Annotated in this window: 57 protein-coding genes and 1 pseudogene (2 of these 58 running past the window's edge); 23 read left to right on the top strand and 35 right to left on the bottom strand. The window is 61.2% G+C overall.

Annotated features, from left to right (window positions below; all coding sequences use genetic code 11):
- Both mobA and mobB read left to right on the top strand, forming a co-directional pair.
- Positions 1–214, top strand: partial view of a molybdenum cofactor guanylyltransferase MobA gene (gene mobA / locus CO671_RS06345; protein WP_097605435.1) — the 3' portion only. 416 nt of this gene lie to the left of the window's left edge; only the last 214 of its 630 coding nucleotides appear in the window; the start codon falls outside the window, past its left edge; its stop codon occupies positions 212–214.
- Positions 211–732, top strand: a complete 522-nt coding sequence (mobB, locus tag CO671_RS06350) for a molybdopterin-guanine dinucleotide biosynthesis protein B (protein ID WP_097605237.1) — start codon at positions 211–213, stop codon at positions 730–732. Before mobA ends, mobB begins: the two co-directional genes overlap by 4 nt.
- Before the next feature lie 33 nt (positions 733–765).
- On the opposite strand, the pseudogene CO671_RS06355 reads toward mobB, so the two are convergent.
- The 6 genes and pseudogenes from CO671_RS06355 to CO671_RS06380 all read right to left on the bottom strand — a co-directional run.
- A pseudogene (locus CO671_RS06355) lies at positions 766–1,065 on the bottom strand (LysR substrate-binding domain-containing protein); the annotation flags it as partial.
- 253 nt (positions 1,066–1,318) lie between these two features.
- Entirely contained in the window at positions 1,319–1,954 is a 636-nt protein-coding gene (maiA, locus tag CO671_RS06360; RefSeq protein ID WP_097605238.1) for a maleylacetoacetate isomerase, read from the bottom strand.
- 218 nt (positions 1,955–2,172) lie between these two features.
- Positions 2,173–2,589, bottom strand: coding sequence for an organic hydroperoxide resistance protein (locus tag CO671_RS06365; RefSeq protein ID WP_097605239.1), 417 nt, complete (start codon positions 2,587–2,589; stop codon positions 2,173–2,175).
- Between the two features lie 191 nt (positions 2,590–2,780).
- A complete protein-coding gene (locus CO671_RS06370) occupies positions 2,781–4,103 on the bottom strand; it encodes an ATP-binding protein (protein ID WP_097605240.1) in 1,323 nt (440 codons plus the stop codon).
- On the bottom strand, positions 4,100–4,840 hold the full coding sequence (locus CO671_RS06375; protein ID WP_039620139.1) for a response regulator: 741 nt from the start codon (positions 4,838–4,840) through the stop codon (positions 4,100–4,102). Before CO671_RS06375 ends, CO671_RS06370 begins: the two co-directional genes overlap by 4 nt.
- Positions 4,841–5,067: 227 nt before the next feature.
- Complete coding sequence (locus CO671_RS06380; RefSeq protein WP_097605241.1) at positions 5,068–6,120, bottom strand: alpha/beta hydrolase; 1,053 nt, start codon at positions 6,118–6,120, stop codon at positions 5,068–5,070.
- Positions 6,121–6,468: 348 nt separating this feature from the next.
- On the opposite strand from CO671_RS06380, the gene CO671_RS06385 reads away from it, so the two are divergent.
- Both CO671_RS06385 and CO671_RS06390 read left to right on the top strand, forming a co-directional pair.
- The gene (locus CO671_RS06385; protein ID WP_097605436.1) at positions 6,469–8,244 is read left to right on the top strand and encodes a cytochrome c biogenesis protein DipZ; all 1,776 of its coding nucleotides are present in this window, start codon (positions 6,469–6,471) and stop codon (positions 8,242–8,244) included.
- A gap of 53 nt (positions 8,245–8,297) precedes the next feature.
- Entirely contained in the window at positions 8,298–9,056 is a 759-nt protein-coding gene (locus CO671_RS06390; RefSeq protein WP_097605242.1) for an alpha/beta hydrolase, read from the top strand.
- Positions 9,057–9,183: 127 nt separating this feature from the next.
- On the opposite strand, the gene CO671_RS06395 is transcribed toward CO671_RS06390, so the two are convergent.
- Positions 9,184–11,334 carry an OmpA family protein gene (locus tag CO671_RS06395; RefSeq protein ID WP_097605243.1) on the bottom strand — a complete coding sequence of 717 codons (2,151 nt, stop codon included), beginning with the start codon at positions 11,332–11,334 and terminating at the stop codon, positions 9,184–9,186.
- A gap of 331 nt (positions 11,335–11,665) precedes the next feature.
- On the opposite strand from CO671_RS06395, the gene CO671_RS06400 reads away from it, so the two are divergent.
- The 4 genes from CO671_RS06400 to CO671_RS06415 all read left to right on the top strand — a co-directional run bounded on the left by CO671_RS06400 (position 11,666) and on the right by CO671_RS06415 (position 14,615).
- Positions 11,666–12,439 carry a transporter substrate-binding domain-containing protein gene (locus CO671_RS06400; RefSeq protein ID WP_097605244.1) on the top strand — a complete coding sequence of 258 codons (774 nt, stop codon included), beginning with the start codon at positions 11,666–11,668 and terminating at the stop codon, positions 12,437–12,439.
- Between the two features lie 113 nt (positions 12,440–12,552).
- The gene (locus CO671_RS06405) at positions 12,553–13,359 is read left to right on the top strand and encodes an ABC transporter permease (protein WP_097605245.1); all 807 of its coding nucleotides are present in this window, start codon (positions 12,553–12,555) and stop codon (positions 13,357–13,359) included.
- Positions 13,356–14,186, top strand: a complete 831-nt coding sequence (locus CO671_RS06410) for an ABC transporter permease (protein ID WP_010031490.1) — start codon at positions 13,356–13,358, stop codon at positions 14,184–14,186. Before CO671_RS06405 ends, CO671_RS06410 begins: the two co-directional genes overlap by 4 nt.
- A gap of 162 nt (positions 14,187–14,348) precedes the next feature.
- Positions 14,349–14,615 (top strand): usg protein, encoded by a 267-nt coding sequence (locus CO671_RS06415; protein WP_004678350.1) that lies wholly within the window; start codon positions 14,349–14,351, stop codon positions 14,613–14,615.
- Here the strand turns inward: CO671_RS06415 and CO671_RS06420 are convergent, their stop codons facing one another.
- Positions 14,616–15,341, bottom strand: a complete 726-nt coding sequence (locus tag CO671_RS06420) for a DUF2270 domain-containing protein (protein WP_097605246.1) — start codon at positions 15,339–15,341, stop codon at positions 14,616–14,618. It lies immediately after the preceding gene.
- Positions 15,342–15,475: 134 nt separating this feature from the next.
- Between CO671_RS06420 and CO671_RS06425 the strand changes: the two genes are divergently transcribed.
- From CO671_RS06425 to CO671_RS06440, 4 genes are all read left to right on the top strand, one after another.
- On the top strand, positions 15,476–16,294 hold the full coding sequence (locus CO671_RS06425; RefSeq protein ID WP_097605437.1) for a methyltransferase: 819 nt from the start codon (positions 15,476–15,478) through the stop codon (positions 16,292–16,294).
- A 99-nt stretch (positions 16,295–16,393) separates the two neighbouring features.
- The gene (locus CO671_RS06430; protein WP_097605247.1) at positions 16,394–17,080 is read left to right on the top strand and encodes a glutathione S-transferase family protein; all 687 of its coding nucleotides are present in this window, start codon (positions 16,394–16,396) and stop codon (positions 17,078–17,080) included.
- Complete coding sequence (locus tag CO671_RS06435; RefSeq protein WP_097605248.1) at positions 17,077–17,418, top strand: metalloregulator ArsR/SmtB family transcription factor; 342 nt, start codon at positions 17,077–17,079, stop codon at positions 17,416–17,418. Before CO671_RS06430 ends, CO671_RS06435 begins: the two co-directional genes overlap by 4 nt.
- The gene (locus CO671_RS06440) at positions 17,415–17,891 is read left to right on the top strand and encodes an SRPBCC family protein (RefSeq protein ID WP_097605249.1); all 477 of its coding nucleotides are present in this window, start codon (positions 17,415–17,417) and stop codon (positions 17,889–17,891) included. The genes CO671_RS06435 and CO671_RS06440 overlap by 4 nt, the downstream gene beginning before the upstream one ends.
- 18 nt (positions 17,892–17,909) lie before the next feature.
- Here the strand turns inward: CO671_RS06440 and CO671_RS06445 are convergent, their stop codons facing one another.
- The 8 genes from CO671_RS06445 to CO671_RS06480 form a co-directional block, all read right to left on the bottom strand.
- Positions 17,910–18,350 (bottom strand): DUF1801 domain-containing protein, encoded by a 441-nt coding sequence (locus tag CO671_RS06445; protein ID WP_097605250.1) that lies wholly within the window; start codon positions 18,348–18,350, stop codon positions 17,910–17,912.
- Positions 18,351–18,395: 45 nt separating this feature from the next.
- Entirely contained in the window at positions 18,396–18,863 is a 468-nt protein-coding gene (locus tag CO671_RS06450) for a DUF1801 domain-containing protein (RefSeq protein WP_097605438.1), read from the bottom strand.
- Positions 18,864–18,868: 5 nt separating this feature from the next.
- Positions 18,869–19,081 (bottom strand): hypothetical protein, encoded by a 213-nt coding sequence (locus CO671_RS06455; RefSeq protein WP_097605251.1) that lies wholly within the window; start codon positions 19,079–19,081, stop codon positions 18,869–18,871.
- Between the two features lie 60 nt (positions 19,082–19,141).
- Entirely contained in the window at positions 19,142–19,552 is a 411-nt protein-coding gene (locus CO671_RS06460; RefSeq protein WP_097605252.1) for an SRPBCC domain-containing protein, read from the bottom strand.
- Positions 19,549–19,872 carry a metalloregulator ArsR/SmtB family transcription factor gene (locus CO671_RS06465; RefSeq protein ID WP_097605253.1) on the bottom strand — a complete coding sequence of 108 codons (324 nt, stop codon included), beginning with the start codon at positions 19,870–19,872 and terminating at the stop codon, positions 19,549–19,551. The genes CO671_RS06460 and CO671_RS06465 overlap by 4 nt, the downstream gene beginning before the upstream one ends.
- Positions 19,873–20,118: 246 nt before the next feature.
- Entirely contained in the window at positions 20,119–22,071 is a 1,953-nt protein-coding gene (locus tag CO671_RS06470; RefSeq protein ID WP_141514449.1) for a hypothetical protein, read from the bottom strand.
- A gap of 799 nt (positions 22,072–22,870) precedes the next feature.
- Positions 22,871–24,553: a molecular chaperone HscC gene (locus tag CO671_RS06475; protein ID WP_097605255.1), complete on the bottom strand. Its 1,683-nt coding sequence runs from the start codon at positions 24,551–24,553 to the stop codon at positions 22,871–22,873.
- A gap of 353 nt (positions 24,554–24,906) precedes the next feature.
- Positions 24,907–25,281: a hypothetical protein gene (locus CO671_RS06480; protein WP_097605256.1), complete on the bottom strand. Its 375-nt coding sequence runs from the start codon at positions 25,279–25,281 to the stop codon at positions 24,907–24,909.
- A gap of 158 nt (positions 25,282–25,439) precedes the next feature.
- On the opposite strand from CO671_RS06480, the gene CO671_RS06485 reads away from it, so the two are divergent.
- The 3 genes from CO671_RS06485 to CO671_RS06495 all read left to right on the top strand — a co-directional run bounded on the left by CO671_RS06485 (position 25,440) and on the right by CO671_RS06495 (position 27,448).
- Positions 25,440–26,309 carry an NAD(P)-dependent oxidoreductase gene (locus CO671_RS06485; RefSeq protein WP_097605257.1) on the top strand — a complete coding sequence of 290 codons (870 nt, stop codon included), beginning with the start codon at positions 25,440–25,442 and terminating at the stop codon, positions 26,307–26,309.
- Entirely contained in the window at positions 26,306–26,989 is a 684-nt protein-coding gene (locus CO671_RS06490) for a DNA alkylation repair protein (RefSeq protein ID WP_097605258.1), read from the top strand. The genes CO671_RS06485 and CO671_RS06490 overlap by 4 nt, the downstream gene beginning before the upstream one ends.
- 174 nt (positions 26,990–27,163) lie before the next feature.
- On the top strand, positions 27,164–27,448 hold the full coding sequence (locus tag CO671_RS06495; protein ID WP_239792070.1) for a hypothetical protein: 285 nt from the start codon (positions 27,164–27,166) through the stop codon (positions 27,446–27,448).
- 362 nt (positions 27,449–27,810) lie between these two features.
- Here CO671_RS06495 and CO671_RS06500 read toward each other — a convergent pair whose 3' ends face one another.
- Positions 27,811–28,593 (bottom strand): universal stress protein, encoded by a 783-nt coding sequence (locus CO671_RS06500; protein ID WP_097605259.1) that lies wholly within the window; start codon positions 28,591–28,593, stop codon positions 27,811–27,813.
- Between the two features lie 311 nt (positions 28,594–28,904).
- Between CO671_RS06500 and CO671_RS06505 the strand changes: the two genes are divergently transcribed.
- Positions 28,905–29,342: a CBS domain-containing protein gene (locus CO671_RS06505; protein ID WP_064682371.1), complete on the top strand. Its 438-nt coding sequence runs from the start codon at positions 28,905–28,907 to the stop codon at positions 29,340–29,342.
- Between the two features lie 255 nt (positions 29,343–29,597).
- Here CO671_RS06505 and CO671_RS06510 read toward each other — a convergent pair whose 3' ends face one another.
- Positions 29,598–30,455 carry an SDR family oxidoreductase gene (locus CO671_RS06510; RefSeq protein WP_010030109.1) on the bottom strand — a complete coding sequence of 286 codons (858 nt, stop codon included), beginning with the start codon at positions 30,453–30,455 and terminating at the stop codon, positions 29,598–29,600.
- Between the two features lie 101 nt (positions 30,456–30,556).
- On the opposite strand from CO671_RS06510, the gene CO671_RS06515 reads away from it, so the two are divergent.
- Positions 30,557–31,504, top strand: a complete 948-nt coding sequence (locus tag CO671_RS06515) for a LysR family transcriptional regulator (RefSeq protein WP_097605260.1) — start codon at positions 30,557–30,559, stop codon at positions 31,502–31,504.
- Between the two features lie 338 nt (positions 31,505–31,842).
- Here the strand turns inward: CO671_RS06515 and CO671_RS06520 are convergent, their stop codons facing one another.
- Entirely contained in the window at positions 31,843–32,739 is an 897-nt protein-coding gene (locus tag CO671_RS06520) for a LysR substrate-binding domain-containing protein (RefSeq protein ID WP_097579779.1), read from the bottom strand.
- A gap of 29 nt (positions 32,740–32,768) precedes the next feature.
- Here CO671_RS06520 and CO671_RS33290 point away from each other — a divergent pair, with 29 nt between their 5' ends.
- Positions 32,769–33,005, top strand: a complete 237-nt coding sequence (locus CO671_RS33290) for a hypothetical protein (protein WP_141514450.1) — start codon at positions 32,769–32,771, stop codon at positions 33,003–33,005.
- Between the two features lie 135 nt (positions 33,006–33,140).
- Here the strand turns inward: CO671_RS33290 and CO671_RS06525 are convergent, their stop codons facing one another.
- From CO671_RS06525 to CO671_RS06540, 4 genes are all read right to left on the bottom strand, one after another.
- Positions 33,141–34,163, bottom strand: coding sequence for a porin (locus CO671_RS06525; protein WP_097605261.1), 1,023 nt, complete (start codon positions 34,161–34,163; stop codon positions 33,141–33,143).
- A gap of 711 nt (positions 34,164–34,874) precedes the next feature.
- The gene (locus CO671_RS06530) at positions 34,875–35,363 is read right to left on the bottom strand and encodes an Lrp/AsnC family transcriptional regulator (RefSeq protein WP_004678404.1); all 489 of its coding nucleotides are present in this window, start codon (positions 35,361–35,363) and stop codon (positions 34,875–34,877) included.
- A 69-nt stretch (positions 35,364–35,432) separates the two neighbouring features.
- Positions 35,433–36,065: a uracil-DNA glycosylase family protein gene (locus tag CO671_RS06535; protein WP_010029093.1), complete on the bottom strand. Its 633-nt coding sequence runs from the start codon at positions 36,063–36,065 to the stop codon at positions 35,433–35,435.
- Between the two features lie 4 nt (positions 36,066–36,069).
- Positions 36,070–36,627, bottom strand: coding sequence for a thermonuclease family protein (locus tag CO671_RS06540; protein WP_097605262.1), 558 nt, complete (start codon positions 36,625–36,627; stop codon positions 36,070–36,072).
- 106 nt (positions 36,628–36,733) lie between these two features.
- On the opposite strand from CO671_RS06540, the gene CO671_RS06545 reads away from it, so the two are divergent.
- Positions 36,734–38,269, top strand: coding sequence for a HAMP domain-containing sensor histidine kinase (locus CO671_RS06545; RefSeq protein ID WP_097579774.1), 1,536 nt, complete (start codon positions 36,734–36,736; stop codon positions 38,267–38,269).
- Position 38,270: 1 nt separating this feature from the next.
- On the opposite strand, the gene CO671_RS06550 is transcribed toward CO671_RS06545, so the two are convergent.
- Positions 38,271–38,654: a diacylglycerol kinase gene (locus CO671_RS06550; protein WP_096761863.1), complete on the bottom strand. Its 384-nt coding sequence runs from the start codon at positions 38,652–38,654 to the stop codon at positions 38,271–38,273.
- A gap of 141 nt (positions 38,655–38,795) precedes the next feature.
- Complete coding sequence (gene cobT, locus CO671_RS06555; protein ID WP_096761864.1) at positions 38,796–39,812, bottom strand: nicotinate-nucleotide--dimethylbenzimidazole phosphoribosyltransferase; 1,017 nt, start codon at positions 39,810–39,812, stop codon at positions 38,796–38,798.
- 152 nt (positions 39,813–39,964) lie between these two features.
- On the opposite strand from cobT, the gene CO671_RS06560 reads away from it, so the two are divergent.
- From CO671_RS06560 to CO671_RS06570, 3 genes are read left to right on the top strand one after another with little or no spacing between them, the layout of a single operon-like run.
- A complete protein-coding gene (locus CO671_RS06560) occupies positions 39,965–40,747 on the top strand; it encodes an adenosylcobinamide-GDP ribazoletransferase (protein ID WP_097605263.1) in 783 nt (260 codons plus the stop codon).
- A gap of 18 nt (positions 40,748–40,765) precedes the next feature.
- On the top strand, positions 40,766–40,978 hold the full coding sequence (locus CO671_RS06565; protein WP_097605264.1) for a DUF1289 domain-containing protein: 213 nt from the start codon (positions 40,766–40,768) through the stop codon (positions 40,976–40,978).
- Positions 40,978–41,679 (top strand): TIGR02281 family clan AA aspartic protease, encoded by a 702-nt coding sequence (locus CO671_RS06570; RefSeq protein ID WP_010029052.1) that lies wholly within the window; start codon positions 40,978–40,980, stop codon positions 41,677–41,679. The genes CO671_RS06565 and CO671_RS06570 overlap by 1 nt, the downstream gene beginning before the upstream one ends.
- A gap of 9 nt (positions 41,680–41,688) precedes the next feature.
- Here the strand turns inward: CO671_RS06570 and CO671_RS06575 are convergent, their stop codons facing one another.
- Positions 41,689–42,957: an MFS transporter gene (locus CO671_RS06575; protein WP_097605265.1), complete on the bottom strand. Its 1,269-nt coding sequence runs from the start codon at positions 42,955–42,957 to the stop codon at positions 41,689–41,691.
- A gap of 437 nt (positions 42,958–43,394) precedes the next feature.
- On the opposite strand from CO671_RS06575, the gene CO671_RS06580 reads away from it, so the two are divergent.
- On the top strand, positions 43,395–43,832 hold the full coding sequence (locus CO671_RS06580; RefSeq protein WP_097605266.1) for an EamA family transporter: 438 nt from the start codon (positions 43,395–43,397) through the stop codon (positions 43,830–43,832).
- A gap of 117 nt (positions 43,833–43,949) precedes the next feature.
- Here CO671_RS06580 and CO671_RS06585 read toward each other — a convergent pair whose 3' ends face one another.
- The 9 genes from CO671_RS06585 to CO671_RS06630 all read right to left on the bottom strand — a co-directional run.
- On the bottom strand, positions 43,950–44,711 hold the full coding sequence (locus CO671_RS06585; protein ID WP_004678436.1) for an ABC transporter permease: 762 nt from the start codon (positions 44,709–44,711) through the stop codon (positions 43,950–43,952).
- The gene (locus tag CO671_RS06590; RefSeq protein ID WP_097605267.1) at positions 44,708–45,634 is read right to left on the bottom strand and encodes an ABC transporter ATP-binding protein; all 927 of its coding nucleotides are present in this window, start codon (positions 45,632–45,634) and stop codon (positions 44,708–44,710) included. The genes CO671_RS06585 and CO671_RS06590 overlap by 4 nt, the downstream gene beginning before the upstream one ends.
- Positions 45,635–46,397: 763 nt before the next feature.
- Entirely contained in the window at positions 46,398–48,011 is a 1,614-nt protein-coding gene (locus CO671_RS06595) for a glycoside hydrolase family 43 protein (RefSeq protein ID WP_097605268.1), read from the bottom strand.
- Positions 48,012–48,277: 266 nt separating this feature from the next.
- Entirely contained in the window at positions 48,278–49,309 is a 1,032-nt protein-coding gene (gene mgrA, locus CO671_RS06600; RefSeq protein WP_097605269.1) for an L-glyceraldehyde 3-phosphate reductase, read from the bottom strand.
- A 292-nt stretch (positions 49,310–49,601) separates the two neighbouring features.
- Complete coding sequence (locus CO671_RS06610) at positions 49,602–50,735, bottom strand: Gfo/Idh/MocA family oxidoreductase (RefSeq protein ID WP_097605271.1); 1,134 nt, start codon at positions 50,733–50,735, stop codon at positions 49,602–49,604.
- A gap of 8 nt (positions 50,736–50,743) precedes the next feature.
- The gene (locus CO671_RS06615) at positions 50,744–51,505 is read right to left on the bottom strand and encodes a sugar phosphate isomerase/epimerase (RefSeq protein WP_010030267.1); all 762 of its coding nucleotides are present in this window, start codon (positions 51,503–51,505) and stop codon (positions 50,744–50,746) included.
- A gap of 39 nt (positions 51,506–51,544) precedes the next feature.
- Entirely contained in the window at positions 51,545–54,004 is a 2,460-nt protein-coding gene (locus CO671_RS06620) for a glycoside hydrolase family 2 protein (protein ID WP_097605439.1), read from the bottom strand.
- A 280-nt stretch (positions 54,005–54,284) separates the two neighbouring features.
- Positions 54,285–55,391: an ABC transporter ATP-binding protein gene (locus CO671_RS06625; protein ID WP_097605272.1), complete on the bottom strand. Its 1,107-nt coding sequence runs from the start codon at positions 55,389–55,391 to the stop codon at positions 54,285–54,287.
- 4 nt (positions 55,392–55,395) lie between these two features.
- On the bottom strand, positions 55,396–55,579 hold the 3' portion of the coding sequence (locus tag CO671_RS06630) for a carbohydrate ABC transporter permease (protein ID WP_097605440.1). It continues 749 nt past the right edge of the window; the window shows 184 of its 933 coding nt (coding positions 750–933); its start codon lies off the right edge, out of view; its stop codon occupies positions 55,396–55,398.

Consider the following 55,579-nt stretch of genomic DNA (forward strand, 5'->3'; position numbering starts at 1 on the left):
GCTCTGGCCGGTGACGCTTGCCGCCGATCTCGAAGCCTGGATCGCCACCGACGAGAAACGCCGCGTGCGCGACTTCCTGTTACGGCATGACGTTACGGAAGTGGCGTTTCCGCTGCATCCGACCCGCGCCAGCCTGCTCGATCCCTTCTTCAACATCAATACGCCGGACGATCTTGTCGAGGCGCAACGCTGGCTGGAGGCCCTTCGCGTATGACCGCACCCAAAATCTTCGGCATCGCCGGCTGGAAGAACTCGGGCAAGACGGGGCTCGCCGTCCGGCTGGTGACGGAGTTTACGCGCCGCGGCTACAGGATCTCGACGATCAAGCATGCCCATCATGATTTCGACATCGACAAGGTCGGCGCCGACAGCTACCGCCACCGCGAGGCCGGCGCCCACGAGGTCACCATCGTCTCAGGCACCCGCTACGCCATCATGCACGAGCTGCGCGGCGCGCCCGAACCCGAGTTCGAGGAAATCCTCGCCCGTCTCGCCCCCTGCGATCTCGTTCTGATCGAAGGCTACAAGCGCGAGCCCATCCCGAAAATCGAGGCCCGCCGCCTGGAGGCTGCCAACCGCCAACCGCTGGCGCCGAGCGATCCCCATATCTTCGCCATCGCCGCAGATCATGCTGTCGCCGATACGTCCCTGCCCGTCTTCGATCTGGACGACACAGGCGCCATTGCCGATTTCATCGCCGGCGTCGTCGGGCTCGAAGAGGCCCGATCGTAAGTCCCGGGTCCGGGTGCCCGGAGCGAGCGGGATCTACCCTCGATAACGAAGCGTATCGACGACGAGGGCGAAGGCCGCCGAGGCGTGCCGGCGGCTCGGATAATAGAGGTGGTAGCGGGGAAACGGCGGACACCAATCCTCCAGCACACGCAGCAGCCGCCCGTCGGCAAGATGCGCCTGCACGGCATCCTCCGGTAGATATGCCAGCCCCGCGCCGGCGAGCGCCGCATTCAGCCGAAGAGTGTTGAATGTCAGCTGCCCCTCGACGCGAACCTTCAACTCGTGCCCGTCGCGCTCGAACTCCCAGGCATAGACGCTGCCAAAGGTCGGCAGACCGCATGTCGGACCGATGCGCACCGCGATCATGTCTTTCAAGATCGATGGCGACCGTTACTCTCCGCAGCTGCAGGCAAGGGTCAACCGCTAAGCAAAGTCCTTCCGTCACGCTCGGGCTTGTCCCTGGGCTGTGTCCCGAGCATCTGCTTCCACTCGATAGGACAGCAGATCCTCGGCACAAGGCGCACAGGCCGACGAGGACGTCGTGTGGAGAACGAAATCCTTTTTGGCTGCGTCTTCATCAATCGGATCATTTTCTCGGCGCCGGCGCATTCTCATGAAAAGCCGGTATCGTCTCCAGCTTGGTGACGATCTCCGCGATATCAGGCCACCGGGCAAGGTCGAAGCCCATGCGTCGGGCGCTGATCGCCTGTGGAAAGAGGAAGATGTCGGCTATGCCAGGCCTGTCTCCGACGGCGAAAGCGCCATTCCTGCGGCCGGCAATCATCGTCTCGACCGCGGCCATTCCCTCGCCGACCCAATGACGGCTCCAGGCGGCAACGGTGTCGGCATCGGCTTGAAAGGCAGCCTTCAGATGCAGGCCGATCCGCGGCGGCAGCAGCGCGTGGATCTCGGCTGCGATCGCAAGCGCGATCGAACGGGCCTGCGCCCTGCCTTCAGCCGTATCGGGCAGCAGCGGCGGCTCTGGCTGAACCTCATCGAGATATTCGACGATCGCCAGCGATTGGGTGATGAGCACGCCGCCATCCGTCAGCAAGGCCGGCACCAGCCCCTGAGGGTTGACGTTGCGATAGCCGGCCTGCCGGCTCTCGGCATCTTCTCCGAGAATGCTCACCGGCAGTGCCTCTGCCGTCAGCCCCTTGAGCGCCAGCGCGATCCGGACCCTTGAGGTCGCAGAAGAAATTTCGTTCTGGTAGAGTTTCACTGTCATTCTCCCTGTTGAATTCAGAAAAGCGGTTGCTCAACCGCGAAAGCCGCCGTTACAAGGCCCGCAAGCGGCGATGGCTCGTGCGAGCTGATGTCGTAGATACAGGGGGCGGCGAAGACCGCAGCTGCCAGAACGCAGATAATCATCAATCTCATTGGACCCTCCATCGGCGAAGCCCGGCTGGGCCTCGCCCTGTTTCCTTTCCGCTGCCGCCTTCAGGCAATGCTCAGCTCGACATGGATATTTCCGCGTGTCGCCTTCGAATACGGGCAGGTCCGGTGCGCCTCGTCGACAAGCGCCTTGGCGACATCCGGCTCGATGCCGGTCAGGCTGACCTTGAGACGGGCCTGCAGAAAATAATCGCCGTCCGTCGTTCCGAGATCGACTTCGGCATTCACCGCAGTCTCCGCGGGAAGCCTGAACTTCAGCTTGCCGGCGGCAATGCCCATCGCGCCGATGAAGCAGGCGGACCAGCCGGCGGCGAAAAGCTGCTCGGGATTGGTGCCGGGCCGCGCGCTGCCGGGAGGCGAGAGCTTGATGTCGAGCTGGCTGTCGTCGCTTTGCGAAGCGCCGTCGCGCCCGCCGGTGGTGCGGGTCTTGCCGGTATAGAGAACCTTTTCGATATTTGTCATGGGACCACTCCGTAGATTGGCCGCTGAACAGGAGGAGATCGCTGCTGCGGCCGGGTTGACGAAGTGAGTTTTGACCGGCCGATATATCCTGCATGTTTCCGAAATCGGTCGAAATGTCACAAAACGTAGCATCCGGTGTCAGGGACATTCTTGCATACAAAACCGCCGAAAAAACCTCCGGCAACCTGCGGTCACCGCAGGGTGACTTCCGCCGCAAGCCCGCCACCGGCGCGATTGTATAGCCGCAGCGAACCACCGATCTTTGCCGTCAGCTGCTGGGCGATCGCAAGGCCAAGGCCCGTACCGCCGGTCTCGCGGTTGCGGGATTGCTCCAGTCGAAAGAACGGCTGCATGGCTGCTTCCAGCATATCGTCCGCTATTCCGGGCCCGCGGTCCATGACCGATATGACCACATGCTGTTCCGCGTCATGCCCGACGCTGATCTCGGCTGAGCCTGCAAATTTCAGGGCATTGTCGATGAAGTTCGACAGGATGCGGCGAAGGGCATGCGGCTTGGTGAAGGCGGCGCCCTCAACCAGCCCGACGACCGTGACGGCTTTCCCGGTGTCCTGATAGTCGTAAGCTATGCTGTCGATGAACGAGGAGAGATCGATCCGGGCGTTCTTCTCCCCGCTGCCATGGGCGCTGCGCGCATAGGCTATGCCGTCCTGCACGAGGCGCTGGATCTCGGCGAGATCATTCACCAGCTTGTCCCTTTCGGGCGAATCCTCCGCCATATCGGCGCGCAGCCGCATGCGGGTGATCGGCGTTTGCAGGTCGTGGGAAATCGCCGCGAGTATCTGGACGCGCTCTTCGAGATAATGGGCGATCCTCTCCCGCATAGCATTGAACGCCCTCGCCGCATGCGCGACTTCGCTCGGCCCCGTCTCGCTCAAAGCGGGACCGTCCTTGTCAGGATCGAGCGCATCTGCGGCAGCGGCCAGCCTTCCGAGCGGCCGGATCGCCAGGCGCACCGCAAACCAGGTACACAGGATGAGCAGCGCCATCTGGACGGCAAAGACATACGGCAGCCATTCCGCGATCGGCATGACGCCCCTCGGCGTCACATCGATGGTGAGCGGGCTGCCGTCGCTCAGCGTCAGATGCGCCTGCAGCCGGTTCACCTCGCCCGGTATCCGTTCGATACGGATCGGGAAGCGGTGCCCAACGGCCGCCTCTATCTTTCCAGCGATCTCCCTGCCCTTGCTGGAGGCGTCGGGCACACCCGCCAAGCCAGGCCCGAGTTCGAATCGGTAGTTGCCGCGGCTCAGCCAGTCCACAAGGTCGCCGCGCTCGGCCGCCGGGAGCCGGTCGAGAACGGCAATCGATGTTGCAACGTCGTTCTCGAGCGTGCCGAGCATCACCGCCTTGGCCGACATGTAGCGCTCCATGTAGAGAACGCTGAAGGAAAGCCCGTAGGCGAAGGCCAGGCCGACCAGCAGGATGAGAAAGATCCTCGATCGCAGCGTTCTCGGCCACATCAGGCCAGGCAGCATGGCGACCGCACTCCTCATTGCCGCGGCTCCGAAATTTCGACCGGAACCGAGAAGACATAGCCTTCGCTGCGCACCGTCTTGATGTAGGTGGGTTCGCGCGCATCGTCTCCCAGCCGCTGCCGCAGGCGGCTGACCAATAGATCGATCGAGCGATCGAAGAGCTCGGCGTCGCGCCCCTGCGTCAGGCTCAGAAGCTGATCGCGATTGAGGACCCGCTGCGGATGGTCGATGAAGACACGCAGCAGGCGGTATTCGGCGCCGCTCAGTGCAATCGCCGTCCCTTCCTTGTCCAGGAGGTGGCGAGCAACCGTGTCGAGCCGCCAATCGCCGAAGGTCAGCAATTGTCCCGCCTCGCTGATCTGCAGGTTGGGCGGCAGCATGCGCGTGCGCCGCAGCACCGCCTTGATGCGGGCGAGAAGCTCGCGCGCTGCGAACGGCTTGGCGAGATAGTCGTCGGCGCCCATCTCCAGCCCGAGGATCCTGTCCATCTCGTCGGTGCGGGCCGTCAGCATCAGGACCGGGATTGCCTTGTGCCGGCCGGCGCGCAGTTCGCGGCACAGCACCAGACCGTCGTCGCCGGGCATCATCACGTCGAGCACGATCAGGTCGACGGCATTGGCGTCCAGAAAACTGCGCATCTGGCGCCCGTCCGCGGCAACGCTGGTCCTGAGGCCATTCTTCTGCAGATAGCCCGAAACCAGCTCGCGGATTTCACGATCGTCGTCGACGATCAGGATATGATCGACATGATCCATATTTGCCTATTCCTCAACGCTGTGGCCGCGCCCAGCGCCTCGGTCATGATGCCGAAGCGCAAGACGCGACCTACGCATATTCCGCCGGTCGGAGCAACGAGGCTCTGCGGCTTGATGCCGCCTCTAAAGCATGTCGAGCAAAAGTGTGCTGCGGTTTTGCGATAACGACATGCGAGAAAATAAAGACCTAAAGCGCGGGAAGCGAATCTGAAAGATCGCGAAGTGCTTCAGAAGCGATCGACGTCGATCACGGCTTGCGCAAAGGCCTGTGGCGCTTCCTGCGGCAGGTTGTGGCCGATGCCGCCGCCGATCGTGCGGTGCTCGTATCTGCCGGAGAACTTGGCGGCATAGGCGGAGGGCTCGGGATGTGGCGCTCCGTTCGCGTCACCCTCCATGGTGATCGTCGGCACCGAAATCATCGGCAAGGCAGCGAGCTTCTGCTCATAGGCGTCGTACTTCGCCTCGCCTTTGATGAGCCCCAGACGCCAGCGGTAATTGTGAATGACGATGTCGACATGGTCGGGATTGTCGAAGGCTGCAGCGGATCTGTCGAAGGTCGCATCGTCGAAATTCCACTTCGGCGAGGCCGTCTGCCAGATGAGCTTTGCGAAATCATGGGTGTTGCTGGCATAGCCCAGTCGGCCACGCTCGGTGGCGAAATAGAACTGGTACCACCAGGCAAGTTCGGCTTTCGGCGGAAGCGGCTTCTCGTTGGCTGCCTGGCTACCGATCAGGTAGCCGCTGACCGATACCATCGCCTTGCACCGCTCCGGCCAAAGCGCGGCCATGATGTTGGCGGTCCGCCCACCCCAGTCGTAGCCGGCAATCACCGCCTTCTCGATCTTGAGCGCATCGAGCAGGGCGATCATATCGGCGGCGAGCGCCGAAGGCTGGCCGTTGCGCGGGGTCTTGTCGTCGAGGAAACGTGTCGTGCCGTAGCCGCGCAGGTAAGGAATGATCACCCGGTAGCCGGCCGAGGCAAGCAGCGGCGCGACGTCGACGAAACTATAGATGTCATAGGGCCAGCCGTGCAGCAGCAGGACGACAGGACCATCCGCCTTCCCGGCTTCGGCATAGCCGATATCGAGCACGTCGGTCTTGATCTGCTTCAGCGCTTCGAAGGACGTATGGGTTCCAGCCCTCACATCAGGCAAGGCTGCGGGCGAAGCCGGCGCGGTCTGGGCAGCGGCCACGTCGGTCACGCCGAATTCAACCGCCGCAAGGGCAATGGCTGTCATGCCGAAAAAACGGCGGCGGTGATGGTTGATTTGCTCTGACATCGGTCTCTCCTGTCGAATGGATCACGGTGCTCAGAAGACGTTCGGCTTGTATCGCCCGTATGTCATAAGCCGCGGTTTTTGAATGCGAATGTAACCCCGGCCCGCCGAGATACATTCTGATACAATTGCGCCGTGTGCCTTTGTCCGAGCGCCGGGTGCGTCAGCCCCTCTGCGGATAGGGGCAGTTTGTATTCTTTTGTATCACCCGCGCCCCAGCGCAATAGTTCGGTACATTTTCCCGCCAAACCAGACACATCGGAGATACCTCCGCCCGGCTACATCGCGCCGTTGCTGGTTCAGGCCCATCGCCGTCCAGAGCCCGATCAATCGGTTTCAAAGGAAACGATGATGACACTTCTGATCATTGCCTATCTCGGAGGCGTGCTGACCATTCTCAGCCCCTGCATCCTCCCCATCCTCCCCTTCGTTTTCGCCCGCGCCGGCCAGCCCTTCGTCAAAAGCACGCTGCCGATGCTGGCAGGCATGGCCGCCACTTTCGCGCTCGTCGCCACGCTTGCCGCAGTCGGTGGCAGCTGGGCCATTCGCGCCAATGAATATGGCCGCCTTGCTGCGATCGTTCTGCTCGCCCTCTTCGGCGTGAGCCTGCTTTCGCCGCGCTTTGCCAGCACCCTTGCCCGTCCGATCGTCGATCTGGGAAATAACCTCGTGAACGCCAGCGGCAGCGGACGCACGGCGCCGACGGTCCGGAGCGCCCTCATTCTCGGCGTTGCCACCGGCCTGCTCTGGGCGCCTTGCGCCGGGCCGATCCTCGGTCTCGTGCTGACGGGTGCTGCGCTGCAGGGCGCCAACCTTGAGACCAGCTTCCTGCTCGCTGCCTATGCAGCCGGCGCGGCGACCTCCCTTGCCGTCGCCTTGTCGGTCGGCGGAAAGATCTTTGCCGCCATGAAGCGCTCGCTCGGTCTCGGTGATCGCATTCGCCAGGTGCTCGGCGCTGCCGTGCTCGCAGATGTCGCCATCATCGCCCTCGGCCTCGACACCAGCCTGCTGTCCCGCCTCTCCTATGCCAGCACCGCGTCTCTGGAACAGGCCGTGCTCGACCGGCTGCATGCAAAGGAGGTCGCCGCTGCACCCTCCGAGGTCGCGAGCAACGACGCGACGATCGTCGCGGCCGATGCGAAGAAGCCTTTCCGCAGCGATCTCCCCGTCGAGGGTTATGCGCCCTCGCTCGACGGCGCAGTCGAATGGCTGAACTCCAAGCCCCTGACCACCGAAGAGCTGCGCGGCAAGGTCGTCCTCGTCGACTTCTGGACCTATTCCTGCATCAACTGCATTCGCACGATCCCCTACACCAAGGCCTGGGCGGAAAAATATGCCGATCAAGGTCTCGTGGTGATCGGCGTCCACGCCCCGGAATTCGCCTTCGAAAAGAAGATCGACAACGTCAAAAGCGCGATCGGCGACTTCAAGATCGGCTATCCCGTTGCCGTCGACAATGACTACAAGATCTGGCGCGCCTTCGAGAACAGCTACTGGCCAGCCGCCTACCTGATCGATGCCAAGGGCCAGATCCGCTACCACCACTTCGGCGAAGGCAATTACGGCACCACCGAGAAGGCCATTCAGGACCTGCTGCGCGAGGCTGGAAGTGAGATGACCGCCAGCACGCCGGTCGCCCCCGATACCAAAGGCGTGGAAGCCGGTCCCGATCTCGGCAACGTCCGCTCCGGCGAGACATACCTCGGCTACGAACAGGCGACGAACTTCAGCTCACCCGAGGGGCTGCAGGCAGATGCTCCGCAGGACTACTCGATCAGCAAGCCGGGCCTCAATGGCTGGGGCCTGTCGGGAACCTGGACCGTTGGTAAGGATCAGGCAACGCTCGATCAGGCAGGCGGCGGCATCACTTATCGCTTCAGCGCCCGTGACCTGCATCTGGTTCTCGGACCCGGCGATGACGCTAAACCGGTCCGCTTCCAGGTGAAGATCGACGGCAAGGCTCCGGGTGCAGACCACGGCTCCGACATCGATGCCGACGGCAACGGCGCGGTCACCGCCACGCGTCTTTACCAGCTCGTGCGGCAATCCGGCACTGTCGATGCCCGCAACTTCGAGATCCGCTTCCTCGATCCCGGCGTCCAGGCCTACGCCTTCACCTTCGGCTGACCCGACACCGTTCCATTTCAAGGCCTTCAACATCGACCACAAGGAGTAAACCCATGAACAAGCATCTGACTTTCATCGCAGCCCTGGCCTTTGCCACCGCCGGAATCGCTTTTGCTGCCGAGGCTGCCTCGGTGAAGAACATCGTGATCGTCCACGGCGCCCTCGCAGACGGCTCGGGCTGGCGCAAGGCGACCGAAATCCTCGAAAAGCGCGGCTTCAACGTCACCATAGTCCAGGAGCCCCTCACCTCGCTCGATGACGACGTGGCCGCGACGAAGCGGGTTCTCGACCTTCAGGAAGGACCGACGCTGCTCGTCGGCCACAGCTACGGCGGCATGGTGATCACCGAAGCCGGCAACGATCCCCATGTCGCGGGTCTCGTCTATGTCGCAGCCTTCCAGCCCGACAAGGGCGAAAGCCTGCTCAGCCTCGCCAGCTCGAAGCCGGCCGGCAGCATGGACATCAAGGAAACCAAGGACGGCAAATATCTCTATCTCGACCCCGGCGCCTTCGCGGCAGATTTTGCCGCCGACCTTCCGAAAGCCGAGACCGATTTCCTGGCAAAGTCGCAGGTCTTCGCCTCAAAGCAGGCCTTCGCAGCCAAGATCGCAGAGCCGGCATGGCGCACGAAGCCCAGCTGGTCGATCGTCGCAACCGAGGATCGTGCCATCAACCCCGAACTGGAGCGCGATATGGCCAAACGCGCCGGCAGCGAAGTGACGGAGATCAAGTCCAGCCACGCCGTCTTCGCATCCCAACCGGAAAAAGTTGCCGACGTCATCGAAAGGGCGGCCAGAAAAGCCGGCGAGTAGAACCGGCAGGATGGGGGCGGCAGATGCTCGAAGCCCGCATGCCGTCCCTATCCAACTTTTGTCCCCATGGAGTGTGGGACAGCCAGTCCAGTTGCCCCTCTCCATGAATGGAGAGGGGCAACATCGTTTACTGCTTGGCGGCGACCGGACGAACCAGCGGCGTGACGCGGCGGATGGTGACGCGGCGGTTTTCCTGTTCCGGGTCTGATGTATTGACCTTCAAGTAGCGCTCGCCATAGCCCTGCGTCGCCAGGTTTTCCGGCGCTATGCCGTAGACGTCAGTGAGCACGTTGGCGACCGATTCCGCCCGCTGGTCGGAAAGGATCAAGTTGCTCTGGTCGGAGCCGACCGCATCCGTATGGCCTTCAATCAGGAAGGTCTCGCTCGGATCCTTTTCGAGCACCTGGTTGATTGCGTCGGCGACCTTGCGCAGCGTGCGTGCCTGGGTCATCGGGATCTCGGCGCTGCCGGTCGCGAAGGTGATCGTATCGAGATCGATGCGGCGCACCTTGTCGCGAATACGAGCGGAGTACTTCACCTCGTCAAGCGAATAGACCCGCTCCACCTGCTCGACCGGCGGCTCGCTGAGGAATTCGTAATAGTCCCGGTCAGGATCGCTGCTGGTGTCGATGATATAGTCGTTGAGCGGGACACGCAGCCGCATTGGCGGCAGATCAGCGCCCGGGTCGTCGAAATAGCCGCGATCAGGATCCTCGTAGAGATCAGGTGAGTAGTAGAGCACGTATTCGCGCCCACGGGCATCGACGCGCGACCGCTGGATGATGTCGCCGTAGCGGTTGCGAATGGTGACGATACGATAGCCTTCCGGGCGCGTGATGGTCTCGCGATAGCGATTGTCCGGGAGCTCTTCATAGATCGGTCGTTCACCGTCGCGCAGGAACCGTCTGTCGTCGTCGCTGCGCACGATGATCTGATTATTGTACTGGATAATCACCCGATTATCGTCGGTTTGGTCGTCGATGCGCGCTCCCTCGGGACGGGCAAATTGCGGCCGCGTGTCGAGCCTCGTGCCCTTCTCGCTGGTAACTGCCTCGAGCTTTATCGCCGGCGCAGCAGCAGCTGCAGCGGCCTGCGCATCGGCATCCGAGGTCGGCACCTTCACCTCCTGGCTCTCGGCCCGCAGCTTGTCGCGATCACGGCGGCTTTCACGGCCCTTGCTGCGGTCGGCATCCTTGTCGCTGTCGAGCACGGCGGCGCCATTCTCGACCGGCAGCACGACGGTCTCGTTGCTCTTGGCCGGATCCGCGGCAACCTTCTTGCGGCGCTCCAGTTCCTCCGGAGAAACCTTTTCCGGTGCCGGAATCGCCTGCTCGACCTGCTGACCGCCGCTGGCATCCGGCGCAGGCTGGGCAGTGTCGGTGCTGGGCGCAGCCGGCTTTTCGCCGGCAGGCTGCTCAGCGGCAGGCTGCTCGGCGGCAGGCTTTGCGGCCGTGCCGTCGGCGGGCTTTTCGGCGGGCGCAGCTTCCGGGGCTGCCGCCTTGTCTTCGGTTGCCTTCTCCGCGGGTGCGGCAGCCTCGCCCTTCTTCGGCTTCTTCGCGGCAGGCGCTTCGGCCGTGGGTTTTACCTCCGGCTTGGCTTCGGGCGTGGCCTGTTCCTCGGCGGGCGTCACCGCTTCGGGAGCGGCAGTTTCGCTCTTCGCCTTAGCCTTATCCCGGCCTTTTTCCCGCTTGCCGCCTTCGGGCTTCGCCTCGGGCTGCGCCTGTTCCGTCTCCGGCTGGGCTTCCTTGGCGGCCGGCTGCTGTTCGGGCTCCGGCTGGACCTCCGGCTCGGCCTGTTTCTTCGGCTTCCTCGGCTTCTCCTGCGTTACCGGCTGCTGCTCCTGTTGGGGCTCGGCTTCCGGCTTGGCCCCTGGCTGGGTGTCCTTCTTGGCTTTGCGCTCGGGTTTGCTTTCGGCCTGCGGTGCCGGCTCTGCCTTCGGCGCGGCTTCGGCCTTCGGCGGCTCCGGCTCTGCCTTGGGTTCCGGCGCTTCCTTGCGCTCGGCCTTCGGTTTCTCGGCGGGCGCCTCCTTCGGCTGTTCCGCGGCCGGCGCCTGCTCGGCCGGGGCTTCCTCCTTCTGCTTGCGCTTCTTCTTCAAGAGCTCTTCTTCGGAAGGCGCGTCCTGCGCCACTTCGAAACTGCCCTGTTCCGCCTGCTGCACGGTCGCGGTTGGCGTCGTGACGTCGCGGACGGCAGCCATCGTCGTGGCGGGCTGGAGAGCCAGCGATAGGGAAAGCAGCGGGAAAGCTGCACTCGCAAACAATCTAGATTTCTTGCCCATCGGGTTTCCTCGATCCTGTTTGAGCTTCCTGAAGGCCGACAGGCCTTGGTTCGCCCCTAGCTTCGCAATGAGGCGAAACGGCGAATTGGCAAAGCGCCAAGCCGCCGATTTGTTCCGGTTCTAGGAAGCGCTGGATTAACCTCCCGTGAATGTGGCAGTCTGCTTTCGTTCATCTCGCCTGTTATTTGCACCGCACAATTGCGCGGGAATTTGTGTTGCAATTCCATGAAAAAAAGTCTGATTATCGCCGCAAGGCGGTGTCGACACCGTTGAATTGCGGTCGCGAGTCCAAGAGAAAAACAGACAGCGGCCACCAACAGAGAGGATCCTCATGTTTAACTCCACCCGTATCTTCGCGGCAGCCTCGATCGCGGCAATGTCGCTCTTTGCCGGCTCGGCCATGGCCGATGGCGAAAAATACGTGATCGGCACCGATTCGACCTATCCGCCCTTCGAATTCGTCGATGCCAGCGGCACGATCCAGGGCTTCGACATCGATATCGCCAAGGCGCTCTGTGCCGAGATGAAGGCTGAATGCAGCTTCGTCAGCACCGATTGGGACGGCATCATTCCGGCGCTCAACGCCAAGAAATTCGACATGATCGTCTCTTCCATGTCGATTACGCCGGAACGCCTGAAGCTCGTCGACTTCTCCAACAAGTACTACAACACCCCGCCGGCCATCGCCGTGCCGAAGGACTCCAAGATCGCCGACGTTGCTGGGCTCAAGGGCAAGGTGATCGGCGCGCAGACCTCGACGACGCACGCCAACTACGCCGAGAAGCATCTCGCCGACACCGAGCTGAAGCTCTATCCGACCGCTGACGAATACAAGCTCGACGTTTCCAGCGGCCGTGTCGATGCCGTCATCGACGACGTCGTCGTGCTCTCCGAATGGGTCAAGTCCGACGCAGGTGCCTGCTGCAAGATCCTGACCACGCTGCCGGTCGACAAGGAAATCAACGGCGAAGGCGCCGGCATCGCCATCCGCAAGGGCGATCCGCTGAAGGAAAAGCTCAACACCGCGATCGCGGCAATTCGCGCCAGCGGCGAATACAAGAAGATCCAGGACAAGTACTTCGACTTCGACGTTTACGGCGACTGAGAAATTCGGTATCTGGCCGATAAAGCGAATGGCGGAAGGCTTGCTCTTCCGCCATTTTTGTTTGACAACGGTAGCAAGATCAAAACGGCAAAAGCCGTGAGGGGAATTCCGGCATGGGCGGATTGTTTTCCGCGCTAGGCTCCGTCTGGAGCTCACTTGTGCACATATTCGATCCGCTGTGCGGACCCGTCGGCATCTTCACCTGGTTTGGTCAGTCGACGATTCTTGCCTGCGGCGATACTGGCTGGGGCGACGAAATCGCCCTCGGCTTGCAGGTCACCGTTTCGGTGGCGATCGTCACCCTGCCGATCGGCCTCGTCATTGGTTTCCTCGTGGCGCTGGGCCAGCAGTCGGAAGAAAAGCCGCTGCGGGTGGCTGCCGGCATCTACACGACAATCTTCCGCGGCCTGCCGGAGCTTTTGACGCTCTTCATCATCTATTACGGCATGCAGATGCTGATCCAGTCCCTCCTGGAGCTTGCCGGCTATGTCGGACCGCCGATCGAGATCAACGCTTTTTTCGCCGGCGTGATCGCGCTGTCGGTCGTCTTCTCCGCCTACTGTTCGGAAGTGCTGCTCTCGGCTTTCCGCGCCATACCCAAGGGCCAGTATGAGGCGGGAGACTCGCTCGGCCTGCATCGCGGCCGCACGCTGCGGCTCATCATCCTGCCGCAGCTCGTGCGAATCGCACTCCCCGGCCTGACCAACCTCTGGATGGTGCTGCTGAAGGACACGTCCTATGTCTCGATTATCAGCCTTGCCGACATCCTGCGCCAGACGAGCGTCGCCGTGCGGGTGACCAAGGAACCCTTCTTCTTCTACGGCATCGCCTGCTGTCTCTATCTGGTGCTCGCCATCCTCTCTTCGTTCCTGCTCGTCCGCATCGACCGCTGGGCCAAACGTTCCGAGGTCCGCCGATGAGCTATGCCGAAGCCTTGATCCCGCCGCAGCCCGCCCCCCGAGAAGTGGCAAAGCCGATGACGGTGGCCCGCCTCAGCGGCTATATCCTCGTTGCCTTCTGGGCGCTGTTCGCAGCGCTGCTGATCTTTACAGTCGTCAATGGCTGGGATCCGGACAAATTCACCCGCTACGGGCCGCGTTATCTGCACGGTCTCTGGGTGACGCTCAGCCTTGTCGCCATCTCCGTCGTCTGCGGCGCCATCCTGTCGCTGCCGCTTGCCATGGCGCGGCTGTCGAAGAACCGGGCGCTGAATTGGTTTGCCTATGGCTATATTTATTTTTTCCGCGGCACGCCGCTGCTTGCCCAGCTCTTCCTGGTCTATTACGGCCTCGGCGTTTTTCGTCCGCAGCTGGAAGCCATCGGCATCTGGTGGTTCTTCCGCGAAGCCTGGTATTGTGGCCTCTTCGCCATGACCATCAATACGGCAGCCTATCAGGCGGAAATCCTGCGCGGCGCAATCGAGAGCGTGCCGCACGGCCAGCGCGAGGCGGCCGCCGCACTCGGCATTCACAAGGCCATTGCTTTCCGCAAGGTCATCCTGCCCCAGGCCTTTATCGTCGCGCTGCGTCCTTATGGCAACGAGATCATTCTTCTGATCAAGGGCTCGGCGGTCGTCGCCATCATCACCGTGCTCGATCTGATGGGCGAAACCCGCTACGCCTTCTCCCGCACCTTCGACTACCAGACCTATCTCTGGGCGGCGATCTTCTATCTCGCCATCGTCGAGGCGCTGCGCCATCTCTGGGCGTGGATCGAGCGTCGGCTGACCCGCCACCTCAAGCGTTGACGCACTGGCAGCACTCGCGGAGCCGTGCTGCCAAGCCATTGATATTAAAAATAAATTGTCCTTTCCTGAAGTATCTGTAAAATTTCCGTTAACCACTCGCATGTTTCCATATCACGTAGCGCTAATAAGCGCGCGAGTGGGAACAAGAAGAAGCGGAATAAAATGCACACGGACATGGAAAGACAATTGCAAGGTTACGGCCTGACGACTGCCCAGATCCTCTATCGCCTGCCGGACCATCCGACGATCCTGCAGACCTACGTCTGGCAGGATTACGACCTCGCCCCGGATTTTCCCGAGATGCGCGGCTTCCTGAAATTCTGGCAGGAGAAGCTCGACGGACCGTTGCATTCGGTGCGCTACGTCCACCGCAAGCTGATCTCGGCAACCGAGTGGCGGGCGTTGAAGGGTGAGTTCATCCTGCACTGATCAGACATGCGCCTCGCCACGGCCGAACTCGCCCTCGTCGCGATCCGGACGCAGCGCGAAACAGACGATGCCGGCATAGAAGGCGACGACCGTAGCAATGACCGCAAGGCCGGGCATCGGCCCGAGCACCGCATTGTCGATGACATAGGCCCATGAATGCGCCTGCAGCGCCGGCGCGCCCTCCGTCTGCAGTTTCGGCGTCGAGATTTTCAGGCACCAGGCAAGAAGCAGGATGAAGTACATCCAGCCGTAATTGCGCTTGAGACGGCGATGCATCGCCTCGCCATAACTCAGCAGGAAGCGCGGATGGCGCAGGCTGCCGGCAATCACCGCGGCCCAATCGCTGCCGCTATTGGGGTCGGGCGCCAGAATCTGTGCGAAATAGAAGCGCTCGATCTGGCGGATGCGGGCGCGGTAAATGTCGAAAAAGCGGTAGCGCCGCGCCTCGATCATCAGAAGCAACGTGATCAGCATCATCCCGAACAGCAGCACGCCGTGATGCGACGTCGGAGTCGACAGCGATACCGAGAGCAGCGCCGCCACCACGGTGATCGCCCAGTTGGAGGTCCGGTCGATGCGATCGCGCCAGCTCGTCATGCGTCCGAGCTCGCCACGGTAATAATGGACGAGCGTATTGGTGGTCTCGCCTGGTGTACCGGGCAGCAGCGACCTCCGCGCATCCTCTCTTTCCCTTATCGATGATATTCTGTCCTGCTCGGTCTCCATGATATTCCTCCTTTCGTCTCCCTTTCGGCTGCCTCTCACAGGGCGCCCGACCATTCTGCGCCTGCTGCCACGCCATTGCAAAAGATCGAAAGCCGCCTTAGAGCCGTGCCTGAAACAAAAGGATGGTGACCGCGATGGCAAAGAAGATCGACGAAGAAGCCCTTGCCGAGGCCTATAACCGCGCACTGGCGCTGGAAAAGGCCGGTGATGTCGACGCGGCCGTGGCGGCCTATGAGGAAGTACTCACGATCGATCCGGACGACCACGGCGGAGCCGCCGTGCGCATCGCCGCGATGGGCCGCGGTGAAACGCCGGCCAAGGCGCCCGACGCCTATATCGAGACCCTGTTCGACCAGCATGCCGAGGTCTTCGAGGACGTGCTCGTCGAGCAGCTCGGCTATCATGTGCCGATGCTGGTGCGCCAGCGCCTGCAGCAGCTGAAGCTCGGACCATTCAAGCGGTTGCTCGACCTCGGCTGCGGCACGGGTCTGACCGGCGGCGCCCTGCGCGACCTCTGCGAAGATATGACCGGCATCGACATATCGGAAAAGATGGTCGAGATCGCTCATGAGAAGGATCTCTACGAGACGCTTTTCGTCGCCGAAGTCGAGGATTTCCTCGAGGACAATGACGAGGAAGCCTTCGACATCATCACCGCAACCGATGTGCTGCCCTATCTCGGGGCGCTCGAACCGTTGTTCTTCGGAGCCGCCGAGAATCTGACGGCGGGCGGCCTCTTCATCTTCTCCTCCGAAACCCTGCTCGAAGAAATTCTCGCCGGACGCGCTTACATGGTCGGCCCGCATCAGCGCTTCGCCCATGCCGACGCCTATGTGAGAGAGCGGCTGACCGCCACCGGTTTCGAGCTTGTCGAGATATCGGATATCAACGTGCGGATGGAAGATGGACAGCCGACGCCCGGCCATCTGGTGATCGCCAAGTATACCGGCTGACGGAATACTTGCATGATCGGCGAAGTATCTGTTGCGCGGTGTGCGGCAAGCTGTTACTTAGTCGATCGGTAAAGTTTTCCAAATTGGAAAGGTCGCCCCATGTCGCTTGTGCTTTATGGGCATCCGCTCGCCTCCTTCTGCCACAAAGTGTTGATTGCGCTTTACGAAAACGGCACGCCCTTCGAGAACCGGATCGTCGATCTATCCGACGAGACCTCGCGTGCCGATCTCTTCCGCTTCTGGCCGATCGGCAAGATGCCGCTGCTGCGTGACGAGGCCCGCGACAGCACTATCCCCGAGACCTCGATCATCATCGAATATCTCGAGCAATATTATCCCGGCCCCGTTCGCCTGCTGCCGCTGGAGATCGACCGGGCGCTGCAGGTCCGCCTCTGGGACCGCTTCTTCGACCACTATGTCCAGGCACCGATGCAGTCGCTGGTCAGCAATCGTCGCCGACCCGAGGGCGAGGCGGATGAGATCGAGATGGCCGCCTCCCGGGCGACACTCGGCACCGCCTACGCGATGATCGAAAAACAGCTGGCCGGCAAGCAATGGATATCCGGCGACGATTTCACCATGGCCGATTGCGCCGCGGCCCCGGCCCTCTTCTACGCCGAGACGCTGATCCCGTTTTCATCGGAGCAGCCCAACCTTCGCGCCTATTACGATCGGCTGCTGGCGCGCCCATCCTTTGCAAGAACGCTGGAAGAAGCCCGGCCCTATTTCAAGTTCTACCCTTATAAAGAGAGGCTGCCCGCCCGCTTCCGGGATGCCGCGGGATGATCGACGGCCAGGCGGATCTCGACCGCATGTTCCACGCGCTTTCCGACCGCAGCCGCCGTGGCATGATCGACCGCCTCGGCCGCGGCCCGGCCTCCGTCACGGAGCTCGCGGCGCCGCTCGCCGTCGCCCTGCCGACGGTGATGAAACACCTGCAGGTGTTGGAAGACAGCGGCCTCGTATTCTCCGAAAAATCCGGCAGGGTGCGGACCTACCGCCTGCAGCAGGATGCGTTTGCCACCGTCGAGCGCTGGGTGGAACAGCGAAAGACCCGCTGGACCACCGCCTTCGACAGGCTGGACCAATTTCTCGCCGATGAGCCGGAGACCCTCCCCGAATGACGACACGATCCGCAGAACACGCCACCCTCGTCATCGAACGCCACCTGAAGGCGCCCGTCGCCCGCGTCTTCCGCGCCTGGTCGCTGCCGGAATCCAAGCGCCAGTGGTTCGCCTGCCACGGCGATTGGGTGCCGCTGGAATACGGCCTGGATTTCTGCCCCGGCGGACTGGAGAGGAATTATGTCGCCGATACCGACGGGCTCCTGCACGCCTATGACGCCCGTTACATCGACATCGTGCCCGATGCGCGGATCATCTACGCTTATGAGATGAAGCTCGGCGAAGCCCGCATCTCGGTCTCACTCGCCACCGTCGCCTTCGAAGCCGAACCCGGCGGCACAAAGATGGTCTTTACCGAACAAGCGGTGTTCCTTGACGGCTATGCCGACAACGGCGCCCGTCTTCAGGGCACCGAAATCGGCCTCGACAATCTCGAACTCTTTCTCGAGCGCGAGACAAGCCCGATCCATTAGCAAGTTTCAGATATTGCATCACTTTTTAGAACGAGAGGCCTTGGCTGACATGTTCAACGCAGCGGCGGCGCGAACGAGCGCCTTCAACGCCTCCTCGTCGATCTTGTCGCTCTCGTGGATATCGATGGCGCGGCGGGTGTTGCCTTCGAGGCTGGAGTTGAAGAGGCCCGAAGGATCCTCCAGCGCGGCACCCCTGGCAAAGGTCAGTTTCACCACGCTCTTATAGGTCTCGCCGGTGCAGATGATGCCGCTGCACTCCCAGACCGGAACCCCTCGCCACTTCCATTCCTCGACAACGTCAGGCTCTGCCTGCTTGATCAGCGCCCGGACCCGCGCAAGCGCCTCGCCGCGCCAATCCTTGAGCTCCTCGATCCTCGCATCGATCATTTGGGAGGGCGAGGCTTCTTCGGCCTGCTGCCCGGAACCGCTCTTCTTCATGCTTGCCGTCGCTTTCTTCATGATTGTCTCTCTTCATCGGTCCAGATGTCGATGACATCGATGCGGTCACATCCGCTCTCCGGGCAATCGGCTGGCCTGCTCCACCCAGGCGGTCAGTTGGGCTTCATCGATGTCGTCATCCTCGCGGATGTCGAGGTAACGCACGTCTTTCTGCTTGGACGCGCCCGGCGGCAGAGGATCAAGCAGGGCGCCGCGGAAGAAGGCCACCTTGACGTATTTCGTGAAGCAATGGACGCCGAGGAACCAGCCCTGCCCTTCGATGCCATAGAAGGGAGAGTTCCATTTGACTGCCTTGGATACCCCAGGCACCGTGGCGGTGATGATCCCATCGAGGCGACGACCGATCTCGCTTTTCCAGCCCGGCATCGCCGCGATATAGGCTTGCACGGGCGCGTCGCCATGACCTTTCGCGATCTGCGGGTTGCCACCCGACAGCAGCTTCGGCGTCGCGGCCGGTTCGGCGGCCGTCTTGCTTGTCACCTTGGCCGCCGTCTTGGATTTCTTCTCGGCCATCGCATTCACTCCCATCTCCCGCGCCACCTCGCGGCATAGGGCAGCAGGAACAGATAAAGACCGGTCAGCATCAACAGGCAGAGCGGCAACAGCGCCAAGAGGCCACCCCAGACGGTCGATTTCTCCTGCAGCACGGCGATGATATTGACGATGACAGCCGCCGTAAAGGCGACGGACAGCGAGCGATGAATTTGCCGAAAGCAGGTGTTCCAGTTCAAAGGGACCTCCTATCCCGGGAAAATGAGCTTCGGCGACGGACGATCCACCCTTCGACGATCTCACTCCGACCGCGCCAGAACCTGCTCCAGATTTGCAAGGAACTGCGTCCACCCGCTCCTGGCGCCCCCGTAAGCCTGCCGCTGATCCGGCCGGAAACCAGACTGCTCCATCCGCAAATGCGTGCCGGTGCCGGTTGGAGTGAGTGTCCAGGTGACCACGCTTTCCAGCCCATAGGCTTCCCAGCTATAGGACAGGGTCTTGTTCGGCTCGATTTCCAGGACCTTGCAGTCGACAGAGCCCCAATCCGCGCTGAAACTGAAACGATGATCGATGGCGGGCTTGAAGTCGCTCTTCATCAGCCACTCCTGAAGCAGGTGCGGCTGGGTGAGCGCCCGCCAGATCTTTTCCGAGGGATAGGGCATTTCCCGCTCGATGACGACGGAGCGCGTTTCTGTCGATGTGTCGGTCATTGATCCATCCTTTTCAGCAAATCTTCGAGAGCGTTAAAGCGGCTTTGCCAGAAGCCGGCCATCTCGCTCGTCCAGTCGACCAGCGGGGCCAGCGCGCCAAGCTGCGCACTGTAATGCGTCTGCCGTCCTTCGTGGCGGTCGCGCACCAATCCGGCCTGCTTCAGGATCCCAAGATGTTTCGAAACAACCGGCTGCGACACGCCGGCCCGCTCCGTCAGAGCCCCGACCGTCTTCTCCCCTTCGCGGCACAGCCGCTCGAACAGAGCCCGCCGCGTCGGATCGGCAAGTGTCCGGAAAAGCACGTCATGGGCGTTTGGCATTGATGATCCATATCTCAAGAGCTATGAATTGACGTATAGCTGGAGAGGCATACGTGAGTCAAGCCGCAAGCTGGGGCGAGGTTCTGACAAGGCTGCGTTCAAGGGCACCAGAGGCTCGCGACGCATAGCGATCAACGGAGAATTTACATAGCTCTACAGCTATACATAGAAGAATTTCGCATCAGTCGCGCGCCAGCGCTGCGACAGGCATCGAGCCGCTTCAAGCCGACCGTTTCGCAACCGGGGTTACTGGCCGCTTCTTTCCGGCGCCTGAAGCGCCGACAGCACGGTCTGGGAATATCCACCGTCAATCATACACCATCCGTTTTTTTGGAATGCCTGCCGAATATCTGCCTTAGCCCGCCTGTCATCTCCCATCGCACGGAGTGCGATCACTCGATGAACATAAAACTCATTGCATTCCCTTGCCTCAAGCGCTCGGTCGAATTCCAGAACTGCCTTGTGATAGTCCTCCTCACGGACAAACCACTTGCCGAGAATAAAGTGAATCTCCGAGATCAGATTGTTACGGGTGAAACTATAGATGCCATCCCGCGGGATGAACTGCACGACCTCTGCCAGGATAGCCGGATCGCTGATGCCCTCCTGCGTCTTGCTGAACCGCTCCACTTCCTCTTCGAGCGCATCGAACCCGCTATCTAATTGGCCCATCCCCACGTCATTGCCGGACACCCTCCCGGTTGCGAAAGCCTGGCGGTAGCAATCCGGTTCCGCAAGCGTAAGCCGCCCCAACGTCTGCCAGAGACCCGTGCTCGTCGAAATGCCGGCACCAGAGAAATTCTCCAGCGATTGAGCGATCACCCCGCGCATACGCAGACGATCTGTATCGCTGCTCGAGGCAAGGCAAATCCGGGCGATATCGAGGAAACTCGAGCGCGCCGTCTTTGAATTGATGCGGGACAGCCCCGGCAGGCGAGCGTCGGCTCCCGTCAGGCGATCGGGATGCTCCTTGAGATACCGTGCGGCGCCAAGCTCGGCATCGTTACCGGCGACGCCCCCAGCTCCGCTTATCGAGATCAGGAAATTTGCATCGGGCGACCCGATCGGACCGATCTCGGCAAGTGCATCCGCAGGAACCGTCAGCAAGTGATGGAGTCGGCTGACGAGCTGGACGTCGTCGATGTCGGCAACCCCGATCGCACCCCCGAGAAATCTGTCGAGCAGCAGTCTGCGCATTTCCTCCGGGAAGGCATCCAGATTTGGCCCGTCGCTGCGCGGCGGAATCGCGGCCCAGACTGCAGCAATGGCTTCCGGACCTTTCGCGGCAGTGAGCGTCGGCTGCCAGCTTGCAAGCGCCCGCTGAATTTCCATGCGCCGCTCCGGCGTTGCCAAGCGATAGGCATCGGCAAGGACGCGCAGCTTGCGTTCGCGTTCGGCTCCGGCTGTCGCAAGAGTCGGTCCAACCAGCTCTCGATCGGAGCCCGAGAACCAGCTCTTTCCTCGCAATCGGTCCGCGCGGCGGTGCAACTCGGCCAGCCATTCGCGATTTTCGAGATCGCGCACCACGATAGGCGTGCTCTTGCCGCGGTCGTGGAAGTTCAGCAGTTCCGCCGAATTGACGAAGTCGATCAGGTCGAAGAGTGCGCTGTCAGGCACCCTGTCATCATCTGCGGTAGCATCGAGCGCCGAAATGACGAGCTCCGAAACGACGGCCTCGGCCGGCCTGTCCAGATCGTCCTTCAGCTGCAGGAAAGTCGAGATCACGATCGGCGCCAGAACGAGCGCCGCCAGGGAAAGGATGAGCTCGACGACAAATATGCCCCGCACATAATCGTGCCATTTGTTCCGCAAGGCCTCGTGTCTGGGCGTGCTGGACCAGAGTCCGCGACGGTCGGCGCGCATCACCCGCCGCAGTGATGCGCTGATCCCAAGGCGGTGGACGAAAAACGCCATGAAGATGCGCGCAATCAGCAGAAGCGGAATACTCACCAGGGCGATCATCTGTGCGATATCGTTCGACGTCGAAGAACCGCCCGCGGCGATCAGGCCGAGCATCGCCAGGAAAACTGCGCTCTCCCAGGTCAGGCCGGCGGCCGCCAATCGCGTCGTCGGCGCGATCAAGGTTTTCCAGTCAAAGCGGAACGGCCAGCGGCGACATTCGACAGCTTCCTTATGAAATTTAACGAGTTCGACTGTCTGCAGCGCAAAAATACGATCCTCCGGCGGAAAGATCGGCAAGCCGGTCTGCGCGTCGCTATAGGCCGCCCGCCCCGCCTCGCGCCGCTGCAGAATGCCGCGGGCGGATTGAGCATGCGCCAGCCAGGAGAAATAAACCATTGCGGCATCCTGGCCGCAGAGATGAGCGAGCGACGCCGGTCGCTCGGCAAACCGGCACTGCTGTTCGATCGTTTCAACGACGGCGGCAAAACCATGCCCCCGCGTGAATTCTTCGATCGTCTCCAGTCCCTGAAGGCCGGCACCAGGAAGGATCGGCGGGAAATTGCGGCCGATTTCCTTCAGCAACTGGTCATGACGCTGCAGACTGAGTCCCGCGGCCATATCGAAAAGTTCGGTCCACGATTGCGTCTTCTTGGCTGCCGGGCCAGCGCTCCAGGGTCGGTCCTTGTCCGGCGCCACGATCGCACGCAGACGCTCGAAAACCGAAACGTTCCGCCTGTCGCCGACATCACCAACGGCAATTTCGGCAGATCTTGCGGGCTCCTCCCCCGGATCCACCTGATCGCTAGCGACGGGAATCGTTTTCTCATCCTCGGCAGCATCAGTCCTCGTCAGCAGCGCAAGGTCGGCATTCCTCTCCGAATCCTCCCGAGCTTCGACAGTCAAAGCCGGCAACGCGGCAGGCTGCGCGCTCGCCCAGTTCAGCGCCGCATCTTTGGCGCCGACCAACCGCTGGAATCCCTCCGGATCTTCGTCGGGGCGAAAATCGCGCAGCCGCCGGGCATAGGCGCGCCGAATGTCGTTCTCATCCTCAGTCGGTGCGATCTGCAGGAGCGTCCAGCAAGTTTCAGTCATAGGATCAAAGAATTCTACGTTCGAACTGATTCAATGTTTCTGCGAATGCGCGGCGCACGCTGTCGAGGTCATGGTTCGCCTGGTCCTTCAGCGCCGTCTCAAATTGCAGCAGAAGCTGCGCGATATGCTCTCGGACCGATCCCAGCGATTCGGCGTAGAGTCTTTCCGCGCGAGCGATCAGCGAACGGTTTTCCTGCTGATCTCGCGGCGCCAGCTTGATCGACGCAAGCGCCGCGAAGCTCTTGTCGAGCTCCTGGTCATTGAGATTCGACTGGTTGCGGAAGACCTTCCGTTCGACGTGTCCCGTCGAATTGACCTTTACCTCGACCTCCAGCGCGCCGTTAATGTCGTAAGTGAAACGCACCGCCACGGACTCCCTGCCGGCAGGGCCCGGTGGGACCGATACTTCGACGGTTCCGATCCGCACATTCTGCGACGGACGCATGTGCTCGCCTTGCAGCACCTCGATGCTCACATGCGTCTGCATGTTCGATGCGGTCCAATAGATGTTTTCTCGGCTGATTGGGACCACGGCATTGCGTTCGATGATCGGCGAAAGGACAACACCGTCGGGAGCTCTCGGATCGAGAACCGAGGTTCCCAGGGTAAAGGGACAAACATCGGTCATGATGATTTCGTCGAGCGCGCCACGGCGATGCTTGAGACCGGCCTGCACCGCCGCACCGATCGCAATGGCATGGTCGGGCCGCGCGTGGACCAGCGGAAAGCGGCCGAACAGCCTGGTGACGAGATTGCGCACGAGCGGCATCCTGGTCGCGCCGCCGACGAGAACGATCTGGTCGATCTTGGCAATGTCGACACGGGCATCCCGAACAGCACTTTCGATCGGGACGCGCATCCGCCTGAGAAGGGTCGCAGCCGCCTCCTCAAAGGTGGTCCGGTTCAGCTCTCCCGCGCATTGCGTCTTGCCGAGCGTGAAATCATAATCTGCCTCCACCCTGTCGGTGAGGGCAGATTTGAGCGTTTCCGCCTCACGCAGCAGCCGCGCCCGGTCACGGGGATCGAGCTTGGCCTCGTTCAGCTCATGCCGCTTGATCAGGAGTTCAACGATCACGTCGCGGAAATCGTTGCCGCCGAGCAGGGAATCGCCGGCAGAAGCCCTGATTTCCATCACGTTTTCGTATTTGTGCAGAAGCGACACGTCGAATGTTCCGCCACCGAGATCAAGAATCAGAAAACAGCCGTCCCCGGCCGCCTCCAGCCCATGCGCCAGCGCCGCGGCAGTAGGTTCGTTGACCAGCCGCTCAACCTTCAGGCCGGCCAGCCGCGCCGCGTCGAGCGTCGCCTTGCGTTGCGGATCGTTGAAGTAGGCCGGAACCGAAATGACGGCCTCGACGATTTCTTCGCCGATCCTCGCCTCGACATCGTTCTTGAGCGACTTCAGCACCAACGCCGACAATTCCTCGGCGCGCCAGGTCTTGCCGGCCAACTGCACCGTGTTGGCGCTTCCCATCCAGCGCTTGAACGAGGCGACCGAGCGTTGCGGATGTGTGATCAACCGATCGGCCGCCGCCCTGCCGACCAGCAATACGCCGTCGTCGGCAATGCTGACCGCCGATGGCGTCAGAGTCTCACCGAGCGCGTTGAGGACGAGCGTCGCACCATCTTCCGACCAGACGGCCACCAGCGAATTGGACGTGCCGAGATCGATACCGATAATTGCCATAAAAACCTCGAATGCGAATGAAACGGATGCGGCGCGGCCGCTACCTCTATGGAAATGATAGCGAAATCTTTATGGCCTCACCGCCGTCGGCATGCGCGGACCGGCCGAAGCGCCATGGCGAGATGGCGGGTAAGACTGCGTCGTCGGGGAGCAGGCATTGGGATGGATCAGACTCGATGGATGCATGTTGATATCAGGCAAGAGTTCTTTATGCATCTCTTAGTTGATCTAAATTGAAACATGCTTCAGAAAGCTGATAAAAATCTACCGATGCCGAGACTTTCCTGCGCGCCGCCCGCCATTCTTAGTTTGGCCGACTGCTCGGTGCCGCCGCGCCAGCCCGATGACCTGCCTTACGAACTCTCCGGACGCTCGGCCTCCAGCCGCTCCCGAATGAAGGCGGGGCCACCGGCAAGACGCGCCGCAAGCAGGCTCGCGGGATCGACCAGACGCCAATAGGGCGTCACCGTCGAAACCGGCTCGCCCGTCGCCAACGCGCCGAAGGACAGTTCGGCGATGGCTCGCAAATGCCGCTGCACCGTCACCGGGCAGCAAGCATCCGCCCCGTATTGGGCGGCGAGGCGGCGGCGGAGGGCGCCGAGATCGGTGTGAACACCTTGCGGTGCTAATCGGATCTGCTCCGCCACCATCTGCTGCGACGGAATGAGCATCGCTTGCATGCCACTGCGGCCCTTGCGCCGCTGCTTGATCGTCGGAATTTCGCTCATACCGTCCCCCGGAGTATTGCGCCTTCCTGCAACCTAGAGCTGGACCGAACGACGGCCAGCCTCACGTCAATCGACGGGAAGTCGCTTCTGACGGCTTTTCTGCTCCCGCCGTTTCGGTTAATCCTCGGGGCCTCTCACTCAGGAAAAGGATAGGACATATGGCTAAAGTCGCGTTCATCGGTCTCGGCGTCATGGGCTTTCCCATGGCCGGCCACCTGAAGATCAAGGGTGGCCACGATGTTACCGTCTACAATCGCACCGCCGAGAAAGCCGCCGCCTGGGCTGAGAAATTCTCCGGCAAATCCGCCCCTACCCCGGCTGCGGCCGCGGAGGGGGCCGATTTTGTCTTCGTCTGTGTCGGCAACGATGAAGATCTCCGATCGGTGACATCAGGCGAGAGCGGCGCTCTGCATGGCATGAAGCCTGGATCGGTGCTGATCGACAACACCACCGCCAGCGCCGAGGTCGCTCGCGAACTTTATGCAGCGGCAAAGCAAAAAGGTGTCGACTTTATCGACGCTCCGGTTTCCGGCGGCCAGGCCGGCGCCGAAAACGGTGTCCTGACCGTCATGTGCGGCGGCGACGAAGCCGTTTATGAGCGCGCCAGGCCCGTCATCGAAGCCTATGCCAGGATGGTCGGCCTGATGGGGCCGGCAGGCTCCGGACAGCTGACCAAGATGGTCAACCAGATCTGCATCGCCGGCCTCGTCCAGGGCCTCGCCGAAGGGCTGCATTTCGGCAAACGCGCCGGCCTCGATATCGAAAAGGTCGTCGAGGTAATCTCCAAGGGTGCGGCCGGCTCCTGGCAGATGGAAAACCGCCACAAGACCATGAACGCCGGCAAATATGATTTCGGTTTCGCAGTCGACTGGATGCGCAAGGATCTGAGCATCGTGCTCGCCGAAGCTCGCCGCAACGGCGCCAAATTGCCGGTCACGGCCATTGTCGATCAGTTCTACGGCGACGTGCAGGCGATGGGCGGCAATCGCTGGGACACCTCCTCGCTGCTCGCCCGTCTCGAGAAATGATCGGCCCCTCCTCCGATCCGGCAGAACTGATCGCGCATCTCGAAACGCTGCGCTCGGAGGAGAATGTCGCCGGGATGGCGCGATTCGGCATCGTCACCGGTCGCGCTCTCGGCATTTCCAATCCCGATATCAGGGCGGTCGCCAGATTGGCGAAGAGGGATCACATCAGGGCAATGCAGCTCTGGCAAAGCGATATCCGCGAAGCCCGCCTGCTTGCCCTGTGCACAGCTGAGCCGAAACGGTTGGCCGCGGAAGAAGCCAGAAGCTGGGCCAATGATTTCAATTCCTGGGAGATCGTCGACTGCGCCGCCGATCTCTTCGTCGAGGCCCGGCTAGACGAACTCATACCGGAATTCGCCGCCGACGCGCGCGAGTTCGTTCGCCGCGCCGCCTTCGCCATGATCGCCGGCGCCGCCGTCCACCGGAAGAACGAGAGCGATATGACTATCCTTGCCTGGCTGCCGCTGATCGAGGCGCATTCCGGCGATTCCCGCAACTTCGTTCGCAAGGCTGTCAATTGGGCACTGCGCAGCATCGGCAAACGCAATCGCGGCTGCCACGGCCCGGCGCTGCGGCTGGCGAAGCGTCTGGCCGAAAGTGCGGATAAAACCGCCCGCTGGATCGGCAGGGATGCGGTCAGGGAGCTGAGCGGCGAAAAGCTTATGGAGCGGCTGAAATAGCGCGATTCCGCGTCTAACGCATGTCCCGGAAAAGCATGCAGCGGTATTGCGGCAACCACATGCGCAAAAACAAGGCGCTAAAGCAACGAATCAACCAAGATTCAAAAATCACGCCTGGCAGCAATCAATCGGTCGACCACATGGTCGGGTATCAGGCTTGAGCCGGAGCCTAAAATGGAACCTGTCGCTGCGCGCGAGGTTGATAAGCAGGAGGATTCGGTTATGGCCAAATGCGACCAGTGCGGCAACGATTATGACAAGGCCTTCCAAGTAAATCTGGGAAATGAAACCTACACCTTCGATAGCTTCGAGTGCGCTATTCAGAAACTCGCTCCGGCCTGCCCGCATTGCGGTGTCCGGATCATCGGGCATGGCGTCGAGCAGGGCGACATCATTTATTGTTGTGCGCATTGCGCCGAGCAGGAGGGAGCCGACGCTCTTACCGATCGCGCGCCTTGAGACAGTCTTCAGTCTCTGCCTTATTCCGGCGGCCTATTCGGGAAGCCCTTTGTCGTTTGGGTTCGGTGCCGGCGCCTCTCTTGTATCTCGTGGCGGATGTTGGCGATCGTCAGACTCCGCGGGGACCGCCTGGTCGTCGGAACGGTGGACAGGCTGCTCTTTAGGGTCGATCCTTTTGGCGGGCGCAGCAATTTTTCTAGGCATAGCCAGTTCCTCTAGCTTCACTGACAAGAACCGACTGCCCCACTGAAGGTTCCGAGTCCAGAAGCGCTGCTTGGTTCGGAATCGGTGTCACCAAACTGCGTCGCGCGGGAACATGCTCAAAGAGTTCATCGAGCAGATGGCCGGTCGCAAGGCTGCGTTTAGTGCGACATTAATACCGGCATCGAAATGTTGTTCAGCAGATCACGCGTCGCACCGCCGAACATATCTTCGAAAAGCGGCGAGTGGCCATAGGCGCCGCAGACGATCAGATCTGCGCTCTCTCGGTCGAGGCCGGCAAACAACGCACTGATGAAATCCGTCTCCCCCGTGTTCCGCCATCCTTCCAGGGTGACCCGAACTCCGTGCTGTTCGAGATGACGCTTTATCTCTTGAAGGTCTGCGTTTGTGTCGCTGTAGTTGCTCGCGAAGACGAACAGAAAAACCTTGCGTGCTGCCTTGAGGATCGGCATTGCGTCGTGAACGGCCCTCGTTGACTCGCGGCTGAAATTCCAGGCAATGACTACCTGCTCGCCGATTGCGTCTTCTCCTGTCCAGCCCGTTGGAAGGACCAACATGGGAACCCCGGCTGTCACCAGAATTTCTTTGGGGACTGCTGAATTGGAAAGATGGCGGCGGTCTGGATGTGGCTGTGTCGTTACCAGAAGATCGGCGCAATGGGAAAAAAGCTGCTCTGCGTCATGAGCCTCCGGCCGTGCCGCGTGATATTGGAAATCGAGGCCAGCTTTCCGACCTGCGGCGGCGAATTCAGCTTCAATCGCCCGCGCAAGATCGCGGCTCTCCCCCTCCAGTGCTTCTTTCGTGCTGACGTTGACTCCGATCAATCTGGCTTGATGCTTGACAGCGACGTCAATGGCCGTGCGCACACGCGCTGCGCAATCTTCCCCGACGTCCAAATAGACAACGATATCTCTGTAGGCCATAACTTCCTCCATCCACGAACGCCCAGGGCCATGTGGTTCACCTGCTCGGTTCGCTGTCGTGGGAGTCATCAGCAGAGTCGTGGTCGAAGGCGAATCTCATCAGCCTGAGCAGTTAATGTCCATTGACGCCGTCTGTTCCGGACGTGGCTGCAAAGATTTCAAACTCAACGGTTCGCGTCGGGTCGATTTCGACGACGGCACTCCGGCACGCAATCAGACGACCGGGTCGTGGCAGGAACGTTTCCCAACGGCGCGCGTTGATTCTTCTTATCCCGTGCGAGAGAGGCGCGGGCAGCAGCAGGGAGGTTATCATGAAAGTCAGCAATTGCATGACCACAGACGTGCAGATCACCGATCCGGAGCACACATTGCGAGATGTCGCCTCAATGATGGGACGTCTCGATGCCGGCGTTCTGCCAGTGGGCGAGAATGACCGGCTGGTCGGCATGATCACCGATCGCGACATCGCCATTCGTGGCGTGGCAGAGGGCAAAGGCCCCGACGCAAAGGTCCGCGACGTAATGAGTACCGATGTCAAATACTGCTTCGATGACGAAGATATCGAAGACGTCCTTCACAACATGGGGGATCTTCAAGTGCGGCGCTTGCCGGTGCTGAACCGAAGCAAGCGGCTGGTCGGCATCATCTCGCTTGGCGATCTCGCCATGAAGGGCGAGACCATGGAAACAGGCAAAGCACTGAGCGACATTTCGCAACGCGGCGGTCCACATTCACAGACGGCCCACTGACGGTCCGCGTCGCGCCACAAAAAAGCTGTCCACGGGCCGGCGGTCATCTGCTCATTCAACTCTCGACTCTCGCTCCAATGCCTTTGGCGCGAGAGTTCTGCAATTGCGCACATCAGGACGCTTCACGTGCCTCCGTTTGTTATGGCCCGAGCGCCAGTTGTCCGACTTGAACGATGACAGGCCGCCGCTCGAGCTTTTTCCCGCCTGTTGCGAACGCTCAGTAAGCGAGCGTCACGCGAGCTACTCGGTTCTACTTCAACGCCACGTGGCGATGTGGTCATTGACAAAATCAACAAAGTGACGCGGAGGATGCCCGGTAAGCTGCAAGACGTCACCGGTCACGTCGGAGAAGAAACCTTGTTTGGCGGCGCGATTCAGGCCCATCAGCCAGTCGATCACGATCGCAGGCAAGCCCATGCCGCGCATAGCGTCTTCGGCGGTGGCCTCTGGAATATCCACATAGCGTACCTCACGACCCAGAGCGCGCGAAACAATCTCAAGCTGCTGGGCATCGGTAAGGGCCTCGGGGCCGGTCAGATCGTAAGTCTTGCCTGCATGGGGTTCTGGGGCGGCCAGGATGGCGGCAGCGGCCCCCGCAATGTCACGCACATCAATGAGACCCATGGCACCATTGCCGTGGGGCGCGTGGACTGCACCCGCGCGAATCTCGCCAGCATGAAAATTCACCAAATTCTGCATAAACATGTTTGGCCTGAGCACCGTCCACGTGATGCCGCTTTCGGACAGCAACGCGTTTGTCTGACCCTGCATACGAGCCATCGAGACATCGCTGCTTGGATCAGCACGCCAGCTAGATGAGCGCACGATGTGCCCTATCCCCGCGGCCCGCGCCGCTTCAATAGCATTGGTTGCGAAGAGCTCCTGCTGTGGAGCAACCGGCAGCAAAAGAAACAATCGATCATAGCCCTGAAAGGCCTGCTTCAGCGACTCGATGTCCGCAAAATCGCCTTGGACGTAGGAGACGCCATTTGCGGATTGGACTGCCGTCGAGCTCATGACGGAAAAGTCGAGCTTAAAGTGGGTTAGGGCCTGGACGAGTTCGCGGCCAACAGTGCCGGTTCCGCCGGTGACGAGGATGCGCGGGGTGTTCATGAAAGCTCCAGAACTAATTTCGTTGGCTGCACTTTAGGCAGACGTCGAAAAGGAGTACAGGTATCGAATCTTTAAAAGCTTTCAACTGAGTATTGAAAATCATGCGGCAGATTCATGGTCTCGTGTCATTCGTTGAATCGGCTGCGAGTGGCAGCTTCACCGCTGCGGCGGCGCGTCTTGATCTCACGCCCGCGGCTGTCAGTAAGAACGTTATGCAGTTGGAGCAGCAGTTGGGCGTGCGGTTGTTCAACCGCTCGACGCGCAAGATCGTGCTGACGGCAGAGGGACGGGAGTTCGCGCAGCGTGCAAGCGAGGTCCTTCGTGCGCTCGACGATGCTGTGAGCGATGTCTCCCGCGCAGGCGGCGAGGCAGCCGGTCGCGTGCGCATTTCGGTGGGCGCGTCGATTGGTCGACGCTACGTGCTGCCGCTGCTCCCCTCATTGGCGGCTGCACATCCTCGGTTGGAATTGGAGGTGAGCCTCGACAATCGAGCGGTCGATCTGGTAGCCGAAGGCTTTGATATCGGCGTGCGGGGCGGTGTGATCCGTGATTCCAGCCTGATTGCACGGCGTGTGTGCCGGCTGCCAATGGTGCTGGTCGCCTCGCCCGGTTACCTGCAGAGGCATGGCATCCCCAGGACGCCGGCAGATCTGGCTGCCCACAGTTTGCTGGGCGTGCGTTTTCCATCCGGTAACGTGGGCACTTGGCGCTTTCGGCGGCCAACCGGCCGAGGTTTTGTGGAGTTTGAACCGTCGGCGCGCATCTGGGGCAGCGACCCCGATGCCATGGTTGATCTTGCGTTGGCCGACGCGGGCATTGTGCAGGCCGGCCTGCAGCGCGTCGCTCCGATGCTGCGATCCGGTCACCTCAAGCTGATACTGCACGAAGAGCATTTCAGCGAAGAGCGAGAAATCGTGCTGCACTACCCACATCGACAGTTCCTTAGCAAGCGGGTACGCGTGGTCCTGGATGCGCTGCTTGCACACCTCGCACTACAAGCCGATCTTCACCTGGATCACGCCAACTTGCCGCCCGACTGGCGTGCCTAATTCCCGTCATCGGCGTCTTGTGAACCGGCCAGAGCGACGCTCCCACCTCCCATGATCTTCATGTGGTGTGTGCTTGGTCGGCAAGCGGTTTAAAGCGGTACCAATGCGCCGCCGCCGTGCGCTCGCAACCTCCACGACACCTGCGGAATACTCCGTTGCAAATCGGAATTGCAAACCAAGTCGAATATAGCGACCATTTGCCACCAAATGCTGTGGGGATATTAGGTAGGGCCTGGTCGTCTGAGGGCGCTACCTCCATCGGCTGAAGCCCCAGGATTAAATCGACGGCCAGATCTTCGGCAAAACATCCCGGTAGGGCCGAAGCTTTCGCCTGGCCGTCAGTGATGCCTGGATTTTTCGACCAGAAAATCGATCAGCACTCTTACCGCCGGCGGCATGCCCCTGGCCGTCGTGAAGACGATATAAAACTGGCTTTCTTCCGACTGCCATTCCGGCAGCACCCGCACCAACCTGCCAGCCTGCAGATCCGCCTCGCAGGCGCTTTCGAGCAGCAGTCCGAAGCCGAGCCCGGCCCGGGCTGCATCGAGAATGGCGGTCATGCTGCGGCAGGTCAGCCGCGGCTGATGCCGGATGACCCGTTTGTCATCGTTCGGGCCGATGAGTTCCCAGGTATGGAATGTCACCCACGAGGTCATCGCCAGCGTCGGCTGATCGGCGAGTTCGTCCACGCAATTCAAACCACCGCTGCGCTCCACGAGCGACGGACTGGCGACGAGGATGCGCCGCGCCCGGTCGAGCTTGCGCATCGTCAGGCTTGTCTGCGTCTCCGGCTCGTTGGTCGCCCTCACCTCGAGGTCGATCCGTTCGTTGATGAGGTCGGCGCGCCGGTCGGAACCGATGATTTGCAGCTTGATCTTTGGGTAACGTTCGAGGAATTCAGGCAGGATCCCGCCGACGGAGATGTCGACAAGACCGAGCGGGCAGGCCATCCGCACCACGCCCTGCGGGTCGGACTGGGCCTCGGTGACGATCGATTTGGCACGATCGGCCTCCTGCAGAATGGTCTGGCATCTTTCGTAAAAAGCCTGGCCGATCTCTGTCACCCGAAAGTGACGGGTCGAACGCTCTATCAGCCGTGCGCCGAGCCCGTCCTCAAGCCGGCTCACCCGCCTGCTGAGTTTCGAACGCGGTATCTTCAGATCGCGACTGGCCGACGCAAATCCACCGCTGGAGACGACGGCTGCGAAATAATAGTAGTCGTTGAGATCTTCCATAAGAACAAGCTATCCGAGAGTAGGAATGAATGCTGCTCGCTGCAAGGGTTGTATCCTCTCTCCCAAAAAGCTGTAATCACATTGTCGGCATTGGATTTTCTTTCCGCGACCCGTCGCGGCAAAGCAAACCGATGCCCGTCGGTGGATTTGATTTCTCTTGTGATGAAGAGATGGGAAGCCTCAATGAAGGCTGGCAGGATGCCGACGTGCGACACGCAACATGCCGGTCGGCCTACCTGGATGGCGATCGAAAAAGACTGCCATGAAGATGGGAGCAAAAACGCTGCAAGGACGGTCCGGCAGGGAAGACCGGACCCGTCCCCGTAGCTGATCGGAGGTCACTCGGATCAGAAACTGATTGCGTGCCCCCGGTCCGAAGACCGGGAGCATCACTAGGTCGATTAGAACGAACGCTGCAGGCGGAAGTAGCCAGCCGTCGAGTCGTCAGCATCTTCCGGATCGAGGTACTGAACCGAAGCCTTGGCGTAGAAGTTGTCGACGATCTGGTAATCAACCGTCAGACCAACCTTCCAGGCGTCACCATCGCTGAAGTCGTCGCCGGCAACGTAGTAGTCACCGTAGTACTGGACGCCAGGAGTGATCTTGAGCTTGTCGGTTGCCTTGATTGCGTATTCGGCAGCGACAGCCCATTCAGCTGCGGAGTAGTAGGAGTTCGGGCCGGAAGAGTATACGGCAGCGAGGCCGAGCGTACCGGGACCGATTTCAACCGTACCCATTGCACGGACAGCGCCGTCTTCGTTGTCGAAGTCCCAGCCGCCGGTGATCTGGTAGCTGAACGCACCAGCGGTGCCGCCAACGCCGAAGGCAACGCCAACGTTGTTCGGCTCTTCGCCCGTCTTGTAGAAGCCGTCTTCCAGTTCGTCGACGCTGATGCCGGCGTAGAAGGTGCCGCTTTCGTACTGATAACGGAGCGAGTTATGCAGGGTTACGATCGAACCGATGTCGTCGGTTTCGCCGGAGAGGCCGTCGTCCCACCAGCTGTAGAAGAGACCAGCGCGGAAGCCCGCGATGTCGATGTAAGCGGAGTCGAGGATGGCATCCTGTTCCGTGGCATTGTCAGCATTGAACTGCATGACGATGACGCCGGTCAGCGGACCATATTCGGTGTCGCTCTTGGCCGTGAACTGAACCTGGCCGCGCGTACGAGCATCCCAGTCAGAGTCGTTAGACTCGGAGAGATTGAGCGGCTGGTCACCAACGTCAACCTGGAAACGGATGTAACCCTCGATCTTGAGGCAGGTTTCGGTGCCGGGGATGTAGAAGTAGCCGGTGCCGTAAGCGTCGCAGACGCGAACATATTCAACCGGTTCCGGCTCGGCAGCAACGATAGCGTCAGCTGCAAGAACCGGCGTCGATGCAGCAAATGCTGCTGCTGATGCGAGCAAAACCATTCTGATGTTCATTTACCAATCCATTCCTTTGTCGATCGGGGCTGGCTTCCAATCGGGTAGTCGATTTGAAGCCGGCCCAGTTTGAACAGCCATCTCGGCGTGCGGATCGATCGAACCGCCAAACCGTCATCACATACCGGGCGTTATCAAGCAATTCTCGATATACACGGGAGGGGTCCGATCGAGGCACTTTCCTCGAAAGCGTGATTTTTATACAACAATTTCAGATATTTAGCCAGAAAACACGACAAGCGTCCCCGCGACGGAAATCTCCATCGCAAGCCGCAAACGCTAGCCCCATTGTCAAATTCTCCACCGTCCGATCCCCTATCGGACATGCTGGTGAAGCATAAACTCTACCGCCGGCGAATGAACATATACAAGGCAGCGGTGTAGAACATGGTGTCCTGAATTCGATACCAATGAGACAAAATGATGACACAAGCACTCACTGATGCCACACATCATAGCCGTGCAATCGTTACCAGGCTATATACTTTTATGAGATTTTGGCGAAATCGGAGCCTTTTTTCGCTGCTTTTCTGGCTTTTTTCTGCAATTGCGACCGCCTTCTCGGGAAAGCCGCATTTCGTCCGGCGCATTCCTGCATGCGGTCGAATCGCCTGAGCCGGCCCGACTCAGGCATGCAGTACACGACCGCAGCCTATCGTCCCGATACAACCTGCCAGACACATTCGGTGCGATCGCAAATCACACCCGGCGTCAATCCTCGTTGGATTTGGCGTTCTCGAGAATCATATAGTCCAGCGGCAGCTGCGTCGAATACTTGATCTGCTCCATCGCAAAGGCGGAGGAGACGTCGCGAATCTCGATCTTTGCGATCATCCGCTTATAAAAGGCATCGTAGGCGGCGATATCGGGCACGACGACTCGCAGGAGATAATCGACATCACCGCTCATCCGGTAGAATTCGACCACTTCGGGGAATTCGGCGACCACCTCGGAAAAGCGGCGCAGCCACTCGATCGAATGGGTGGCCGTGCGAATCGACACGAAAACGGTGACCTTGGTGTTGACTTTCTCGGGATCGAGGATGGCAACACGACGCTTGATGACGCCGTCCTCCTCCATTTTCTGGATACGCCGCCAGCAGGGCGTCGTCGAAAGACCCACTTTTTTAGCGAGATCGGCAACGGCAAGCGTCGAATCTTCTTGCAGCAGACGCAGAATTTTTCGGTCGAGGCGGTCCATGCGCACGTCAGTCCTTTCGAATTATTTTCTTTGTATAACTCGATTCCGCCCAACGAAAAGAATTTTGTTTCAGGAAAGCAGCATTTTCGTCCGCTCCTGCAAGACAGGCAGCAGTTCTTTCTCGAACCAGGAATTGCGTTTCAGCCAGCCGCTGTTGCGCCAGCTCGGATGCGGCAGCGGCAGCACCGCCGGCGACCGTCCGGACATGAGACTGTCGCGCCACCCCCGCACCGTCTCGGTCATACCGCCTCGCCCTCCGCCGGCCATATGCCAGGCCTGTGCATATTGGCCGATGACCAGCACCAGTTCGATCTGCGGCATCGCCGAAATGACTCTTTGCCGCCAGAACGGCGCACATTCGCGCCGCGGCGGCAGATCCGCCCCCTTGTCGTCGTAGCCGGGAAAGCAGAAGCCCATCGGCACGATGGCGAACCGGTCGCGGTCGTAGAATGTTGCCCTGTCAACGCCGAGCCACGATCGCAGCCGGTCGCCCGAGGCATCGTCGAATGGCAGGCCGCTCTCATGCACACGAAGTCCGGGCGCCTGCCCGGCGATCAGGATGCGGGCGTTCGAAGAAATCACGGCCACCGGCCGCGGCTCGTGCGGCAACCGGCGCGCGGCGCCCTTTGCCGGCGCGTCGCGACAGATGCGGCAGGCGGCGATTTCACGCCGCAAAGTTTCCAGCTCGGCCTCGTCGGTCATGGCTTTACTCCCATCCGACGATCCGCCCGATGAAGCGCAGCGCCGCGTCGAAACCGGAATTCTGGCGGGCATGGTCGCGCACATCGCGCGGCCGCTCGAAACTTCCGGCCCACATCCCCGCCTTCGCACCCCTCGCTTCGGCCTCCTCCTTGCCGTAACCGCCATAGGAGATGGCCATGCCCCGCCGCACCATGGCGGCATTGACGTCTCCGCCTGCCCCATTGCGGCAGACGACGAGCAGCCTGTCGTAGCGGTCGCGCCGGTTGCCCTGGCAAAGCGTTCCCGATGCCAGCACCATCTCCTGCAGCGCCTGGCGCGCGGCGCGCCCGCAAGCCCAGACCGCTCCCGCCCGCTCGCAGCTCTGATTAAGCTCCGGGGCGTCGATGCCTTCGAGGCGGAAGCGTTCCCGCCCCAAAGACAGACTGTCGCCATCGGCAGCATGAAAGGCGCCCTTGTGCTTGATGGCTGCAGTATCGTTGACCTTGGCGGCGATCAGCGCCAGGAGCGCCAGCAGGGCAAAAGCGGTCACGCCGTCGCGAATCAGGCGCAGGCCCCGTGTCACGCTTTCGCCTCCTTAAAAAACAAATCCTTGGCAAAGATGGCAAACATCTTCTTAAGAATTGCCGGTTAAGCTCTTATCCACCCTGGGATGAAGTTTCAACGTGCACATGAGTACCGGCGTAAGCACATCGACCGACAAGATTATCGTCGACAGGTCGCGCAGCCACCGCAACAAGGCCGTTTCCAAGGCCGTGCGGCAGACGCGCGAACGTCTTCAGTCCGGCCATGCGTCCAATTCCTCCTTCGACCGTGATGTACTCAAGATGTACATCGCGTCGATGCTGCAGGGCGCGACGATCATGCCGCTCTTTGTCGTCATCATTACCGGTCTCGGCGTTTATTTCACCCAAGATACCCGATTGCTCTTCTGGGCGCTGCTGACGCTCACCTGCCACACCGGCAACATCCTGCTCGCGCGGCGCGCGCGCCGCCAGGAAATTACCGCCGAGAGCGCCCGCAAATGGCGCCGCCTGCTGCTCTCCGGCCAATTCCTGGTCGGCTGCTGCTGGGCCGTCTTCGCGCTGCAGAGCTGCGACACCTGCGAGCCGTCGAGCTTCATTCTCTATAAGGGCGCAACATTGCTGATTGCGCTCTCCGTCACGGCGATGTCGAATTTCATGCTGACGCCTGCCGTGCTGGTCGCCTTCGCACCGGCGGTCCTGGCGCTCGGCGCCAAGAGCGGCCTGTCGCGCGACCTCCTCGAAATCAGCCTGACCGGGCTGTTCACGACCACCCTGGTCTTCTTCAACTATATCAGCGACCGGCTATTCAAATCGAACCTCAGGATCCTCTCCTATCAGTCGGAGAAAGACGACCTGATCGCCGAGCTGGAAGTGGCGAAATCGATGTCTGACGAGGCCCGTCGCCGGGCCGAAGAGGCAAACCTCGCCAAGTCCCGCTTCCTTGCCTCCATGTCGCACGAACTCAGGACCCCGCTCAACGCCATTCTCGGCTTTTCCGAGGTGATGTCGGCCGAAGTCATGGGGCCGCTCGCCAATCCGACCTACAAGGAATATGCCGGCGATATTCATCGCTCCGGCCAGCATCTGCTCGATCTCATCAACGAAATCCTCGACCTGTCGCGCATTGAGGCCGGCAAATACGAACTGAGCGAAGAGGCGATCTCGCTGCTCGATATCACCGAAGATTGCATTGGCATGGTGCAGCTGCGCGCCCGCGCCAAGAATATCGCCATTTCGGATCAGTTCGAGCGGCAGTTGCCGGCCATCTGGGCGGACGAGAAGTCGATGCGCCAGGTGGTGCTCAATCTTCTCTCCAATGCCGTCAAATTCACGCCGCAGGGCGGCGAAATCCACGTCAAGGTCGGCTGGACGGCCGGCGGCGGCCAGTACATCTCGATCAAGGATAACGGCCCCGGCATTCCGGAAGAAGAGATTCCCGTTGTCCTGTCGGCCTTCGGCCAGGGCTCGATCGCCATCAAGAGCGCCGAGCAGGGCACCGGCCTCGGCCTGCCGATCGTCCAGGCGATCCTTGCCAAGCATGACGGACAGTTCCTGCTGAAATCGAAGCTGCGCGAGGGCACGGAGGTCATCGCCATCCTGCCGGCCAAGCGCGTGCTCCAGAGCCTGCCGGCTGTCGAAGAGGCTCAGGCCGTCGCGCGCAAGCGCAAGAGCTTTGCCTGATTCAACCAAAAAACAGGTGTTTGCCGAGAACGAAGCCGAGATAAAGGCAGCAGGCGGCGATCATACAGGTCACCGCGAAGGAACCGAGATCCTTGGCATGTTTGCCGACGATCGATATCTCCGGCGAAATCCGGTCGATCACCTCTTCGACGGCGGTATTCATCGCCTCCATCGAAAAGAGCCCGAGAAACAGCAGAACCGCCACGACGATCTCGCCGGCCGTCGCGCCCACCAGCGCCAGCGCTGCGATCGAAACGACGAAGAAACCAAGTTCCTGGCGGAAGGCTGCCTCTTTCAGCACACGCAGAAAGCCCGCCCAGGAATAGCTGGCAGCGGCGATGAAGTGCCGAAACCCGGTCTCTTTCGTCACCGCAGGCTTGGTCAAGACGCCCTCTCCTCTTCCTGTTGCGCCCCAGACCGGGGAAGGACTTTGCCGTCTCCCCTTTGGCGGGCGAATACGCAGATACCCAATCCACCTCGGCGGCGCAAGCGAACCGGAGCCCGCATCACCGGTGCTGCCATGGCCTCAATGCTTGCCGCTCACGCCGGCCTGGGCAAAGGTTGCCATGCCGGAATGACAGGCGGCGGCGGCCTTGACGATGCCGGCGGCCAGCGCCGCACCGGTGCCTTCGCCGAGCCGCATGCCGAGCGCCAGAAGCGGCGTCTTGCCAAGCATCTCGATCGAGCGCAGATGCCCGGGTTCGGCCGAGACGTGGCCGATCAGGCAATGATCGAGCGCGGTAGGGTTTGCGGCTTTGAGGATCGCCGCCGCGGCAGTCGCGACATAACCGTCGATCAGCACCGGAATGCGCTCCACGCGGGCGGCAAGAATGGCGCCGGCCATCGCCGCAATCTCGCGCCCGCCGAGGCGCCGCATGATCTCGAGCGGATCGTCGAGATGGTCGCTATGCAGCGCCACTGCCTTTTCGACCGCCGCAATCTTGCGCTCCAGCATCTCGCCTTCAGAGCCGGTACCGGGTCCCACCCAGTCCCGCGCCGAACCGCCATAGAGGGCATAGTTGATCGCAGCCGCGATCGTCGTATTGCCGATGCCCATCTCGCCGATGCAGAGTAGATCGGTGCCGCCGGCGATCGCTTCCATGCCGAAAGCCATGGTCGCGGCACAGTCACGCTCGGAAAGCGCCGCCTCCTCCGTAATGTCGCCTGTGGGATAATCGAGTGCCAGGTCGAAGACTTTCAGGCCGAGATCATAAGCCACGCAAATCTGGTTGATCGCCGCGCCGCCGGCTGCGAAATTCTCGACCATCTGCTGCGTCACGGCCGGCGGAAAAGGCGTGATGCCGTGCCTGGTGACGCCGTGATTGCCGGCGAAGATTGCCACCAGCGGCCGGTTGACGGCGGGTGGGCGGCCGGTCCAGGCGGCGAGCCAGAAGGCGATTTCTTCGAGCCGTCCGAGCGCACCCGGCGGCTTGGTCAGCTGCGCGTCGCGTTCGCGTGCGGCCACCAGCGCGCGGGCATCCGGCCCCGGCAGGTCGCGGAGCAGGGTACGGAAATCGTCGAACGGCAGGCCTGAAACGCTCATCTGTGCGGTGTTCCTATGAATCGGCTATTCTTGTTTTTTCCACGCAAATCAGCTTCTTTGCGGTGGCTCTCTCTTAAAGCCGGCGAACGAAGCGAACAACACCAAAAGCGCCGCCGCGACCATAAGCCGGGCCTCCGGCAGAACGAAACAGAATGAAGATCAAGGATTATGCGGTCGATACCGCCCGCGCCGTCGCCTTCCTCAGCCGCCTTCCCATGCCGTCAGCGCTGTTCAACGGCTATGACGGCAGGCTCGGCCGCCTGGTGCGCGCCTTTCCCTTCGCCGGCCTTCTCATCGGCTTTGTCCCAGCCCTCGCCCTCCTCCTTCTTCTGGGCCTGCGCGCCGATCCACTGGTGGCCGCACTGATCGCACTTGCCGTCCAGGCTCTTGTCACCGGCGCGCTGCACGAAGATGGTTTGGCCGATACCGCCGACGGCATCGGCGGCGGCAAGAGCCGCGAACAGAGCCTCAGCATCATGAAGGACAGCCGGATCGGCACCTATGGCGCCATCGTACTCATTCTCTCCTTCGCGATCCGCGCAGCAGCGCTTGCCGCCATTGTCCGCCATTCCTCGCTGCTCGCAGCAGTCTTTGCCATTCCCGCCGTCGCGGCGCTGAGCCGCGGCGCGATCGTCTGGCATTGGCAGCGGCTGCCGCCGGCAAAGGCCGATGGCGTGGCCGCCTCCAACGGTCAGCCGGATGAGGCGGCGATGCATTTTGCACTCGTCTCGGCCGGTTTCCTCGCAACGCTTCTGATCTGGCCGGCATTCGGCCTGCAGCCGCTCGTCGCCAGCCTGCTCGCCACCGGCGCCGCAGGATTTGCTTTCACCGTCTTCATCCGCCGCCGGCTTGCCGGCCACACCGGCGACACGCTGGGGGCAACGCAGCAGATTTGCGAAATCGCCACTTTTTGCGCCCTTGCCACAGCTCTTTGAAACTCCGATATATCCTCCATGCAAACACCCTGCATTCACGTCTGTTCCATGGTTTCAGCCACCGGTTTTTGCGCCGGATGCGGCCGTACTCTTGAGGAAATCGGTGGCTGGATGACCTATACTGATGCCGAGCGCGGCGGGATCATGGCGCTGCTGCCGGCGAGGCTCGCAGCCGCTGCCACGAGGAGCCGCATGAAAACAAGCCTCGCCGCGCGGCCGGAGCAGCCCTGATGATCCGTTTGACTGTCCTCCTCGTCGTGATCGGCATCGGCCTTGCCGTGCTGATCCTCAACAATGACGGCAGCCGCATCCTCGGCCTGCAAAGCGACGATTTCGGCCGCTTCGTTTACCTGCTGCCGATCGCGCTGATGCTGTCGGCCGGCATCTGGGGAAGCCGGCGCAGCGTCGGTGAAACCATGCGCCAGATGATGATCTGGCTGGTGATCATCCTGGCGCTCATCACCGTCTATCTCTACCGCCAGGAAGCACTCGGAGTCGGCAACCGCCTGCTCGCCGGCCTGGTTCCCGGCCGTGCCGTCGTCGTCACGACGAGCGAGGGTGGCGAGGAAATCATCCTGCACAAGCTGTTGAACGGCCATTTTGAAGCCGACGTCAATGTCAATGGCCGAACGGTCGAGATGCTTGTCGACACCGGTTCCAGCATGGTGGCGCTCTCGCACGAGGATGCCGAACGCATCGGCATCGACCTCACCGGCCTCACCTACTCGATGACGGTCATGACCGCCAACGGCCGCAGCCGCGCAGCCCCGATCACGCTCGACCAGGTGGCGATCGGTCCGATCGTCCGCAACAACGTCGCCGCCAGCGTCGCCGAGGACGGCCGACTCGACCAGAGCCTGCTCGGCATGAGCTTCCTGGAAACGCTGGGCTCCATGCAGATGCAGACCGACGAATTGCGCCTGCGGGATTGAACCGGCGGATTAATTTATCCCCGATCCGCGTTCTGCGGCCTCTCGATCAGGAACGTCGACCAAAGCTGCGAAAAGCGCTGCCGACAAAGCAAGCGACGCCGATGTCAACAACATCGCGAACAACGTCGGAATCGCGCCGGCCTCCCGGAGAAACAGTCCGGCGATCGAAGCGATCAGCGCTCCGCCGGCGATCGACATGGCAGCGGCAAGGCCGGCAGCGGTGCCGGCGAGATTGGCGCGAACCGACATCACCCCCAGATTGGCGGCGGGAAAGGTCAAGCCATTGCCGATGCCGATGAACATGCAGGGTCCGAAAAACGCCAGGATATGTGTGACGCCCGACATCGACAGGGTCAGCCCCAGCAACAGACCCATGCAGGTCGTTACGCGCGCAATAACGAGCGTGATGCCGAGCGATTTTCCCGCCAATCGGGCAGCGAGATAGCTGCCCAGAATGAACCCTGCGGGAACCATCCCCATGAAGAAGCCCAGCTTCGCGCTCGATCCGCCGAGCAGTGAACCGACGGCCAAAGATGCCCCTCCGAGAAAGATATAAAGAGTGCCGGTGGAGCAGGCCATGCACAGCGTATACGCCCAGAACCGCGGCGAACCCAGGAGTTGCCGATAGGAGGCAAGGTAATTGCCTCTCGGTCTCGACGCATGTCCGGCGGTTTCCTTCAGCTCGCGCATGGAAATGGCAAGGATGGCTGCGCCAAGCAGCGCGAGAGCAACGAAGATCGCCCGCCATCCAAACGCCTCGTCCAGAACGCCGCCGAAACTCGGACCGAGCATCGGGGCGATTGCCCAACCCATGGCGGCGTAGCCGATCCTGTTGGCAGCCTGGCCCTCGCCCGCCGTCTCCTTGATGACGACAAGAGCGACGCAGAAACAGGCGGCGATCGACGCCTGCATCACGCGAAACAACAGGAAAACGCCGATATTGGGTGCGAGCGCGCAGCCGATCGAAGCAATGATGAAAATCGAAACGGCGATCAGCGCGACCGGCCGGCGCCCGTAGCGATCCGACATCGCGCCGGCGACAATTTCCGTCAGGGCGTTGATGATGGCATAGCCCGCAATCGAAAGATTGACGAAGGCGAAATCTGCCTGAAACGTGGCTGCGATGTTGGGCAGCGCCGGCAGATATATGTTGACCGGCAATACCGAAAGCGCCGTCAGCAGCAGGAGGGTCGTGCGTCGGGGTGCGGCTGTCGATGTCGTGAGCGTCTTCTCGGTCAGGCGGCTGCCGGAAGTCTGAACGAAATTATCGCGTGTCATGGTCCTGCCCGTCTTGTCAGCGAGATTTGTGGAGAGTCTGACGAGGCGCAGCGCAAATTCAGGGCACAAAAAAAGCCCCGTCAGGAGCTTGATTTACCGCGCATGGGGCGGATCGCCGGATGGTTACACCATCCTGCCCATGCGCTTTATCACCACGACAAGAACCATTGCGATCTTCATGACCGCTATGGCTAGACGAATATTTCTACCTCGTCAACGTGAGGTTTCACCGCCCGTTGGAAATGCACGCCGGCTAACCCGTGCGGCCAATGGCGCGATGCGCGCTTTACGGAAGCGGCCGGATCTGTCACCTTCGCTCGCAAAACAACAAGACCACAAAGAGCAAAAAGAAACTCCTAGTCTGGTGGCACCCGCATGTTCGATCGGCCTTCGCCTGAGGCGAAGGCTTGACCTATGGGTGCGACAGGAGTTTCGCGATGAATTCACTCTGGCCGATCGTCATCGGCGGCATTCTGCCCGCCATTTTCTGGGGCATCACCGCCATCTTCCAGAAGCAGAGCGCCACCTCCGCCACCGGCTCCGCCGTCTATCTGATCGCCTTCGGCGCCGCCTGTGCTCTCGCCGGCCTGATCGCCGCGCTGATCTGGCGCCCTGCCCCCTGGACCGCCGCAGGTCTTGGTTTTGCCGCCACCGCCGGCGCCTGCTTCGCTTTCGGCACCGGCCTCATCAGCTTCGCGCTCTTCGCTTACGGCGTTCCCGTCTCGAAACTCGCGCCGATCTGGAGCTGCAACGTGCTGGTGACGCTGGCAATCGCTGCCCTCCTCCTCGGCGAAGCCTCCGACTTCGATGTGGTCAGGCTCGTCGCCGGCACCCTCCTCATTCTCTCAGGCGCTCTCCTCGTCAGCAGCGCCTGAGGGGAAATGCGCAAGATAAGACAATCAATAGGAGACAAGGACTTCGCCGATTATCGGTCGCTGCCTTACTACCAGATCGATAGCGTCATGGGCGTATCCGATGACGCGCGGTCAGGGTCAGTTGCGCAGCCGATAGCCGGTCTTGAAGATCCAGCCGAGCGTGCCGAGGCAGATCGCCAGGAACACCGTGATCATCGCCAGGCTGGTCGCCGGATTGACATCGGCGATCCCGTAGAAGCTCCAGCGGAAGCCGCTGACGAGATAGAGGACCGGATTGAAGTGGCTGACTGCCTGCCAGAAGGGCGGCAGCATGTTGATCGAGTAGAAGCTGCCGCCGAGGAAGGTTAGGGGCGGCACCACTAGCATCGGAATAAGATTCAGCTGCTCGAAATTGCCGGCCCAGATGCCGATCATGAAGCCGAACAGGCTGAAGGTGACGGCCGTCAGCAGGAAGAACAGGATCATCATGAAGGGATGCTCGATCCTGACGTCGACAAAGAGATTGGCGGTCAGCAGGATAATGAAGCCGATGATCATCCCCTTGGTCGCCGCCGCCCCGACATAACCGAGCAGGATTTCCGTCATCGCCACCGGCGCCGACAGCACCTCGTAGATCGTGCCGGTGAATTTCGGGAAATAGATGCCGAAGGAGCCGTTGCTGATACACTGGCCGAGCAGCGTCAGCATGATCAGGCCGGGTGTGATGAAGGCGCCGTAGGATACACCCTCCACTTCCTGGATGCGCGAGCCGATCGCCGCGCCGAAGACGATGAAATAGAGCGATGTCGAAATCACCGGTGAGATGACGCTCTGCAGCAGGGTGCGGCGCGTGCGCGCCATCTCGAAGAAATAGATCGATTTGATTGCTTCGACGTTCATTTTGCCGCTCCCACCAGGGCCACGAAGATGTCTTCGAGCGAACTCTGCCGCGTCGAGAGATCCTTGAAATGGATATTGTTCTCGGCCAGCCGGGTGAGCAGGGTCGCGATGCTCTCCTGCTCATTATCGGCATCGAAATCATAGGTCAGCCGGCAGCCATCGGCTTCCAGCGTCAATCCGTTGCCGGCAAAACAGTCCGGCAGCCGCTCGAGTGGTTCGATGAGATCGAGGATGAGCTGCTTGCGGCCAAGCTTGGCCATCAGCGCCGCCTTGTCCTCGACGAGCAGCAATTGCCCGCCATTGATGACGCCGACCCGGTCGGCGATCTCCTCGGCCTCTTCGATGTAATGCGTCGTCAGGATGATGGTGACACCGGAAGCCCGCAACTGCTCGACGACATTCCACATATCCTTGCGCAGCGTCACGTCGACGCCGGCGGTCGGCTCGTCGAGGAAAAGAATCTCCGGCTCATGGGAGAGCGCCTTGGCAATCAGCACACGCCGCTTCATGCCGCCGGAGAGCTGGCGCAGCATGTTGTCCTTCTTGTCCCAGAGCGAGAGCGCCCGCAGCACCTTCTCGATATGGGCAGGATTGGCCTTCTTGCCATGCAGCCCACGGGAAAAGCTCACCGTATTGAACACTGTCTCGAACTGATCGGTCGTCAGTTCCTGCGGCACAAGCCCGATCATGGAACGGGTGGCGCGGAAATCCTTGACGACGTCGTGACCGGCGACCAGCACCTGCCCGCCGCTCGGATTGGCAATGCCGCAGATGATCGAGATCAGCGTCGTCTTGCCGGCGCCGTTCGGTCCAAGCAGCGCCAGGATCTCGCCCTTCTCCACGTCGAGGTTGATGCCCTTCAGGGCCTCGAACCCATTGGCATAGGTCTTGGTCAGGTTCTGAACGGAAATAATGGGGGCCATGCGGAACTCTTGAGGATTCTCGAAGTATTTCGGCCCGCTATATAGTTCGTCTGTGACGGTTTGACATCCTTCGGGAACGTGAACACTGCATTCACGCAGCGCCAACACCGTTACTGGCGACAACGGAGTCACTCACTGGCGACATGACCAAGATGCCGGCTTTTCGGCTATCACCGCAACGATCAAGCCGGTGAAAAGAAAGATAACGGCCGGTTTGGAATGTCATCATCCGGTGATCTTGATGCCCGATAAGAGGGCCGAGGCAAGCACCGGCATCCGCCCCGCCGCCCATCCCTTTGCGGAGCCGTCCTTCGGCGTTCTCGTTGCGCCCTTTACCGCTGCCTCGGCTTGTAGTGAAAGTTATTGTTCAGTCACGAAGTGTTTGGAACCGGCGAGTATCCCATGTCCAGCCGCGTTCGTCTCAGCCGGCCTCTGCGCCGGCTTTCTTTTTAGTTGTCGTTCACCGCGAGATATGAGTCTATCCCTGTATTACACGCCCTTCATTTTGCCCTTCGCTTGTGCTCCGTGCATTCGCGGCTTTGCCGCTCACCCCCTCATCTGCCCTAACGGGCATCTTCTCCCCGCTGGGGCGAAGAGGGAGCAAGCTGCGCGGGTCATCATTCCTGGAGCAAATGTCTCAGGGGGGCGAGACGTCGCCACGATTCCGCTTCTCCCCAGCGGGGAGAAGATGCCGGCAGGCAGATGAGGGGGTGAGCGGCAAAGCCGCGAATGCGCTGAGCGAAAGCGCTGCGCAAGATTACCCTCACAACTCGTCGTAATTGAACCAATCAAAATCGGCGATCTTCCCACGTCCCGACGTATCGAAGGCGAACACGCCCGTGAAGGCGCCGGTGAAGGAGCCGTGTTCGCCGCGTCCACCCTCGTCGGAGATCATCCCGGCGTCCAGCACCGGGCCGATCGGCTGCCAGGCGCCCTTGCCCTCGGTCTGCCAGAAGAACTGCAGGTCGTTCTCGCGAATTTCCATGGCGAGCTGGACGCGGCCTTCGGCGGCGATCGCCACCCCGCTTGCAGCCGGAAAGCTCAGGCGTCCGTTCGGATAGTCGCCATTGCAGGAAAGGATGGTGACGCAGCGGCCGAGTGTTTCGTGCAGCGTGACGGCGAGCGCGTGGAACTTGTGGCGGTTATAATAATGCGTCAGTCCGGCAACCTGCTGGTAGGTGTCGGGCGAGAACTCGATCACGGTCTCGGCGCGGAAGCTGTGATGCTCCTGCCGGCGGGCGACCAACGCCTGTTCGAACCAGGAACCGATGCTTTCGCGCCCGATCAACCGGAGATGGCCGGGACGGTCCGTCAGGTTGAAGATACGCTGCGGCTCGGGCGTGCGCAGCCACTGGAAGTCAGCAGGCAATGCCGTGCCATCGAAGCTGTATTCACTGCGCATCGGCTTTTCCACCGGCGCAGCACCAAAGAGACCCGGCACATCGACATCGGGCACGCAAGTCCCGTTTTCGAGATAGAGCCAGTCATCGTCGCGCCAGACGCATTTCTGCAGGCTCGTCTCCCGCCCCAGCGTGCAACGCCGCTTCGGCGGCAGCGGTCGGCCGCAGAGATGGGTGTGGTAGGCCTCGCCCTCCGGCGTCTCGACATATTGGCCGTGCCCGGCCCGTTGCAGCACCGCGCCGGGATGATCCTTCGAGGTGATGAGATGCATGTTCGGGTGCATCTCATAAGGTCCGTCGATGCGGCGCGAGCGCGCCATGGTGACGGCGTGGTCATAGCCGGTACCGCCCTCGGCGGTCGTCAGATAATACCAGCCGTTCTTCTTGAAGAGATGCGGGCCTTCGACGAGTCCGAGCGGACTGCCGGCAAAGATATTCTTGATCGGCCCCTTCAGCGCCTTCGCTACCGGATCCCATTCCTGCAGCAGGATGCCGTCGAAGGCAGGCGATTTCGGCGAGCCGCCATAACTTTCGGTGCGGTGGTTCCATTGCATGTTGACGAACCACTTGCGGCCGTCTTCGTCATGGAAGAGCGAGGGATCGAAGCCGGAGGAATTGACATAGACCGGATCGGACCATTCCGCCTCGATCGAGGGCGCGGTGACGATATAGTTCGGTGCATCCTTGAAACTACCGTCGAAGCGCTTGACGTCGGTATAAACAAGCCAGAATTGCCCGTCCGCATAGGAGAGGCATGGCGCCCAGATGCCGCAACTGTCAGGGTTCCCCCGCATGTCCAGTTGCGAGGCGCGCTCCAGTGGCCGGCGCACCAGCGTCCAGTTTACCAGATCGCGCGAATGGTGGATCTGCACGCCCGGATACCATTCGAAGGTGGAGGTGGCGATATAATAATCCGCGCCGACGCGGCAGATCGACGGATCGGGGTTGAACCCGGGCAGGATGGGATTGCGGATCATGGGCGGCCTCCTCCTAGATTTATCGTTGTGGTACGTACGTCAGACGAAGGCGGGAAAACCTCTCCTCCCTCATCTCTGTCCTCGGGCTTGACCCGAGGGGTGTCACAGAGATCCAGCCAGCCCAACTCCTTGGGCTGAAAGAACTCTTCTCGCCGCGCAGACGCGCGGCAGCTGGATTCCTGTGGCATCCCTCGGGCAAAGCCTGAGGTCACAGGAATGAGGGAGTCTAGGGCGACTATGCTGCCACAAAACTCCCACTGCCCATACTATTCCCGCTCCGCCGACTTCGCCCACAAATTGATATCGGCCTCACGGGCGTAGACGTCAATTTCGGCAAGCTCTTCGACCGTAAATTCGAGATTATCCAGCGCCTTGACGCAATCGACGATCTGGGACGAGCGGCTGGCGCCGATCAGCGCCGAGGTCACGCGTCCACCACGCAGCACCCAGGCGATCGCCATCTGCGCCAGCGTCTGGCCGCGCTTTTCGGCAATCCCGTTGAGCTTGCCGATATTGTCGATGATCGAGGGCCGGATGAAGTCACGCTTCAGAAAATGGTTCTGGGCTGCGCGGCTGTCGGCCGGAATGCCGCCGAGATACTTCGTGGTCAGCATACCCTGGGCCAGCGGCGAGAACACGATCGAGCCCATGCCGACCTCGTCAAGCGTATCGAGCAGTCTGTCGTCCTCGACCCAGCGGTTGAGCATCGAATAGCTCGGCTGGTGGATCAGGCACGGCGTGCCGAGATCCTTGAGAATCGCGGCCGCTTCGCGTGTGCGCTGCGAATTGTAGGAGGAGATGCCGACATACAGCGCCCGGCCGGAGCGGACGATATGGTCGAGCGCACCGCAGGTCTCTTCCAGCGGCGTGTCCGGGTCGAAACGATGCGAATAGAAGATGTCGACATAATCGAGGCCCATGCGCTTCAGGCTCTGGTCGCAGGAGGCGATCAGGTACTTGCGGCTGCCCCACTCGCCGTAAGGTCCCGGCCACATGTCGTAGCCGGCCTTCGAGGAGATGATCAGCTCGTCGCGAAGCCCGGAAAATTCGGTGCGCAGGATCTCGCCGAAAGCGGTCTCGGCACTGCCGGGGGGCGGGCCGTAATTGTTGGCGAGGTCGAAATGGGTGATGCCGAGGTCGAAGGCCGTGAGGCACATGTCGATCTTGCGGTCATGCGGCGTGTCGCCGCCGAAATTGTGCCAGAGGCCGAGGGAAACGGCCGGCAGCTTCAGGCCGGAACGCCCGACGCGGTTATACTTCATCTTCGAATAGCGGTCTTCGGCCGGCTGCCAGCTCATGTGAAGGTCTCCTGAACCTGTCTAAATTGCTTCCCTTTCGTATCCGTCCTGAGCGGCGGCCGAAAGCTAAAAACATCTCCACCGTCATGCTCGGCCTTGTGCCGAGCATCTGCCGTGCTCTCGGCAAGCATACCCGCCTCCTCGGCGAAAAGGCCTCCGCCGTCCAACGTCGTCATCCTCGGGCTTGTCCCGAGGATCTGCCGTCCTGTCAGTAGATCCTCGGGACAAGCCCGAGGATGACGGAAGCGGGGAGCACACGCGCCGGGCAAAGCGAACCAGCGCGGGTCCTCTATCACTTCATCAACGCCTGCGCCTCTTCAATGCCGAGCGCGGCCGGCTGGGTGCAGGTCGTGCTAAGGTCGATGAAGCGCCCCTCCTCGCCCGACTTGAGGATCGAGGTCATGACGTCGACCCCGTGCAGCGTGCGGTCGAGCGAGCAGCGTGCGTCGCGGCCTTCGATCAACGCCATCGCCATATCGGCAAGGCCGGCCGTGCGGTAATTGGCACGCGAGCCGCTGGGGCTTTCCTGGTTGATCTTGCCGAAGGGATGCTCCCAGGCCTCGAGCGGCTTGATGTCCTTGTCGCGGCCGCTTGCCTCGACCGTGCCGCCGAAGAAGTTCGGGTCCGGCACGTAGAGCGAACCGTCGGTGCCGTAGAGCTCCATGTTGGCATGGCGATGCGACCAGACATCCCAGCTTGCCGAAAGCGTCACCGTGGCGCCGTTGACGAATTCAAGCAGAGCCTGGATCGTCGTCGGTGTTTTGACCGGGATGATCTCGCCATTGCGCGGCTCACTGGTGATGGTGCGGGTCGGCGATGCCATCGAGGTCATGGCGCCGACGCGTTTGACCGGGCCGATCAGGTTGATCAGGTTGGCGATGTAATAGGGGCCGAGATCGAGGATCGGACCGCCACCTGGCAGGAAGAAGAAATCCGGGTTCGGGTGCCACATCTCCATGCCGGGGCTCATCACGTAGCAGGCCCCCGAGGTCACCCGACCGATGCCGCCATCGTCGATGAACTTGCGGGCAAGCTGATGCGCGCCGCCGAGGAAGGTGTCCGGCGCGCAGCTGACGGAGAGATTCTTCGCCTTGGCGATGCGGCGAAGCTCCTCACCCTGCTCCAGCGAAAGCACCAGCGGCTTTTCCGAATAGACATGTTTTCCGGCTTCGAGGATCGCCTTCGACACCGGAAAATGCGCATCCGGGATCGTCAGGTTGACGACGACGTCGATCTCGTCATTGGCGAGAAGCGCGTCGATCGTCTGTGCCTTCACGCCATATTCCTTGGCGCGGGCCTCGGCGGCCTGCACGTTGATATCGGCGCAGGCCAGCACCTTCAGCCCCTTGAAGAGCGGTGCGAGCGCGAAATAGGTGGTGGAGATGTTGCCGCATCCGATGATGCCGACGCCAAGTTCCCTGGTCATGATGTGCCTCAATAAGTCTTGAAGGATGCGATCGAGCGGCTGATGTTGCGGTCGATGTCATTAGGATTGTCATGTTCGACGACGAAATGCTTGGCCTTGGTGCCGCGAAGCGCCGCAATCAGCTTGGCCCACTCGACCCTGCCATGGCCGACATCGGCCCAGCCGTCCTCGTCCTTCGCTTCGCCTGCCGGCGCGATATCCTTGACGTGAACTGCGGTGATGCGGGGCCCGAGCTTTTCGATCCAGGCGAAAGGATCGGCGTCGCCGCGGATGACCCAGGCGATATCGGCTTCCCAGGAAATGTCAGGCGCGCCTTCGAAGATGCGCTCGATCGGCAGCGAGCCGTCGGCGAGCTTGACGAACTCGAAATCATGATTGTGCCAGCCGAATTCGTAGCCGGCGTCCTTGTAAGGCTTGCTCATCTCCTGCAGGCGCTTGCCGAAGGCCGTCCAGCCGGCGGCGTCGGAGGGACGCTGGTCGGCCGTCAGATGCGGCGCATAGATCGAATCCATGCCGAGAATCTTGGCGATGTTGAGCGATTTCTGAACTTCCTTTTCCAGGAAATCAGGGCTGAAATGGCCGCTCGCCATGACCAGGCCATTCTTGTCGAGCTCGGCGCGAAGGCTCTTCAAGCCGGCATCGTCGAGATCGGCATAGATGCCGCCGAAGCCCTCGACTTCCGCATAGCCCGCCTTGCCGAGCTTCTCGAAAATCGCCGAATAGGGCTGGAAATTGCGCGCGCTGTAGAGCTGGTAGCTAAGTTTCGTCATCATGTTCTCCTTGGGCCTCGTGCCCACGCTTGGGAAGGATCAATCCGCCGATTGGCAGGAATGCAGGTCGTAGAACCGGAAGTCCGGCAGCTTGCCGCGCTCGAGCGGCTCTGCCGGGGTGAAGGTGATGCGGCGGCTTTCGCCGGCCGCAAGATCGAAGGCATTGTCGGAATATTTGCCGTCCGTCGCGCTTTCGATCATCACGAAGAGCGCAAGTCCCTTAGCGGTGACGTTGATGTCGATCGCGCCGCTGGCCTCGACATATTCATGCGTGACAACAAGCCCCGCGGGCTCAAGCTCCAGCGCTTTGTAGGTGCCGTTGACAAAATGGCCCTCGCCGCCCATGCCGTTCGAGACAGTGAAACGCCAGGCTAGCAGCGTTCCCTCGCCGATCTCGGCAACGTCGATGGTCGCAGCCGTCACCGCCGCATCCGGCGAGCAGACCGCCTGCACGTCTTTCAGGTGCTTCCGCTCGCCGTTCATCGTCAGCAACGAGATCGAAAGATCGACGCTGACATCGGCGAGCGTGTCGTTGACCAGCGAGAAGCGGATCGTCTTCCCGTCCTCGGAAGGAATGGCGGCGACCGCCACCGGCTGGAAGAAGCGCTTGACGAGATAATGCATCGCCTTCCAGCGCCCGCCGTAATCGAGGCTCGACCAGGAAGCGACCGGCCAGGTATCGTTGAGCTGCCAGTAGATCGTGCCCATGCAATGGGGTTTCAGCGAACGCCAATATTCCACCGCCGTCTTGATCGCCAGGCCCTGCTGAATCTGCGAGAGATAGACGAAGTTTGGGAAATCCTTGGGGAAGCGGAAATAGCGGAACATCGTGCCGGCGATGCGCTCGTTGCCGCCGGCATTCTTCTGATGCAGTTCCATGACGGGAGAAGCGATATTCATATCCTTCTCCTCGGCATAGGTCCTGATGACAGGCAGCGAGGTGTAGGACTGGAAGCCGAATTCCGAGCAGAAGCGCGGCCGCACCGAACGGTAATTGTCGAACGACTTGTTCTCGTGCCACACCGACCAGTAATGCATGTCGCCGGAGCCATCGGCATGCCAGGCATCGCCGAAATCGAGATAGCCGGAGGCCGGGCTCGACGGCCACCAGAGCGCGCCGGGCAGCGCCTTCTTCACCGCCTGCTCGATCGTCCGGTTGAGCCGATCATAGGAGACGAGATACCGATCGCGATCCTTCCTCGATTCCTCGAACCAGGTCAGCGCGCCGACCAGTTCGTTGTCGCCGCACCAGAGCGCGATCGAGGGATGCGAGGAAAGCCGGCGCACCTGGTAATCCACCTCGATCGCCACATTCTCGAGGAAGTCTTCGGTCGAGGGATAGAGGTTGCAGGCGAACATGAAATCCTGCCAGACCATCAGGCCCAGCCGGTCGCAGAGATCGTAGAAATGATCCTGCTCGTAGAAACCGCCCCCCCAGACCCGGATCATGTTCATGTTGGCGGCTTTCGCCGATTGCAGCAGGTCTTCCGTCTTCTCCGGCGAGGAGAGCGAATAGAGCGCATCGGCGGGGATCCAGTTGGCGCCGCGGCAGAAGATCTCGCGGCCATTGACCTTGAAGGCAAAACGGGCGCCCGATGCATCCGGGGTGGTGATCAGCTCGATGGTGCGAAGGCCGATCTGCCTCGTCACTGCCTCGTCGGACAGCTCGACGGAAAGCGTGTAGAGCGCCTGCTCGCCGCTGCCGGACGGCCACCAGAGGCGCGGCTTGTCGATGTGGAAGAGATGGTTGACGTGGGTCTCGCCATGGACGCCGACATCGAGGCGCACCCGCTCGCCATCGAGATCGAAATAGACCTGGGCAATACTTGGCCCCTTGGAATACAGCGTTGCCGTGACCGTCAGATCGACCGAACCGTCGAGATTATGCGTCTGGCGGGTGACGACATGTTCGATGCGTGCGCTCTCAAGCTTTTTGAGCGCGATCGTGCCGTAAAGGCCGAGCGGCGCAATGGCGATATTCCAGTCCCAGCCGAAATGGCATTGCGGCTTGCGCAGCATGTTGCCGTCCGGGATCGGCGAATTGCCGGTGCTGTAAGGAATATAGAAGGGCTGCTGCTTCTGCCGCTCGGCGCCGACGGCGGGGTTGGAGGCAAACACGATACGGATGACGTTGTCGCCGGATCTCAGCATGCTCGACACGTCGGGGCGATAGCGGCGGAAGCTGTTGTCGGCTTCGAGCGCCAGGAAGCCGTTGACATAAACGGAGGCGACCGTGTCGAGATAGTCGATATCGAGATACCAGTCGCCCTCGGCCTCCTGCAGCGTGAAGCTGCGCTCGACCGCCCATCCGCGCTCGGCGACCCACTGCACTTTCTCCTCGTTGCGGCCGAAATAGGGATCGGGGATCAGGCCGGCCCGGTGGAGCGCGGTGTGCACGTCGCCCGGCAACCTGATCACACTCTTGATCTCGCCATCGACGGAAGTCAGCTGCCACGAACCGGAAAGGTCGATGCTGGAGGGGGGCGGTAGTTGCGTCACGATTTCATGTCCGATTTTGAAAAGGATTGTGGTCTTGAAGGAAGGCCAAATGTCACTGTTCGGAGTGGCCCTCACCTAGTCGTTCGTCAGAGACGTGTCGTTTTTGTCCTCATCTGCCCACTCCGCTCTCCGTCATCCTCTGGCTTGACCCGAGGATCTACACCACATCCACCTGCCGCAACGGGCATGGATCCTCGGGTCAAGCCCGAGGATGACGGAGGGCGGGGTTGGCCTTTTCGTCAAACTCGCGCCAGCTAGTGGCCTCCAACCGCAGAACCCTCTAAAGCCGCAACTCGCTCTCGGCATCGAACACCGAGGCGACCGTCATGTCGAAGCTGAGCTTCACCTTGGCGCCGACATCGAAGCGGCGGGCGCCGTTGACGCGGACCGACATCGTGTGACCGGCATGTTTCAGCCACAGAAGATTGTCCGCGCCCATCGGCTCCTCGATATCGACGGTCGCGTCATGTTCCTCGCCGCCGGCATTTTCGTTGACCTTGATGTGTTCGGGGCGAACGCCGAGCACCACCTTGCGGCCGGGCTGCAGTGCCTCGTTGGCGTCATAGGCAGCCAGCGAGAAGTTGACGCCGTTGGCGGTAAAGGCGATCCCCTCGCCCGTCTTGACCAGCTCGCCACGCAGAAAATTCATCGACGGCGAGCCGATGAAGCCGGCGACGAAGAGGTTGCGCGGCCGGTTATAGATCGTCGTCGGATCGTCGAGCTGCTGGATGATGCCACTCTTCATGATGGCGATACGGTCGGCGAGCGTCAGCGCCTCGATCTGGTCGTGGGTGACGTAGATCATCGTATTCTGCAGCGACTGGTGCAGGCGCTTGATTTCGACGCGCAGCTCCGAGCGGAGTTTGGCGTCGAGGTTGGACAGCGGCTCGTCGAACAGGAACACGTCGACATCACGCACCAGCGCCCGGCCAATGGCGACGCGCTGGCGCTGGCCGCCGGAAAGTTCGGCCGGCTTGCGCTTCAAGAGCGGCTGGATCTGCAGGATCTCGGCGGCGCGCGCCACGCGCTTGTCGATCTCGGCCTGCGGCACCTTGGCGACGCGCAGGCCGAAGGAGAGGTTCTTCTCCACCGTCATCTGGGGATAGAGCGCATAGGACTGGAACACCATGCCGATGCCGCGATCCTTCGGCTCCTCCCAGGTGACGTTCTTGCCCTTGATGAAGATCTGTCCTTCCGAAGCGTCGAGCAGGCCGGCAATGCAGTTCAGCAAGGTCGACTTGCCGCAGCCGGACGAACCGAGCAGCACCAGGAACTCCCCGTCATTGATGTCGAGGTTCAGATCCTTCAGCACACTGACCGCGCCGAAGTTCAGCGACAGATCCTTGATGGAAACACTTGAATTGGAGACACTCGAATTCATGTTCATGAGATCAACCCTTCACTGCGCCGGCGGCGATGCCGCGGACGAAAAGCCGTCCCGACACGAAATAGACGATCAGCGGCACGAGACCCGTCAGGATCGTTGCCGCCATGTTGACGTTGTATTCCTTCACGCCCTGGACTGAATTGACGATGTTGTTGAGCTGCACGGTCATCGGATAGGTATCCGGCCGG

The sequence above is a fragment of the Rhizobium sp. M10 genome (assembly GCF_002531955.1).
In the GTDB taxonomy this organism is placed as follows: Bacteria; Pseudomonadota; Alphaproteobacteria; order Rhizobiales; family Rhizobiaceae; genus Rhizobium; species Rhizobium etli_C.

Coding starts and splice junctions, on each gene's coding strand:
- mobB (WP_097605237.1), top strand. CDS start 211: ATGACCGCACCCAAAATCTTCGGCATCGCCGGCTGGAAGAACTCGGGC.
- CO671_RS06365 (WP_097605239.1), bottom strand. CDS start 2,589: ATGACAAATATCGAAAAGGTTCTCTATACCGGCAAGACCCGCACCACC.
- CO671_RS06370 (WP_097605240.1), bottom strand. CDS start 4,103: ATGAGGAGTGCGGTCGCCATGCTGCCTGGCCTGATGTGGCCGAGAACG.
- CO671_RS06375 (WP_039620139.1), bottom strand. CDS start 4,840: ATGGATCATGTCGATCATATCCTGATCGTCGACGACGATCGTGAAATC.
- CO671_RS06380 (WP_097605241.1), bottom strand. CDS start 6,120: ATGTCAGAGCAAATCAACCATCACCGCCGCCGTTTTTTCGGCATGACA.
- CO671_RS06385 (WP_097605436.1), top strand. CDS start 6,469: ATGACACTTCTGATCATTGCCTATCTCGGAGGCGTGCTGACCATTCTC.
- CO671_RS06390 (WP_097605242.1), top strand. CDS start 8,298: ATGAACAAGCATCTGACTTTCATCGCAGCCCTGGCCTTTGCCACCGCC.
- CO671_RS06395 (WP_097605243.1), bottom strand. CDS start 11,334: ATGGGCAAGAAATCTAGATTGTTTGCGAGTGCAGCTTTCCCGCTGCTT.
- CO671_RS06400 (WP_097605244.1), top strand. CDS start 11,666: ATGTTTAACTCCACCCGTATCTTCGCGGCAGCCTCGATCGCGGCAATG.
- CO671_RS06405 (WP_097605245.1), top strand. CDS start 12,553: ATGGGCGGATTGTTTTCCGCGCTAGGCTCCGTCTGGAGCTCACTTGTG.
- CO671_RS06410 (WP_010031490.1), top strand. CDS start 13,356: ATGAGCTATGCCGAAGCCTTGATCCCGCCGCAGCCCGCCCCCCGAGAA.
- CO671_RS06415 (WP_004678350.1), top strand. CDS start 14,349: ATGCACACGGACATGGAAAGACAATTGCAAGGTTACGGCCTGACGACT.
- CO671_RS06420 (WP_097605246.1), bottom strand. CDS start 15,341: ATGGAGACCGAGCAGGACAGAATATCATCGATAAGGGAAAGAGAGGAT.
- CO671_RS06425 (WP_097605437.1), top strand. CDS start 15,476: ATGGCAAAGAAGATCGACGAAGAAGCCCTTGCCGAGGCCTATAACCGC.
- CO671_RS06430 (WP_097605247.1), top strand. CDS start 16,394: ATGTCGCTTGTGCTTTATGGGCATCCGCTCGCCTCCTTCTGCCACAAA.
- CO671_RS06435 (WP_097605248.1), top strand. CDS start 17,077: ATGATCGACGGCCAGGCGGATCTCGACCGCATGTTCCACGCGCTTTCC.
- CO671_RS06440 (WP_097605249.1), top strand. CDS start 17,415: ATGACGACACGATCCGCAGAACACGCCACCCTCGTCATCGAACGCCAC.
- CO671_RS06445 (WP_097605250.1), bottom strand. CDS start 18,350: ATGAAGAAAGCGACGGCAAGCATGAAGAAGAGCGGTTCCGGGCAGCAG.
- CO671_RS06450 (WP_097605438.1), bottom strand. CDS start 18,863: ATGGCCGAGAAGAAATCCAAGACGGCGGCCAAGGTGACAAGCAAGACG.
- CO671_RS06460 (WP_097605252.1), bottom strand. CDS start 19,552: ATGACCGACACATCGACAGAAACGCGCTCCGTCGTCATCGAGCGGGAA.
- CO671_RS06465 (WP_097605253.1), bottom strand. CDS start 19,872: ATGCCAAACGCCCATGACGTGCTTTTCCGGACACTTGCCGATCCGACG.
- CO671_RS06475 (WP_097605255.1), bottom strand. CDS start 24,553: ATGGCAATTATCGGTATCGATCTCGGCACGTCCAATTCGCTGGTGGCC.
- CO671_RS06480 (WP_097605256.1), bottom strand. CDS start 25,281: ATGAGCGAAATTCCGACGATCAAGCAGCGGCGCAAGGGCCGCAGTGGC.
- CO671_RS06485 (WP_097605257.1), top strand. CDS start 25,440: ATGGCTAAAGTCGCGTTCATCGGTCTCGGCGTCATGGGCTTTCCCATG.
- CO671_RS06490 (WP_097605258.1), top strand. CDS start 26,306: ATGATCGGCCCCTCCTCCGATCCGGCAGAACTGATCGCGCATCTCGAA.
- CO671_RS06495 (WP_239792070.1), top strand. CDS start 27,164: ATGGAACCTGTCGCTGCGCGCGAGGTTGATAAGCAGGAGGATTCGGTT.
- CO671_RS06500 (WP_097605259.1), bottom strand. CDS start 28,593: ATGGCCTACAGAGATATCGTTGTCTATTTGGACGTCGGGGAAGATTGC.
- CO671_RS06505 (WP_064682371.1), top strand. CDS start 28,905: ATGAAAGTCAGCAATTGCATGACCACAGACGTGCAGATCACCGATCCG.
- CO671_RS06510 (WP_010030109.1), bottom strand. CDS start 30,455: ATGAACACCCCGCGCATCCTCGTCACCGGCGGAACCGGCACTGTTGGC.
- CO671_RS06515 (WP_097605260.1), top strand. CDS start 30,557: ATGCGGCAGATTCATGGTCTCGTGTCATTCGTTGAATCGGCTGCGAGT.
- CO671_RS06520 (WP_097579779.1), bottom strand. CDS start 32,739: ATGGAAGATCTCAACGACTACTATTATTTCGCAGCCGTCGTCTCCAGC.
- CO671_RS33290 (WP_141514450.1), top strand. CDS start 32,769: ATGCTGCTCGCTGCAAGGGTTGTATCCTCTCTCCCAAAAAGCTGTAAT.
- CO671_RS06525 (WP_097605261.1), bottom strand. CDS start 34,163: ATGAACATCAGAATGGTTTTGCTCGCATCAGCAGCAGCATTTGCTGCA.
- CO671_RS06530 (WP_004678404.1), bottom strand. CDS start 35,363: ATGGACCGCCTCGACCGAAAAATTCTGCGTCTGCTGCAAGAAGATTCG.
- CO671_RS06535 (WP_010029093.1), bottom strand. CDS start 36,065: ATGACCGACGAGGCCGAGCTGGAAACTTTGCGGCGTGAAATCGCCGCC.
- CO671_RS06545 (WP_097579774.1), top strand. CDS start 36,734: ATGAGTACCGGCGTAAGCACATCGACCGACAAGATTATCGTCGACAGG.
- cobT (WP_096761864.1), bottom strand. CDS start 39,812: ATGAGCGTTTCAGGCCTGCCGTTCGACGATTTCCGTACCCTGCTCCGC.
- CO671_RS06560 (WP_097605263.1), top strand. CDS start 39,965: ATGAAGATCAAGGATTATGCGGTCGATACCGCCCGCGCCGTCGCCTTC.
- CO671_RS06565 (WP_097605264.1), top strand. CDS start 40,766: ATGCAAACACCCTGCATTCACGTCTGTTCCATGGTTTCAGCCACCGGT.
- CO671_RS06570 (WP_010029052.1), top strand. CDS start 40,978: ATGATCCGTTTGACTGTCCTCCTCGTCGTGATCGGCATCGGCCTTGCC.
- CO671_RS06575 (WP_097605265.1), bottom strand. CDS start 42,957: ATGACACGCGATAATTTCGTTCAGACTTCCGGCAGCCGCCTGACCGAG.
- CO671_RS06580 (WP_097605266.1), top strand. CDS start 43,395: ATGAATTCACTCTGGCCGATCGTCATCGGCGGCATTCTGCCCGCCATT.
- CO671_RS06585 (WP_004678436.1), bottom strand. CDS start 44,711: ATGAACGTCGAAGCAATCAAATCGATCTATTTCTTCGAGATGGCGCGC.
- CO671_RS06590 (WP_097605267.1), bottom strand. CDS start 45,634: ATGGCCCCCATTATTTCCGTTCAGAACCTGACCAAGACCTATGCCAAT.
- CO671_RS06595 (WP_097605268.1), bottom strand. CDS start 48,011: ATGATCCGCAATCCCATCCTGCCCGGGTTCAACCCCGATCCGTCGATC.
- mgrA (WP_097605269.1), bottom strand. CDS start 49,309: ATGAGCTGGCAGCCGGCCGAAGACCGCTATTCGAAGATGAAGTATAAC.
- CO671_RS06610 (WP_097605271.1), bottom strand. CDS start 50,735: ATGACCAGGGAACTTGGCGTCGGCATCATCGGATGCGGCAACATCTCC.
- CO671_RS06615 (WP_010030267.1), bottom strand. CDS start 51,505: ATGACGAAACTTAGCTACCAGCTCTACAGCGCGCGCAATTTCCAGCCC.
- CO671_RS06625 (WP_097605272.1), bottom strand. CDS start 55,391: ATGAACATGAATTCGAGTGTCTCCAATTCAAGTGTTTCCATCAAGGAT.